We start from the raw sequence: 57,671 nt of genomic DNA, 5'->3' as shown, positions 1-57,671 counted from the left end.
TACCAGATCTTCACCCGCTTCTGGGGTGGCAGATAGAGCTTGTCCCCCGGCTGGATGTTGAATGCCTCGTAGAAGGCGGGAATGTTCGGCACCACGCCGTTGACCCGGTACTCGGGGGGCGAGTGGGGGTCGGAGCGCAGCAGCATCTGCATCAGCTCGGGGCGATACATCCCCTTCCACACCTGCGCCCAGCCGAGGAAGAAGCGCTGTTCGCCGGTGAAGCCGTCCAGCACCGGTGCCTCCTTGCCATCCAGCGACAGCTCGTAGGCCTTGTGGGCGATGGTGAGACCACCGAGATCACCGATGTTCTCCCCCAGGGTAAACTGGCCGTTGACGAACTGGCCGTTGATGGGCTCGAAGCGGTTGTACTGGGCCACCAGACGGCTGGTGCGGAAGCGGAACTCCTTGAGATCTTGCGGTGTCCACCAGTCGCGCATCATGCCGTCGCCGTCGGATTTGGCCCCCTGATCATCAAAACCGTGGCCCATCTCGTGGCCGATCACCCCGCCGATGGCGCCGTAGTTGACAGCGTCATCCGCCGTCATGTCGAAGAAGGGGGGCTGCAAAATGGCCGCAGGGAAGACGATCTCGTTGTTGCTCGGGTTGTAGTAGGCGTTCACTGTTTGCGGCGACATGTGCCACTCGTCCCGGTCGACCGGCTTGCCGAGGCGCGCCAGACTGTCTGCATATTCAAAGGCTTGCGAGCGTTGCAGGTTGCCCACCAGATCATCCGGTTTGATGGCGATGGCGCTGTAATCCTTCCACTTGTCGGGGTAGCCGATCTTGGGGCGGAACTTGGCCAGCTTCTCGAGGGCCTGCGCCTTGGTCTCGGGCGACATCCAGTCGAGCTCCTTGATGCTCTGGCCGTAGGCGGTGCGCAGGTTCTCCACCAGCTGCTCCATCCGCTCCTTGGCCGCTGGCGGGAAGTAGCGGGCCACATAGAGCTGGCCGACCGCTTCACCCAGATGATCGTTCAGCACCCCGAGCGCCCGCTCCCAGCTGGCGCGCTGCTTGGGCGTGCCGCTCAATGTGGTGCCGTAGAAGGCGAAGTTGGCGCGGTCGGTCTCGCTGTCGAGATAGGGGGCGTAGTCGGTCAGCAGTTGCCACTTGAGGTAGGCCTGCCAGTCGGCGATGGGGGTCTGGGCCATCACCTGATCCAGCGCGCTCAGATAGGTCGGCTGACCGATAATGAGCTCCGGCTGGGAAGCAATGCCCGCGGCGTTCAGATAGGCCTGCCAGTCGAGGTGGGGGGCGAGCCGTGCCAGTTCGCTGGCGGGGCGCTTGTTGTAGTTCTTCTCCCGATCTCGCAGGGCGACGTTGTCCCACTGGATGGTGGCGAGCCGGGTTTCGAGGGCCAGAATCCGTTTGGCCTTGCCGCTCGGGTCAGATTCCCCGAGGCGGCTCAGCATGGCGGCGATATGCTGCTGGTACTTCTGGCGCAGGGCCTGACTCTCGATATCCTGCTTGAGGTAGTAGTCCCGATCCGGCAGCCCCAGTCCACCTTGATAGAGGTAGACCGCATAGCGGTCGGGGGACTTGGCATCGGCGTCGATCCAGATGCCAAACGGCGCGCCGCCGCCCATGCGGCCCGACTGGGCAAAGGCACGGGCCAGTGCTGCCTGATCACCGATCCGGTCGATATCGGCCAGCGCCGGCGCCAGCGGGGTGAGCCCCTTGGCGTCACGGCCTGCCTGATCCAGATAGCTGGCGTAGAGATCGCGGATCTGCTGGGTCGGCGTGCCGGTGGCGGCCTCCTGCTTGGCCAGCCCCTCGACCAGCACCCGCACATCGGCGAGGGATTTGTCCCGCAGCATGTAGAAGGCGCCATCGGCGGGGCGATCGTCGGGGATCTTGGCGGTGGCGAGCCACTTGCCATTGACGTAGCGGAAGAAGTCATCGCCGGGTTTGACCTGGGGGTCCATATTGGCCAGCGCCAGCCCGGAGTGTTTGGGGGAGTCTTGCGGTGCCTGACTGCAGCCAGCCAGCAGTGCCAGTCCAATCAGGCCGGCCAGTAAGCTTTTCTTATTGTTCATCTTGTTTGATTCCAATTCGGATTGTTTGCTTCCCTGCCCATCTTCCTTGCTCCAATCAGTTGTGCGACCGCCTTGCGGCCAGCCTGGTGGAGAGGGCGGGCGAGCCTCACTCTAGCAGCAGGGTTGCAGCTTGATAAGCCCGACTCTGCTAAGATCGGCCGGTCCGTTTTGGGGAAGCCTATGATTTCTCATCTTTATTCTCGCTTTTGTCTGACTATGCCAGCACCAGAAGGTTCCACCGGTCTGCTGGTAGCCTTCAGTGGCGGCCTCGACTCTACCCTGCTGCTGGTGCTGGCGGCACAGTATGCCCGCGAGCACAGCCTGTCACTTCGCGCCCTGCACGTGCACCACGGCCTCAGTCCCCATGCCGATGAGTGGGTCGCTCATTGTGACGCCGTGTGTCAGCAATTGGCGGTGGAGCTGCTGGTCGAGCGAGTGACTCTGGCCCGTGGCAATGGCGAGAGTCTGGAGGCGCAGGCTCGCACCGCCCGTTATCAGCGGCTGACCGCCCGGATGCGGGAGGGGGAGTGGCTGCTCACCGCCCACCATCAGGACGATCAGCTGGAGACCCTGCTGCTGGCCCTCAAGCGCGGCGCCGGTCTGCGCGGCTTGGCGGGGATCTTGCCAAGCCAGCCCTTTGCTGGCGGCCTGTTGCTGCGGCCGCTGCTCAATATGAGTCGCGCCGAGCTGGCCGAGGCGGCAGCGAGCCTCCCCTTTGGCTGGGTGGAGGATGAGAGCAATCAGGATGTGAGCTATGACCGCAACTTTTTGCGCCAGACGCTTATCCCCCAGCTCAAGGCGCGCTGGCCCGCCATGGCCCAGACCGCTGCGCGCAGCATGGCCCTGTGCGCCGAGCAGGAGGCGCTGCTGGAGGAGCTTGCCGAGAGCGACTGGCAGCTGGCGGGCGAGGGGGAGGCACTCCATATCGGCCCGCTGCACGCCCTTTCACCCACCCGGCGCAACAACCTGCTGCGCTACTGGATCCGCCGTCAGGGGGGGGAGATGCCATCCCGTGAGCAGCTTGCCCGGCTCTGGCAGGAGGTAGCGCTGGCGCGCGGCGATGCCAATCCCCAGCTCAACTGGGGGCGCCAGAGCTGCCGCCGTTATCAGGAGCGGCTCTATCTGGTGAGCCCTGACCTGCAACCCTGTCATCAGGTATTGCCGCTGACCGTGGGCGAGCCGCTGACCCTGCCGGACGGGTTGGGCGAGCTGGTGGTGCGCATGGCGGAGCACGGCGAGGATCTGCTGCGCTCCCCCCGAGCGGATGAGCCGCTCTCGGTGCGTTTTCAGGTGACGCCCGGGATCCCCCTCAAACCGGTGGGGCGGAGCGGCAGTCGGCGGATGAAAAAGTTGCTGCAGGAGTATGGCGTGCCTTCGTGGCAGCGGGGGCGCATCCCCATCCTCTACTATGGCGAGCAGGTGGCGGCGGTGGTGGGGCTCTTTGTCTGCGACGGCTTTATGGCTGAGGGAACTGGTCTGGTCTGCCACTGGCAGGGAAGCGGTGCCGCCCCCATCATGCCCGAGCAGGATCTTGCCTGAGGTGATCTCGGCGTAACCTCAAAAAAAGAAGCTCCGGTCACATGGCGCGCATGTGCCGGAGCAAAGAAGAGTTCGGGATTATTCGTTAGGGCTGGCCTTGCCTGCTTTCTTGCGGGCGTAGAGGTGGCTGTCGGCCGCCTCGTAGAGGCTCGGCACATCGACCCCGGATTGCCAGCTGGCGGCGCCAAGGCTGCATCCGACCGAGAAGGTGCTGAGCTCCTTGTTGGTCATCAACATATGCTGCAGTCGCAGCCAGACCGGGCGCCACGCCTCGGGTTCGGCCGGTTGCAGCAGCAGGGCAAATTCATCTCCCCCGAGCCGGAAGGCTTGATCCGTGCTGCGGATACACCCCTTGAGCAGCTGGGCGAAGCGGCTCAGCACCAGATCCCCCACCGGATGACCCCAGGTGTCATTGATCTGCTTGAAGCGATCGAGATCCAGCAGCACCAGCACCAGACCGTGAGGCTCGCGGCTATGCTGCTCGATGGCGCGACCGATGGCCTCGTCAAAGTAGGAGCGGTTGCCAAGGCCGGTCAGGTGATCGAGCCGGACCAGCTGATCCAGTTTTTCCAGCCGCAGATAGAGGGGCAGCAGCAGGCAGAGCAGCTGATGGTATTGCATCAGTACCCGTTGCTGGCTGCCGCTCAGCGGATGTTCCAGCTCGTAGTGGAGCTGGCCGAGCAGCTGGCCATGCTGACCGCGCAGCTCGAACGGATAGTTGTGCAGGTTGAGGGTGGCCAGCGGCGGGTGCTGGATCAGCACATGGGGCTGGCCACAATCGAGGTAGAGACCGTGGATCCTGACAATTCTTGCCGCACGATCGGCAAAAGTTGTCAGCAGACCGCCGAGATCGCTCTGCCCCAACAACTGCTCGAGCAACTGGTTGCGTTCAACGCTGGGCAACGGCGTGAGCCGCTCCATCTGGCGAACCCACTGCTCGATGCCATGGCTAAAGCCATTGAGTGACGACGTATTTTCCATGGTCTTCCACCTGTAACACCTGACTACTGTCTCCTCCCTGCAATTGGCATGCCCAATATATCTTTCCTGCCCGCCAGATCGGCTGACTAAGCTTAAGTCGATAAAAGGAGAGGGAAATTTGTACACCGACCTGTTGATCCTGCTGTTCGCCGCCGTGCTGCTGGTGGCAACTTTCCGGCGTCTCGGCTTGCCGGTTATCCTCGCCTACCTGATTGCCGGCGTCTTGCTCGGCCCCCACGGGCTGGCGGTGATCACCGGTCAGTCGATCATGCAGACCATTGCCGAGCTGGGGATCGTCTTTCTGATGTTCTCGCTGGGGTTGGAGTTCTCCCTGCCGAAATTACTGGCGATGCGTCGGTTGGTGCTGGGGGTGGGGATGTTGCAGGTGCTGCTCACGTCACTGCTCTTCTTCGCCATCGGCTGGTGGTGGGGGCTGGGTCTGGCCCAGTCGTTGGTGGTGGCGGGAACGTTGGCACTCTCCTCCACGGCTGTGGTGATCAAGCAGCTCGGCGAGCAGAAGCAGCTCCATACCCGCCGCGCCCAGCTGGGGGTGAGCGTGCTGCTGTTTCAGGATCTGGCGGTGGTGCCCCTGCTGGTGATGATCCCTATCCTCGCCCAGCCGGAAGTGCAGGGCAGCGCCCTGGCCGCCGAGATCGCCTGGGCCACCCTCAAGGGGCTGTTTGCTCTCTTTACTCTGCTGGCGGTGGGCAAGTGGTTGCTGCCGCTGCTGTTTCACGAGGTGGCGCGAGCTCGCTCCGACGAGTTGTTCGTGCTGAGTGCCCTGCTGGTGGCGCTGCTGGCCGCCTACATGACCCATTCGCTGGGGCTGTCGATGGCGCTGGGGGCGTTTCTGGCGGGGATGATGCTGGGGGAGTCCCACTACCGTCATCAGCTGGAGGTGGACATCAAGCCCTTTCGCGATGTGCTGATGGGGCTCTTCTTTATCACCATCGGCATGGCCATGGAGTGGGAGCTGGTGGCGCGGGCTTGGTGGCAGGTACTGATCTGCGTGGTGCTGCTGGTACTGTGCAAATCCCTGCTGGTACTGCTGGCCGGGCGGCTGATGGGGGAACGAAAGCGCGACAGCATGGCCGCCGGTATCATGCTCAGTCAGGTGGGAGAGTTTGGCTTCGTGCTGCTGGCACTGGCACTGCACCACGGCTTGCTGGATCAGCAGCTGGTCTCACTGCTCATCGGTATCGGCATCATCTCCATCGCCATGACCCCCTGGCTGGTGACCCAGGCCCATTCGCTGGCCCGTAGCCTCACCGATCCGGCGCTGCTGACCCGCTCCGAGGTGGCACAGTCGGGCCTGAGCAAAAACCAGCATGTCATCATCGCCGGGTTTGGCCGGGCGGGGCAGACCTGTGCCCGCTTTCTCAAGATCGAGGAGATCCCCTTTCTGGCCCTAGACCTCGACCCGGAGCGGGTGAGCGAAGCCAAGCTGGCGGGGGAGCAGGTGGCCTTCGGCGATGCCAGTCGCCGCGATATTCTGCTGGCCGCCGGCTTGTTGCGGGCGCGGCTGGTGATCATCACCTTCGATGACCGCAAGCGGGTGGAGGCTATGCTGGCACTGATCCGCGAACTGGCGGGGGATCTCAAAGTGCTGGTGCGTACCCGGGATGACAGTTTTCTGGAGCAGTACAAGCAGGCAGGGGCTTTCGAGGTGATTCCCGAATCCCAGGAGGGAGCCCTGATGCTGGTCTCCCACCTGCTGCTCAATTGCGATATCCCAATTGGCCGGGTGATCCGTCGGATGGAGCTGGAGCGCAGCAGCCAGTATCGCTTCCTGCACGGCTTCTACTGGGGGGATCAGAGTGCCAGCAATCTGGAGGCGGATCAGCTGCTTGAACGTCTCCACCCGCTGCTGCTGCACGATCAGGCGTGGGCGGTAGGCCGTGAAGTGCGCGAGTTGCCGCTTGATGAGGTGCGGATCAAGGAGGTGCAGCGCGGGGATCAGAGTCTGGAGCCCAGACCCGAGCTGGTGCTGGCGGCTGGCGATCGGCTGATCCTGTTTGGTACCGTGGTGGCGATGGAACAGGCTGAGCAGCGTTTGCTGGAGGGGCGCTGAGTCCCCTTGCACTCATCGGCCGCCCCCTTTACTCCCGCTCTTTTGGTAGCCCTTCGATATCGAGGAAGGCGACGACCCGCTCCCGCTCCCTCAGGGTGTCCTGATAGCCCAGCTTGATCAACTGCTGGCAGTAACCCGGATAGAACATCAAAAAGCTGGCCAGACTGCTGGTCTCATCCCCCTTCACGCCCAGCACCCGCAACAGCCGGCGCAACTTTAGCGGCAGTTTGCGCAGATAGGCCAGTGCGATGGTGTCGAGATCCTGACTCGGTTTCAGCACACAGGTCTCCACCCGCTTCAGCTTGAGGCGGTTGCGCTCCCGCTCCGGGATCAGATCCAGAGTCTGGTTGATGCGCCACAGCCGCTCCAGATCGGAGTTGAGGGTGTCAGTAAAGACCGTATCGAGCAGATGGCTGGCAATATTGGAGCTGGTGAGGTGGCCGTGGTGATGGGTCGGTGCCGAGTGCGCTGGCGGATCCAGGGCGATCAGAAGGATCCGTTCACCCCCCAGATGGATGGCGGGGCTGAGCGGGCTCAGCTGGTGGATGGATCCGTCGCCGTAGAACTTCTCGCCGATCCGGGTGGCCGGAAAGACGAAGGGGAGCGCCGAGGAGGCGAGCAGATGCTCAGATGTAAGCACTGTGCGCACCCCGCGCCGTCTGGCCCGCTCCCACGGATGGTGGTCGGCACGCCCCTGAAAGAAGGTGGTGGAGAGGCCGTCATCGTAATCCGACGCCGTGATGGCGAGCGCCTCCAGACTGCCGTAGAGGATGTTATCATCGATCCGATGATAGTCGATGAGCTGATCCAGCAGGCGGTGCAGCGGCGCGTTGTCAAAGAGGTGAAAGGCGTGGTTGGTGTGGGGGTTGATCAGCCCCGCCGACCCCTCGTACAACAACCGCCACAGCAGGCGCCCCGGGTGAAAATCGAAGATGTGGTGAGTCTCGAAGCGGCGCCAGACCCACTCCAGCTTGCGCACTCCCAGATGGAAGCAGGAGGCGTAGCAGGCCAGTGCAGTGACATTGATGGCCCCCGCCGAGGTGCCACAGAGGATGGGAAAAGGGATGCCGAGATTGCGCGGGTAGAGCTCCGCAATCGCCTTGAGGGCACCGACCTGATAGGCGGCGCGAGCACCGCCACCGGTGAGCAACAACGCTGTATTGGGTCTGGCCATATGCTGGCGCCTTATTGTGTACTGACAAGAATGTTCCCACTGACAAGTTAACTATAAGGCGCTGTATCAAATATAAAAACGGGCGCTCGCCCGTTTTTTCATGGCCCCATGTCAAAGGGCGCGGTGAGGATTTTCCGGCCGCGCCAGCTGATCGAAGGCGGCGAATACCGGGGCGCTGGCGAGGATGCGACCGTGGCCCAGACCCCGGGTGCTCACCAGCCGGGTATGACCATCCTGACTGGCCCGCAAGGAGTCGCTATGGGGGGCGAATCTGTCCTCCTCGTCATGCACGATCATTGCCGCACCGCTGCGATTGGCGAGGCGACCCAGCGGATCGACCGTGCTCAAGGGGTGCTGGTACTCTTGCTCAATTTCCTTGACCACCGCATCGAACAACCGGATGGAGTAGCCGGAGCGCGCCACCATGCCGTAGAGCTGGGGCACATAGTCGAGCACCGGCGAAATCAACAGCAGCGGCAGGGTATCGATACCCGGCTGACGGCTGGAGAGGGTGACGGCGCCTCCCATGCTGTGGGCGATGACCCCGTGCAGCGGGCCTGCTTCGCTGGCCAGCTTGGTCGCCAGCTCGTCGAAGGCGCGCACGAAACGGGGCAGGTGACCAGTGTTGCCCGCGCTCTGGCCGTGGGCCGGATGATCGTAGGCAATTGCGGTGAAACCCTGCGCGGCGATATGGCTCATCAGCGGATAGAACTGGCTGGCGCTGCCGGACCAGCCGTGCATCAGCAGCCACAGCGGCCCCTGACCGAGCCGATAGCTCATCAATACCCCTTCGCTGGTATGGACGGCCTGCTTCACCAGACCGGCTGGTTCGTGGCCACCGCGCTGGTTGCGCTGGGGGGTGAGCAGCAACTTGCTGGCGGTGCGCTTGGCATGGGTGGGGGCGAGTCTGTGGTGCAACCGGGTGCCGATCCCCAGCAGCCATTTGCTCGGGCTGAAGCGGCGGGTGTTGAAGTAGATCTTGCTGCTCATGGTCATCCTGTGGTTTTTATGTGCGAACGGTCGTGCTTTTTTGTCGGTTTTTAAAAAGTCTTGTTGAACGGATGCTAAAACATCAGCGCCAGCTGGCGAGCAGAGCATCCACTTCGGGCCAGAAGTGGCGAGCCGGATCCTGACACAGTTCGAGATCGTTGAACACCTGATCCGCCAGATAGAGGCCATAGAGGCGATAAACGGCGCGCCAGGGATCCATCTCGCGTCGCCACTCGCCTGCGGCCTGACCCTGCACCACCTGACGGGCCAGATAGTCGAGCCAGAAGCGCACCAGTTGCCGGGCGGCTTGCTGCACCTGGCTCTTTTGCTCATGGCCATCCTGCACCGAGGTCCAGGCGTCGAGGAACATGCAGCGTCCGGCAAAGCAGTGGTTCCACGCCTGCCAGGCGCGCAGCAGAGCGATCAGCTTGTCGTGCTGGCTCTGGTGCTCCTGCTGACGTACCGGTTGGATCACCCGCAGCCGAAATACCTCGGCGGCGTACTCCAGCACGGCGATCTGCAGATTGTCTCGGGATTGAAAGTGGGCAAACAGGCCGCTTTTCGACATCTCGCAGGCGCTGGCCAGCGAGCCGATGGTCAGGCTCTCCAGCCCTTGCTGGCTCGCTTGCTCAAAGGCTGTCTGCAAAATGTTTTCCCGGGTCAGGCGCCCTTTGCTCATCACTCTCTCCTCGTTGGCGCTGGCAGCATAAAGTACGATCGTGCTAATTGTCGAGCAACAAATAGCCAGCATGGCTGGCTATGTCGTCTCGCGCGTGTCACTGCGCGCGGGTTTCAGCTCTCCTTGATATCGAGCTGTTGCAGGGCGATGACTGCCTGAGTGCGGTTTTTGACCCCCAGTTTTCTGAAGATGGCGGTGATATGGGCCTTGATGGTGGCCTCGGAGACGTTGAGCTCCCAGGCGATCTGTTTGTTGAGGCTGCCATCGCGCAGCATGATCAGCACCTTGTATTGCTGGGGGGTGAGGCTGGCCAGCTTGCTGGCGAAATCGGGGCCATCTTCCGATTCGGGATGAAGCGAGATGCCTTCCGGCACCCAGTTATCCCCCCCGATCACCGTATTGAGGGCGTTGACCAGCTCCTTCATCGGTACCGACTTGGGAATGAAGCCGAGCGCCCCGAGCCGCAACACCTGCTGGATGATGGCCGCATCTTCCGAGGCGGAGACCACCACGATGGGCAGGTCGGGATATTGGCCACGCAGGTGGGCCAGCCCCTCGAAGCCATTGGCCCCCGGCATCTTGAGATCGAGCAGCAACAGGTCAACTTCGGGATGCTCGCCGAGCAGGCTGGTCAAGCTGTCGATGGAGTCCGCTTCCAGCAATTGAGCGTCGTTGATGGCCATGTGCACCGCTTGGTAAAGGGCGCCCCGAAACAGGGGGTGGTCATCTGCGATGACGATGGTAAATTGGCTGTCCATATTTCGGTTAATGGCTCACATTGTTGCTAACTGATTGTTTTGAAAAATCAAACTAGCATCGCTCACCAAGAGGGTCAAACCCGCCGGTGTGCAAATGTGAAGCGACCATCGGATGTTTTGCCATCAAGGGCAGATCGGCCGGTCGCAGGCAACTCATGCAGGAGGCAGCAGATGGGATCCTTGGTATTGGCGGTGGGCACCGGCTCCACCTGGGCGATGCGGGCGGCACTGGTGCTCGCCATGAGCGGGCTGACGTGGCAGGAGCAGGTGTTCGATCTGGAGGATGCCAAGTCGCTGGCGCGGCTCAAGCGGCTGGCACCGGCCGGTCTGGTGCCCTGGCTCGAACACGATGGCGTGCGGGTTCATGACTCGCTGGCCATTGCCGAATATGTTCACGAGCTCTGTCCCGACCGCCAGCTCTATCCTGTTTCGCTTGCCGAGCGGGCACAGGCTCGCAGCCTCTGTGCCGAGTTGCACGCCGGATTTCGGCAGATCCGTTCTCTGCTCCCCTTCTTTCTTGGGGCGCCAACCCGTATCGATCCCCCGGTGGAGGCGGTCGGCGAGCTGGCTCGCTTGCAGGAGATCTGGTCGCAGGCGCGTGGCCCCTTCTACTTTGGCGAGGCGGGCATTATCGACGCCTTCTATGCGGTGATGGCCTATCGGCTGGCCAGCTACGGCATCCTGTTGCCCGGTCAGGCCGGAACCTATCATCAGGCGCTGCTGGCCTGGCCCCTGTGGCAAGAGATGTTGGTCAAAGCGCGCCTGCAGTGGCCGGTGGCGGCGCGCCTGTCACAGTGAGCCTTGGTAGATAGATAAACGAGAGAGGGGAGCCAGTGGCTCCCCTCTCTGTTGCTGGTCAATGTGGCTCAAGAGTTACTTCTGCCGACCGGCAAAGACCACCACCACCTTGTCATCCCCCTTCTCCCGCACAAAGGCGTAGGGAGCATCAGAGAGTTTCTGGTGGCTGCCTGCCGCAATGGCCGGATGGGCTGCGCGGAACTGGCCCAGTTGCTGCCAGTGCTTGACTAGCTCAGCCTTGTCGCCGCTGGCCAGCTCCTGCCAGTTCATGTCCGAGCGCAACGCCTGATCGAACACCCCCCCATCCTTGGCCAGCCCCCGGCCGGACTCGTCGCCATAGTAGAGCTGGATACCGCCTGGCAGCAGCATAAAGCTGTTGGCGACCCGGCGCTGTAGCGGCACATCCTGATAGTCGCCAAAGAACAGCTTGGTGTCGTGGGAGCTGATGTAGCTCAACACGTTGAACTCGGGATCCTGATTGATGCGGCTGGCGTAGCTGGCATAGGTGGGCTCGGCGCTGGCCATGCACTGGGCCTGGGGCAGGGCGAACTCGCGCTGATAGTCGAAGTTGATCAGGGAATCGAAACCGTTCTGATACCAGAAATCCTTGGCCACCCCGTGATCCCACACCTCGCCCACCATGTAGAAGGGCAGATCGTCGAGGGCCTTGCCCGGGTTGTTGGTCTTCCACTCCTTGAGTGCAGCGGTGCCCGCCTGCTTGAGCTTGGCCCACACCTCGGGCTCCAGATGCTTGACGGTGTCGGCGCGGAAGCCGTCGATGCCAAAGCGGCGCACCCAGTCGGTGTGCCAAGCGATCAGGTAGTCGCTCACGGTAGCGTCGGGCAGCGCCTTGGCGAGGGTGTCTTTTTTCGCGGCCAACAACGGCGGCAGCCCTACCGGTTTGGTCGATTCGGTCAGAAAGTCCGGCAGCCCCGCCACCGAGCCGGTGACATCGTCGGTGCCGGGCTGCGGGTAGCCGGGCAGACCGGCGCGCACCCAGTCACCACTCCACCACTTGTTCCATGCGGGTGATTGATAGTCGATGAACTGGTTGTAACCATGCCAGTTGAGGCCACCGCTCGGGCGCCACTGGTTCCAGACGGTCGGCAGTTTGCCGCTGTTCTGGGTCAGCTCGGTGAGCCCCAAATCCTGCAAGTCGGCGAGGGTGGCGTAACCGGCGTGGTTCATCACCACGTCGAGGATGATCCGCATGCCGCGCTTGTGGGCCTCGTCCACCAGGGTTTTCAGGCTCTCTTCATCGCCGTAGTTGGGGTCAATCTTGGTGAAGTCGAGCGCCCAGTAGCCGTGGTAGGCGTAGAAGGGGAAGTTGCCCTGCTCACCACCGCCGATAAAGCCGTGAACCTGCTCCACCATGGGGGTGATCCAGATGGCGTTCATGCCGAGGCTCTTGATGTAGTCGAGCTTCTCGGTCAGCCCCTTGAAGTCGCCGCCGTGCCAGGTGGCCACCTCGTCTTGACCATCCTTCTGGCGGCCGAAGCTGTGGTCGTTGGCGGGGTCACCATTGTGGAAGCGGTCGGTCAGCAGGAAATAGACGCTCGCCTGATCCCAGCTGAACGGTGCTGGCTTGGCTGCCTTGACCGGCTCGAGCAGCAGCAGGCCGCCGCTCTCTTTGCTCGGGCTCAGGGTCAGCTTGCCCTGTTTGACCACCGCCTCCTGTTTCGAGTAGGCATCCCTCAGTCGGGTACCCTCGGGCCAAACCCCTTTCAGGGATACCGTGACCGGGCCGCCATCCCAGCTGATGCAGGGCTCTTCTGGTGGCTGTCGTTTGAATTCGCTCTTCTTGGTCGCCCGCAGCACCTTGAGGCTGGGGGTATCCGGGTTGAAGGTGAACTGATACTCCCCGGCCAGCATCACCCGCAGGGTAAAGCTCTGATCCTTGCTGCATTTGTCCATGGGCTGGGCGGTGCCGAAGGGGAGCGGCTTGCTCTCGCTCGGGCCAAAGCTGGTACCGCAACTGTTGTCTGCGTCGCTGATGCGGATCTGGTGGCTCCCCTTGGCAAGAGGGTGAGTCAGCTCCACCGTGCCCTTGTCCAGCGCGATCGGGGCCGCCACCGGTTGACCATCTACATAGAGGCGAACCTCGGGGGCAGCCATCGCCTGTTGGGTGAACAGAGGGGCGGCCAGCAGGGCGAGCCAGAGAGGGGATAAGTGATGAGCACGACGCATAAGCCATTCCTTGAGCAGGGCAGTTCGGACAAGGGCCCATTCTAGGAGCAGCAAAGCGCGCCTTGGATCGGCAAAATGCCGATTTGTGACATCAGTTCAAATGGTTACGTTTTCAAGCCGAGGAAAGTGTGACGGAGAGGAGATGGGACGCTCTGTCGATAAAAATAGCGCCCATAAAAAATGCCGGTCAGGTGACCGGCATTTGGTGTATCAGGCTTTGTCGTCACATCAGACGGTGAAGAACTTGAAGTTGACGAAGGCCACCGCGATGAAGGAGGCCACCATGCCGCTGATGCATAGCACAGCAGGGCGGATGGCGGGCCAGCGATGGGTCAGCAGAATGATGGCCAGCAGGGTAGGGTAGAGCCCGAACATGTAGCGTGGCATGGCGTTGAGGCCGGTCATCAGCGGGATGGTGCAGCAGATGAACATCAGAGTCGCTTCAGCCCAGCGTTTCTGGCTGAACAGGTAGCCGTTCAGGCACCAGCCGAAGATCACCATGATGGAGAGGTAAGCCTTGCGGCCGCCCAGCTCGAAACCACTCAGCCACCAGTCCAGCGGGCTGTCCATGTAGCGACCCCAGGCCACCTGAATGTGCTTGAAGGCGAAGGCATCGCCGGTCAGGTGATAGAGATAGACCATATAGGCAAACAGGCCAAAGGGGATCATCCAGAGGGTGAAGACCACCTTGAAGGCGCGCTCGGTGAAGCGGAAAAATTCCCGCCAGCCGTAAGCCTGCAGCGCCAGGATCAGCACCGGGAAGACCATCATTACCCCCAGGTTGCGGGTGGCGGAGATACAGACCCCCAGCACGGCCACCATCAGCCACTGCTCCCGATAGGCGAACAGGAACATCCCCAGCATCAGCGCCATAAAGGTCGACTCGGTATAACCGGAGACGAAGTAGGCGGAGAAGGGGGAGAAGGCGAGCAGCCAGACGCCGAAGCGGGCGGTATCGTCCCCCAGCTTGAGCTGACGCAACACCAGCAGCATCAGCGGCAAGCTGGCGAAGAAGGAGAGATTTGTAACAATGATGAGGCCGATCAGGCTCTCGACATTGAACAGGTTGGAGATGGCACCGGAGACCATCGGGTAGAGCGGCATAAAGGCCCAGTTGGCCGCATTGCCCTTGCTCAGCCAGCGGGGGTAGAGGTCGTAGCCGTTTTCGATGATGCGCTGGAACCAGACGCAGTCGAACTGACAATAGGCCTGCAGCGGGCCGATGTCGGGGGAGCCATAGAGCTGGACACCGAAGTAGCCCATGCCATACAGCGCCACCCGGCTCAGCATGAAGGCGGCGATGATCATCAGCCAGTCACGACCGCTGATGCGCAGTGACGGGCGATACGGGAGTGCAGCCCCGGTTAGCGGGGCAGTATTGGTCATATCATTCATCAGGCAAAAACCCAGACGCGAGAGAGAACGTAAGTGAGGACGGTAACGGTCAGGGTGGCGATGACCACCGGCAGCAGACCGGAGAGCCCCGTAAACAGCAGGCCGCTCAGGATCAGGTTACGCACCGCCAGCGAGAAGAGGGCGACCAGCAGAAACTTGCTGGCGGCTCCCTGCTTCTGGAAGGTAATGTAGCGGTGACCAAAGAAGGAGAACCAGAATGCGATGGCAAAAGCCAGCGTGGTAACTAGGTGCTCCGAGATGGTGGGCCAGGTATGAAACAGTGCGATGGAGGTGCCAAGGTCGACGAGAGTAGCCCCCCCGCCGACAAAACCGAAACGTACCAGCCGCCAGAATTCCTCGCGGGAGATCATTGAGGCGCCTGCTCCTGCTGCTCTTGCGGGTTGCTGTCAGCGCTCTGCGGTTTGGCCGCATCCTGCTTGGCATACTGGCCATAGACCCCTTCAATGAGGTAGACCGGGCGCTGTTTCACTTCCACGAACATGCGGCCGATGTACTCGCCGATGATGCCGAGTGACAACAGCTGGATACCGCCGAGGAACAGCACCACGGACATCAGGGAGGCGTAACCGGGCACGTCGATGCCGAAGAAGATCACCTGGGTGATGATTTTCAGGATATAGAGGAAGGCCACCAGCGAGACGCTGACACCCACATAGCTCCAGACCCGCAGCGGCCAGCTGGAGAAGCTGAGCAGACCGTCGAGGGCGAAGTTCCACAGTTTCCAGTAGTTGAACTTGGTTTCACCGGCGTGACGAGCCGGGCGCTCGTAGGGGACGCCAACGGCACGGAAACCGGCCCAGGCAAACAGCCCCTTCATAAAGCGGTTGCGCTCCGGCAGCAGCTTGATCGCCTCGACCACGCGACGGTCGATCAGGCGGAAGTCACCGGCGTTCTCCGGCAGCTTGGTGCTGGTGGAGAGGGCGTTGAAGAAGCGGTAGAAGCCACCGGCAGTCAGGCGCTTCATCGGGGTATCGGCGCTGCGATCGACGCGGATGCCGTAGACGGTGTCATAGTCACCGGTCTGCCACAGTTTGACGAACTCCAGGATCAGGGCAGGAGGATCTTGTAGATCCACGTCCATCGGCACGATGGCATCCCCTTTGGCCTGATGCAGACCTGCGGTCAGGGCCGCTTCTTTACCGAAGTTGCGTGCCAGGTTGACCAGGGTCACGCGCGGATCGCGGGCGATGGCCTGCTCGACCACTTCACGGGTGCGGTCACGGCTGCCATCGTTGACGAATACAATTTCAAGCTGGTCTTTCAGCAGGGCCAGTTCGTTGTCTATCGCGTTGATGAAGGCATCGATGCTCTCTTCCTCGTTGTAAACGGGAACGACCAGAGAGAGTCGAAAATCTGGATGCGACATAAGAACGTCCTTATTTGGGATAGTTGTTTTTATAAAATGGTATTCGGGGCAAGGATCACTGGGCTACGGTCAAACGTACCGACTGCACATTGATGGGAGTAGGTGCCGAGAGCGCCAGAAAATTGGGGTGCTTGGGATCTGCCGTGAGCGAGTCACCGGGCAGACTGAGGCGGATTTCGTTGATGCCCGCTTTGGCCAGTTTCACCGTGGTGGTGAAGTCGTGACCCAGCGCCACTTTCAACAGGGCACCAGCTTCCGGGCTGTTGATGCGGGCCTGTACGGTAAGCTGATCCGGATTGGCCGCCTGCTTGGGCAGCACAAAGTAGAGACCGCCCTGACCGCTGAGCAGGGTACCTTCGTCGCTCGGCTTCTTGGCCCAGCCTTCGCTGGAGAGGAAGCGGCTCGGCTTGGTCAGATTGAGCTCGTTACCCGGCTGATAGGTCATGCTGGAGTTGTGTTCCCAGAAGCGTGTCTTGCCTTCCAGATAATAGAGTTTGTAGGCCAGGCTCACGTTGGGGTGAGCAGCCAGATAGAGGGTGTAAAGATAAAAACCGCTTAACGCCAGAATGGCAGTCAAAAAACCGAACTTTTTGTACGTCATATCACTCTCTATGCCTGACAGAATGGGTAGGCCGATGTCGCGCATATGCTAATCCAATTGCAAAAAAAGCATAGTGGATCACAAAAAAATATTTGGTCACATATTAACCCCTTTTTACCCCTGTTCCAAACGTTGCTGTTTCCCGGTTAAACAGGTTTGGCGAGGCGCCGGTTGCCAGTAGTGCTCCGGCAGGGCAATTGGCAAATAGACGTGCTTTGCTGCGTCATTTTCTAGCGGATGCGATAGTCATCTGGCCTCTATCGCCATTTTGCAGGGGGCGATTTATGATGACTCACTTATTCGTCAAGGATGACATATGAAGTGGATCTCTTGCTGTCTGCTGCTTGGATTATGGGCGCCAATGGCATTGGCCAAGGCCCTGTGTCCCGAGCCCATTCAGGTCGGTTACGATAACTGGCCCCCTTACCATTATTACGAAGCCGACTCACCGCAAGAGGTGCGCGGTTATGCCGCCGAGGTGCTGACGGCTGTGCTCACTTCCATGCACTGCAAGGTCAACTATGTGGAGCTGCCCTGGAAGCGGGTACTGCACGAAATGGAATATGGTGAGATAGACATGGCGATGGAGGCGAATATCAATGATGATCGCGCCCGTTATGCCTGGTTTTCCGACTCCTACAACCCGGGGCGCACCTTGCTGTGGATCCGCAAGGGCAGCCACTATCCCGAACAGGATCTGACGAGCTGGCTGGCCAGTGGTTACTCTCTCGGTGTTACCAAAGAGTACTTCTATGGTGAGGAAGTGATGTTGCTGCTCGCTCGCTATGCCAAACAGGTGAGTGCGGTGAGCGACCAGCAAAATTTTGAGAAACTGGCCCGCGGGCGGATCGACGGTTTCCTCGGTGACATGCTGGCTACCCCCAGCGCCCTTAACAAGGAGGGGATGAGCGGTCTGTTCACCAGTCACCCCATGGTGGTATCTGAATCGCCGAGCTTCTTTATGTTGGGCAAGCGCAGCTTTTCGCCGCAGTTCTTGCAACAATTCAATCAGGCGTTGGCGCGGTTCAAGGAGACAGATGCGTATGACATTATCTGGCAGCGTTATGCCCCCGGGCGCTAGCAAAGTATTGGCCGTTCACGCATCATGAGCGGCCTGAGCATCGGGTCAGCTTGTCAGGCCCGACAGAGTGAACAAACCGTTTTGAGGTACCCATGGGGATGAAGTATTGGCTGGCCCTTGCCAATCTGGTGTGGCTGGGATGTTTGCCCGCTGGCGCGGTACATGCGACCGAAGCACAAGTTGTGGTGGCGGCCAGTGAAACCGGACACGACTGGTATCAGGGCAGTCAGGCCGAACAGGCCCGTGTCGAGCTGGAGCAGCAGTTGCAAGAGGCTGTGCTTGCCCAGCTGCATCCCGATTTTTTCACGCTGTGGAAGCGTCTGCAGGCCACCCCTGCAGACAAGCGTGGTGCCATCTATGACGACATTTTTACCAAGTTGAGCCGTTTCCAGCACGCCTGGCGGGGGATGGATCTGGTCTCGCGCGAGCAGATGAAGACCCTCAAGCTCGATTTGAACCGCCCTGTGGTGACCCAGCCCAGCGATGATGACCTGCTCACCCAGGTGAAATCCCTGCGCCCTCAGGTGGCGGAATACGAGGCGGTGCGGGCCAAGGTGCACAAACTGCTGGCGATGCCGATGGCCAGCAAGTGGCCAACCCTCGATATGCCGACCCTGCGTGCCGGAGAGAGCTCCGCCGAGCTCGGCCAAATCCGCGCCATGCTCAACGAGCTGGGCGACAGCGCCCCGAGCCATGGTGATCAGATTTACGATGGTGATACCGAGCAGGCCATCAAGCAGTTCCAGCGTCGTCATGGTCTCACCGCGGACGGCATTATCGGTCGTCAGACCCGCTCCTGGCTCAATACCGGCCCGCAAGTGCGCGCCAGCCTGCTGCTGCGCAACCTGTGGCGTCGTGATCTGGTGGATCAGCTCGCCGGTGGCCGGTACGTGCTGGTCAATATTCCCGACTACCGTCTGAGCGTGGTGGAGTCCGGCAACGAGGTGTTTACCAGCCGGGTCATCGTCGGCAAGGAGCAGCGCGCCACTCCCATTCTGGCCAGCGAAATTCGCTCCATCGTGCTCAATCCCTCCTGGCATGTGCCGCGCTCCATCCTGAGCAAGGACATCCTGCCCAAGCTGGGTCGGGATCCCGCCTACCTGAGTCGCGAGCAGTTCGAGGTGATCGACAGCGAGGGCAATCCGGTCCAGTTCACCGAAGAGGGGTGGCATCAGGCGCTGGCCGCCGGTTTCCCCTATCGCCTGCGGCAAAAGCCGGGGGATCACAATGCCCTGGGGCGCTACAAGTTCTACCTGCCCAACAATGACGCCATCTATCTGCACTCCACTCCGCGCAAGGCGCTGTTCGAACAGGGGGCGCGCGCCTTCAGCTCGGGCTGCATCCGGGTGGAGCATGCGGACGATCTGGCCGAACTGTTGCTGGCGGACTCCCGCTATCAGCCGGACAAGGTGGCCAATATCCTCAAGGAGAGCCAGACCAAATGGTTGCCGCTCACCACGCCGATCCCGGTCTTTACTGTCTACTGGAGCAGCTGGCTCGACGAAAATGGTCGCCAGCAATTGCGTAACGATATCTACGGATTTGATCGGGTCAGCTTCCAGAGCCGCCTGCTGTGATCCCTGCCACAGAGTGAAAAGCCCGGCCTGTGCCGGGCTTTTCTATGGGCGATTGAGGTTTGACAGGGCCCCCCGCCGGAGGGTAGTTTCAAGCGCCTGTATCACATTCAATCAGTGATCTTATTCAACTATTTTCGCTTGAATCTGCGATGGACGAACCCCTTATGCTGGAACAAGAGATAAGTCGACGTCGCCTGTTGCTGGGAGCCGGTTGCCTGCTGGGCAGCTCGCTGATCTCCTTCCCTGCACTGGCCAGCCGCAGTACCACCGGGCGTGAACTCAGTTTCTTCAATCTCAATACCGGCGAGCGGGTGCGCGCCAGCTATTGGGAAAATGGCCACTATCTGAGCGACGGGTTAGCCGAGCTCAACCACATCTTCCGCGATTACCGGCGCAACGAAGTGTTCAACATCGACAAGAAGCTGTTTGATCAGCTGTTTCTGTTGCAGCACAAGCTGGGTCGGCGCAGCGAAATTCAGCTGATCTCCGGCTATCGCGCCCCGGCAACCAATCGTCAGAAGCGCCACAAGAGCCACGGCGTGGCCAAACACAGCTACCACACCCTGGGGCAGGCGGTGGATGTGCGGATCCCCGGCGTACAGCTGGCCCATCTGCGCAAGGCGGCGCTCCAGCTCAAGGTGGGTGGGGTTGGTTACTATCCCCGTGATAACTTCGTTCACCTCGATACCGGCCCGGTGCGCAGCTGGTAAAGGGGATGGCAAGCTGCCAAGCTCTTCCCACCAGAGAGGAGATAGCGATGAAAAAGATAGTGATTGGCGGCCTGATCGCCCTGTTGTTGACCGGTTGCAGCAAGCTCAACCGTGAAAATTACGACCAGTTGAAGATGGGGATGAGCTACGCTGAGGCCAGCACCATTCTGGGCAAGGCGGAGCGCTGTGATGATGCGCTGGGCACTACGAGCTGCCTCTGGGGCGGGGAAGGGAAGAACATCAAGATCCGCTTTATCGCCGACAAGGCGACCTTCTTCAGCTCGGAAGGGATTAACTGAGTCGCAGACCGTCCATGAAAAAAGCGCCACTCGGGCGCTTTTTTGTTGCTCGCAATCCAACCCGCCTCGCCAGAAGCTGGCGTACTCAGTGGGTCGCGTACTGATAGTCGAAGGTGGGCAGACCCCACTTGAAGCGAACCGCCAGCAGCCGCAGTACAAAGCCGATCCCGATGGAACCGAACGCGGCCCAGTTGGTCGGCAAGCCCTGATCCAGCGCCAGACAGTAGAGGGCTGCGGTGATCAGCGAAATGGCTGCATAGAGCTCGCGACGAAATACCAGTGGAATCCGCTGGCAGAGCAGATCCCGCAGCACGCCGCCAAAGACCCCGGTCACCACCGCCATGATGCAGGCAATACCGGCGCCGTGGCCCATATCCAGCGCCCGGGCCGCACCGAAGATGGAGAAGACCACCAGTCCCAGGGCATCAAGGGCCATGAACAGCTTGCCGAGGTAGCGCATCAGGGGGGCGGAGACCACACCCGCCATCGCGGCTGCGGCAACCAGCAGCACGTATTCCGGATGTTCAATCCAGAGCAGCGGATAGTGGCCCAGCAGCACATCGCGAATGGTGCCACCACCGATGGCCGTCGCCGAGGCGATGATCACCACACCAAACAGATCCATCCGTCGCCGACCCGCGGCCAGCGCGCCGGTCATCCCTTCGGCCACCAGGCCAACCAAGAAGAGTGCATGTAACATGAGATATCCCAGGGAACGAGAAAGGCCAGAATCCTACCAACTCGTGTCATATGGGACAAGCTATCGAATGCATGCATTAATTTAATTCATGCTAAATGTGAAAAAGGCACCGTTTCGGGTGCCTTTTTCTAATCAATGTTCAAGGGTTAGCGCCCCAACTGCTCCTGCCGGTAGTGATCGACCCACATGGCGGTGGCGCCACAGATGGCGACCGGCATCACGAAGAGGTTCACCACCGGAATGGCGGAGAAGAGGGTCACCAAAGCGCCGAAGCTGAGGCACTTGCCACGGCGTTGCTTCAAGGCGTCACGCATGGTGATGAAGTCGATCTTGTGGTTGTCGAACGGATAATCCACATACTGGATCGCCATCATCCAGGCGCTGAACAGGAACCAGAGCACAGGCGCCAGGGTCTGGCCCACCACCGGGATCAGAAACAGGATCAGGCAACCGATAGCCTTGGGCAGGTAATACTTCAGCTTGGTCCATTCGCGGCCGAAGGTACGTGGCACATCCTTGACGATATCCAGCATGCCGCTGTCATTGGCGGGCTGGCCGGTGAGGATCTGCTCCACCTTCTCCGCCAGCAGGCCGTTGAAGGGGGCTGCTACCCAGTTGGCAACCGAGCTGAAGATAAAGGAGAAGACCACCAGGATGGTGATGAGGGCGATGGGCCACAGCAGATAGTCCAGCCAGTCGAGCCAGGCGGGGATCTGCTGATGGAGCCAGGCGAACAGGCCGTCCAGTTGCAGCAGCAGGGCATAGAAGGCCCCGGCAAACAGCACGAAGTTGACCAGCAGGGGGATCAGCACAAAGGTGCGGATGCCCGGTTGGCGAATAAGGGAAAAACCGCGCAGAAAGTAGTCTGCACCGCTGATTGAATCTTTGACCATATGGGGTGATTGGCTCATGTGAGCTCCATCTATGCATGGGAGAACTGCCAGCATATTACAAACAAGCCTTTGATTTGGTAAAGTCGCCGACTATTCCTTATTTCGTGCCGTGGCGACTGAAAATCGGGCATTGAATGGGGATGATGCCTGCATATTACAAACAAAGCCGGGTCTGGATTTGGTAAAATCGCCTGCCCGCCTCCTCATTATTTAGCCACTGATACAGGTCGCCATGCGTCTGAAACTGATCAAACTCGCCGGCTTCAAGTCGTTCGTCGAGCCGACCCGCATCGAACTGTCGGCAGACATGACCGCCGTGGTGGGCCCCAATGGCTGTGGCAAATCCAACGTCATCGACGCGGTGCGCTGGGTGCTGGGGGAGAGCTCCGCCCGCCATCTGCGCGGCGAGAACATGACCGATGTCATCTTCAACGGCTCTATCAATCGCAGTGCGCATGGGCGCGCCTCGGTCGAGCTGGTGTTCGACAATCCCCACAACCGTGTGCCCGGCGAGTTCGGCCGCTTTACCGAGATCTCGGTGCGCCGCGAAGTGCTGCGCGACGGCTCCAACCACTATCAGATCAACGGCCAGAAGTGCCGCCGAAAGGATGTGACCGACCTCTTCCTCGGCACCGGTCTTGGCCCCCGCAGCTACGCCATCATCGAGCAGGGCACTGTCAGCCGACTGGTGGAGTCACGTCCGGCCGATCTCAAGCTCTTTATGGAAGAGGCCGCCGGGGTTTCCCGCTACAAGGAGCGGCGCCGCGAGACCGAGCAGCGCATTCGCCACACTCAGGAGAATCTGGAGCGCCTCGGCGATATTCGCGGCGAGCTGGGTTCGCGCCTTGACCACCTCAAAGCCCAGGCCGAAACGGCCGAGCGCTACAAACAGCTCAAGAGTCGTTCGCGCGCCGCTCGCGCCGAGCTGATTGGCTCCGAGTTGTGGGCGCTGGAGACGCGCCTTGGCGAGGCTAAAACAGAGCTGGCACAGGCCGAGCAGGCGCTGGCGGCGCTCGATGCCAAGCGCACCGCAGATGAGGGGCGCCACGTCACCCTGTCGGTCGCCAGACAAGAGGCGCAAGCCGAGCAGGCGAGCCGTCAGCAACAGATTTTTCTCGGCGGGCAGGCCATCGCCCGTCTCGAACAGCAGCAACTGCACCAGAGTGAACTGGGGCGCGACTGGCAGGCCCGTGCAGAGGCGCTGGGCGAGCGGATTGCCACCCGCAAGGCGCAGCTTGCCAGCCAGCAGGATCAACTGACCGAAGGGGTATTGCGCGCTGAGCAGGAGAGCGCTCGGCTGGAGCAGTGTGAGCAGTTGCTTACCGAGCAGCAGGAGGCTCGCCAGCACGCCAGCGAGCAACTGGAACAGGCCCGCCTGCGTCAGCAGCAGTGGCAGCAACAGTTGGCCGGGGTGCAGGGGCAGCTCAATCAGACCCGTACCCGGTTGGGTGGTTTGCAGGAGCTGCAAGCCAAGACCCGGCTGGCCCGCCTCAAACTGGAAGATGAACGCGCAGGCCCCCTCGGCGCTGAGGCCGATGACCTGCAACCGGCCCTCGATGCCCTGAGTGGTGAGCTGGAGCTGACACGGGCGGCCAATGACGAGCTGACCGAGCAGCTGGCGCAGGCTGTCCACACCCATGAACAACTCAAGCAGCAGCATGGCCAGCAGTTGGGCCTGCAACGGGAGCTGGAGGCGCGGCTGGCGACCCTGGATCAGATCCTCGGCGAACAGATGGAGGGGGCGACTCTGGCCGACCGGTTGCAGGTGGCCCCCGAGTGGGCACAGGCACTCGACAAGGTGTTGGGTCGCTGGCTCACCGCAACGCCGGCGGACGAGTGCAATCTGGCGCAAGAGGGGCTCTGGATTGGCCCGGCGCAACCTGCGGTTGCCGGTACGCTGGCGGCGCAACTGGGTGGTGAGCACATTCCTGCCTTCCTCAACGCCATCTGGCTGGTGGAGAGCCGGGAGGCCGCATTGGCCCGCCAGCCAAGCCTGGCGGCAGGTGAGTCGGTACTGACTCCTGCTGGCGACTGGCTGGGGCCAAACTGGGCTGATTTGGGACAGGGTGCGGCGCTCGGCACCATGGCGCTGCTTGGTGAGCGTGAGCGGTTGCATACCGAGCAGGAGAGGGTTGCCGAGGGGCTGGCACAGCTGAGTGAGCAACTTGTTGCAGCCGATGCCCGGTGCGCCCAGCTTGCCAGCGCGCAGGAGTTGTCGCAGCGAACCTTGCGCGAGCAAGAGCAGAAATGGCAACAACTGCGCGAAGCCTGGAGCCTGCAACAGGGTCAGCGGCAGGAGCGGTTGCAGCGGCTCGGTCAGCTCGGCGAAGAGCTGATCCGGCTCGATCAGGAGCAGGCCGAAGAGGCAGAGCGACTGGCCAGCGCCCGTGAACAACTGGAACTCGATGAGGCGCGCCTTGCCGAGTTGCAGGAGCTGGGGGAGCCGCTGACGCAAGGGTTGCTGGTTGCTCAGGAGCTGTTGACCCGCTGCGAGCGGGCGGTCGACGAGGCCCGTGCGCGCCGCGAGCAGCAACAAGCGACCTGCCAGCGTTTGCAACTGGAGTTGGGCAATCTGCGCCAACTCATTACCCTGGGCGAAGAGGAGTTGGCGAGGCTCGGGCTGGAGCTGGCCGGGCTGAAAGGGCCGGATAGCGAGGCAGTGCCGGATCTGGCGCCCCTGCTGGCCGAGCAGCGCAATCTGGAGGCGCAGCAGCTCGCCTGTCATCAGCGGCTTGCGGAGCTGGAGCGCCAGCTGAGTGAGCTGGAGCAGGCCAGAAGTGCCGATCACAAGCAGCTGGTGACTCTGCAAGAGAAGCTGGCGACCCTGCGCCTTGAGCGCGAGCGCAACCTCACCCGTCGACAGGGGTTGCACGAGCAGTTCGAAGAGCTGGGTGTTCGACTGGTGGATCTCGATCAGGCGGTGTTGATCGCCGCTGATCGCAGCAAGCTGCGGCAGGAGATCCAGACCCTGGAGGCACAAGTGGAGGCACTCGGCGCCATCAACCTGGCGGCGCTGGAGGAATACGAAGAGGCGAAAACCCGGGCAACCTATCTTGAAAATCAGTGTCAGGATCTCGAGCAAGCGTTGGAAACCTTGAGCCAAGCCATTAAAAGAATTGATAAAGAGACACAAATACGGTTCCGGGACACTTTCGATAAGGTCAACGAAGATTTAAAATCCCTGTTTCCGAAAGTGTTCGGTGGAGGCAGTGCCTGGCTTGAGCTTACCTCCGATGATCTTTTGGAGGCCGGAGTGAGCATCATGGCGAGACCTCCGGGTAAGAAGAATGCTACCATTGCCCTGCTTTCCGGGGGGGAGAAGGCGTTAACCGCGCTTGCGCTGGTTTTTGCCATCTTCAGACTCAACCCAGCACCTTTTTGTCTGCTGGATGAGGTGGATGCACCGCTCGATGAAGTGAACGTCGGTCGCTTCTGTTCTCTTGTCAAAGAGATGTCGAGCACAGTACAGTTCGTTTACATCAGTCATAATAAGGTCTCCATGGAGATGGCTGAGCAGCTGGTTGGCGTCACGATGCATGAGCCCGGGGTTTCTCGCATTGTGTCGGTCGATATCGGTGAAGCCGTCGCTTTGGCTGAGCAAAACTAGAAAGAGAAGCAGCTAATGCAGGAATTGCGTTACATCTTGGTTGCCCTGGGCGGTATTGCTATTGCGGCATTGCTCATTCACGGGTTGTGGAGCAACAAAAAGAATCGTCAGGCACCGATCAAAGAGAAACCGATTGGACGGATGGACTCCAAGTCGCGGGATCGTGATAACGACGCCTTCGACAGCGATGGCATCGGCCAGGTACGTGTGGTCAGTGGTGGCCGTCGTGCCGAGCCCAAGCTGCGCAGTGAAGAGAGCCGCCAGCCGGAACTCGGTCGTCGCCCTGCCGTCCCCGCCTTTGATGATGAAGATGACGAGGACGATCTGCCGCCGCCCGTAGTGCGCAAGCCTGCTGCCCGCCCGGTTCCGCCACCTCCTGTCTATGAAGAGGAGGAGGCGTTCGACGAACCGCTGCCCGAGGAGATCGACGAGGCGCCTGCCGCGCCGGTGCGCAAACCAGCTCAGGTCAATCGTCGTACCCCGGTCTACCGTTCCCGTCCCCAGCGCGAGCCTATGATGCAGTCGCTGGACGACGAGCCGCTGGTCGAGCCCGCCTACGCGACCGCCCCGACTTTTGGTGCCCGTGCAGAGACAGTCCGTACCGCCGACACCGTTCGTGCCGAACCGGTGCGAGCTCCCGAGCCGGAATATCAGCCGCAGCCCCGTCATGTGGCTCCCGAGCCTGTGTATGAAGAGCCGGCCTATGTGGCACCTGCACCTGTGGTTGAAGAGCCGCGCATGGCCCCCCAGCCGGTCGAGAAAATCTGGCAGGATGTCTATGTCATCAACCTGATGGGCCGTCCGGGTCACGACTTGCAAGGTGCAACCCTGCTCTCATCCCTGATGGCGCTGGGCTTCAAGTTTGGCGAGATGGATATTTTCCACCGTCACGAAGATCCCAACGGCAAGGGTGAAGTGCTCTTCTCCATGATCAACATGGTCAAGCCAGGCACCTTCAATCCGTACCGGATGGAGCAGTTCACCACGCCGGGTGTCTCCCTGTTCATGCAACTGCCGCTGCGCAGCAATGCCGCGTTTGCCTTCGAGGACATGCTGCAGGCTGCCGATCAGCTGGCCAGCGATCTCGATGCCATGCTGACAGATATGGATCGCAGCCCGCTGAGCGACGAGACCATTGCCCGTTACCGTCACGAGCTGGCTGCCTACGAGGCCAGTCGCGACTAATACGCCATGCGGGTCGAGTGAAGAAAAAGTGCGGTACCCTGGTACCGCATTTTTGTTTCTACCCCGTCCGTATGTTCAATCACACTTCGAGACTTTTTCATGAGCGACACCCTCTCCCGCCACCGTCAATTGTGTGAACTGCTTACCGAATATGGTCACCAGTACTATGTGCTGGATAACCCCACAGTGCCGGATGCCGAATACGATCGCCTGATGCGCGAACTGATTGCGCTGGAGGCCGAGCATCCCGAGCTGAAAACACCGGCGTCACCCAGCGTGCGTGTCGGCGGTCAGCCGCTGACAGCCTTCAAACAGGTGCGCCACGAGATCCCCATGCTCAGTCTGGATAACGTCTTTAGCAGCGAAGAGTTGCAGGCGTTCGAACAACGGATGAGCGATCGCCTCAAGCGTGACGTGCGTTTCACCTTCTGCTGCGAGCCCAAGCTCGATGGTCTGGCGGTGAGCCTGCTCTATGTAAATGGTCAGCTGGTGCAGGCGGCCACCCGGGGCGATGGCGCCACCGGTGAGGAGATCACCGAGAACGTGCGTACCATCAAGGCCATTCCGCTCGAATTGCGGGGCTCTGGCTGGCCCGATCGGTTGGAAGTGCGTGGCGAAGTCTTTATGCCCAAGGCCGGTTTTGAGGCGATGAACGCCAAGGCGCTGGCAGCGGGCGAGAAGGTATTCGTCAACCCGCGCAACGCAGCAGCAGGCAGCCTGCGTCAGCTTGATTCACGCATCACCGCCAGCCGTCCCCTGAGCTTTTACGCCTATGGCGTGGGGGTGGGGGGCGAGCAACTGGGCGACTCCCACTTCGGTCGTCTCAACCAGCTCAAAGCGTGGGGGCTGCCGCTCAGTCCCGAGGTGAAGCTCAAAGAGGGGGCCGCCGGTTGTCAGGCGTTCCACGACGACATTCTGGCCCGCCGTGGCGAGCTCCCTTATGAGATCGACGGCGTGGTCTACAAGGTGGATGCCATCGCTCTGCAAGAGGAGCTGGGCTTTGTGGCCCGCGCGCCGCGCTGGGCGACCGCCCACAAGTTCCCGGCGCAGGAAGAGATGACAGAGCTTGAGAACGTCGAGTTTCAGGTCGGCCGCACCGGCGCCGTGACCCCGGTGGCCAAGCTAAAACCTGTGTTTGTCGGCGGCGTGACCGTCTCCAACGCCACCTTGCACAACGCCGACGAGATCGAGCGCCTTGGCGTGATGATTGGCGATACGGTGATCGTGCGCCGGGCAGGAGACGTGATCCCGCAGATCGTGGCCGTGGTGGAGGCGCAGCGCCCAAGCGACGCCCGCGCGATCCTCTTCCCGACCGAGTGTCCGGTGTGTGGTTCGGCAGTAGAGCGGCTGGAAGGAGAGGCAGTTGCCCGCTGCTCCGGTGGCCTGTTCTGCGAGGCGCAGCGCAAGGAGGCGATCAAGCACTTCGCCGCCCGTCGCGCCATGGATGTGGATGGCCTTGGCGACAAGATTGTCGAGCAGCTGGTAGACAAGGGACTGGTGAAGACTCCCGCCGATCTGTTTAGCCTCAACGCCATCCAGCTGGCCGGTCTTGAGCGGATGGGGCAAAAATCGGCCCTCAATCTGGTAGCTGCCATCGATGCTGCGCGCAGTACCACCTTGCCGCGCTTCCTGTTTGCTCTGGGGATCCGTGAAGTGGGGGAGGCGACTGCGCTCAACCTTGCCAACCACTTCCTCACCCTGGATGCCCTGCGCGCGGCCTCGGTGGAGCAACTGCTCGAAGTGGCCGATGTGGGTGATGTGGTGGCCAAGCATGTCTACTACTTCCTGCGTCAGCCCCACAACGTGGAGGTGCTGGAAGCCTTGCTGGCTGCCGGCATCCACTGGCCGGCCATCGAGAAGAAAGAGGCCGCGGAGCAACCCTTTGCCGGCAAGACCTTCGTGCTGACCGGCACCCTGACCACCTTGTCGCGCAACGACGCCAAGGCGGCATTGCAGGCGCTGGGGGCCAAGGTGGCGGGCTCTGTATCTGCCAAGACCGATGTGCTGGTCGCGGGGGAAGCGGCCGGTTCCAAGCTGGCCAAGGCACAGGAGCTCGGTATCACCATCTGGACCGAAGAGGAGCTGCAACAGGCGTTGCAAGGCCAGAGCTGAGTTCGTCTCTCTGATAAAAAAACAACCCGGCATTCGTGCCGGGTTGTTTTTTATTCCCCCGCTATCACCATTTTTTGCGGGGGAGCAGCAAGCACCTGAGCAATATTTCCCGAGCGCTCAGTTTGCTCAATCAGTATGGCAACACTCTACAAGGCCACCTGATGCATCAAGCCATCCTCTCTCGAGGCTTATTCCTGTGGCTTGAGGAAGTTGCGATAGAGCATGTAGAGGTGGGCCGAGCTCCAGCTGAAGTTGCTGGCTCCCTGCATGGCGCCGGTCTCCGGATTGTAGTTTTCGCGGATGGGGCCGCTGCCCGCCAAGCCCTCGGCGTTGTTGAACAGCTTGTTGACCAGAGCCTCGGCATCGCTGCGATAGCCGTAGTTCTCCAGCCCCTTCACCCCGAAGTAGAACTGATCGAGCCATACCCGGCCTCGCCAGTAGATATTGGGGTCGTAGGCCGGGTTGGTCAGCGCGGCGGTGCCCAGCGGGATCCTGGTGTTGAACTCCTGGGCGTTGAGCATCACCTCGCGCACCCGCGCCGCTTTCTCCTTGTCGGCGACCTCAGCCCAGAGCGGGCTCCACCCTTCCGGGCCACGGCCGCGGGCGGTCAGCAATTTGCCGACGCAGCCGTTGCCGTCAGCAACATCCCCCTGAGCAATCTGGCGATCGTAATAGAAGCCTGATGCCTCATCGAACATGCAGCTGTTGATGTAACCAGCCAGCTGGGTCGCGCCATCGCGGTAGCGGCTCGCGTCGTCCGGCTTGTCAAGCAGGTCGGCCATGTCTGCCAGAATGCGTTTCTCCTTGGCCAGGAAGGCGTTGAGCTCCACCGACTCCTGATCGATGGAGAAGCCGATCAAATCGCCATTGTCCTGATGGTTTTCAAAGAAGGCGACGTTCCAGTCCTGACGTGCCTTGGCCAAATCTCCGCCATAAGTCTTGTCGGCATAGCGTTGCAGCTGGCCCGGTTCGATAAAGCCGAAGCGGGCGGCGTTGTCCATGCCGGACTCCCAACCGGCGCCGTGCTGGGCACCGATATCCATGTCGCTGTAACCGCCCACGTTCAACACCTGTTGATAGAGCGGCATACCGGCGCAGGCATACCAGCCATCCCCCTCACTGGTACAGCTGGAGAGATCCAGCCCGGCGGGAATACCGTTGGAGTACTGCACCTTGAAGGTGATATTGCCGTACTCGTCGTTGTGCTCCACATGCTTGGTGGCGCCATATTCGATGATGCCGTTGTGGTTGTTGTCCCGCGCACGGTACCACCAGTCGTGGTAGGCCTGCAGCTTGGGATACATCTCGGCGATAAAGGCCTTGTCCTTGGTGGCGCTGTAGATTTCCCAGATGGCCCAGGCGGAGAGGGGCGGCTTGGTATCGCGCTCGTTCCAGTTGCCGCCATCGCCACCGCGATCCGCCAGCTTGTTGTAGAAGACGGCATCGATCACCATGCCCGCATCCTGCGGTCGCACCGGATCATCCGGCTGCACCTGATAGTCATACATGGCGCGCACGTTGTTCTTGGCCACCTCAGGGTTGAAGTGCGCCATGGCATAGGCGTGCTTCCAGCTATCCCAGGCCCAGACGCCGTCGAACCAGCGGGCGGTATTGGAGGGGGTTACCCCGTCGTGGAGGATGGCGCCAGCCGGGGAGCGCCAGTTGCCATTGAGGGTCTCCATCGCCTTGACGGCGATGCGACGCTCCGACTCGGGGATCCCCTGATTGGAGAGACCCTTGGCAAGGTAGCCCTCCCAGCGGCGGATGGAGTCGGCAAAATAGCTGGCCGGGTTGGCCAGCAGGGCCTGACGGCTCTGCTGATGGCGGCTGGCGTCATCTGCGGAGTGGAGATAGCTCTGCAGGGTGTAGATATCCTCGCTCCCCTTGGCTGCCAGGGTAATGCTGGCGTCGCTTTGGTAGCCCAGTGTCTTCTGGTCGAGGGTGGTGCGACTTGGCAGGGTGCGGTCGATGCGATAGCGGGCGCTGCCGCTCTGCATGATGTTCCAGGTGCTGCGCAGTTTGCCGAACTGGAATTCGATTCCTTTGTCGCTCTCGCTGATGGTGCGAGTCCAGCCTGGATATTTGCTGGCAATCGTATCCTTGGCATCCCATTGATTGAGCAACTCGCCCTGCCAGTTGAGGTTGAGGGTGAGCGGTGCATCGGTCTGATTGATGAGTCGGGTGCGGATAAGAGCTGTGCGGGCATCGCCATAACGCAGCTCCAGCTCCAGCGTGAAGGGCTCGAACTCGAAGTGTTGCACCAGCGCACCGGGAATGGCGTACACCTCCTGCTTGCGGGCGCTGGTGAGCGGGAACGGGCGGCCGCTCGCATCGCTTAGGGTGAGCTTGTCCAGCTCGCTGGCAAAGAAGAGGCTGTACTCCTCGGAGATGACCATGGGGCCGGTAAAGCCCCCCCACTCCTTGTCGCTGGCAGGCAGCAGGAAACCGTGCCATGCCCCCAGATCGAGCAGCGGGTTGTATTTGAGGTTGGAGTAGCTGTCAAAGTCGCGGAATTGGGTCGGTGTTCCCCGACGGTCGATAACGTCCTTGTACTGGATGGCCTGCTCCGGTTTGGCGACTGTGCTGCTCTCTGTCTGGTTATCGTTGCAGGCAGTCAGTCCGAACAGGGCGGTGCCGAGGGCTACCGAGAGTAAAGTTTTACGAAACATTTCTCGCTCCAATTCCGTTTATGTAGGTTAAAAGGAAGATTTTTTACGCTTATTTTTAGTGAAAAGGTGTTCGGTAGCCATTGTATGGCAAGGGGAAAGGGGGCGCTGGCGCGAGATCACACTCTGAAGAGACGGCAATGTGAGCGGGATCACCGGGTTACATCAGGTTACATAGAATTGGCTTTAAGTAATATTTTACTTGTCGTTGCTCGCCAATCTGGCAGGGCAGGTGTGCAGGTATTGGTGAGGCGTCAGGCCGAACTCCTGTTTGAAGCGGGCGGCAAAGCGGCTGGGGGAGTCATAACCGCAGGCGAGGGCAACCTCCAGCGGGGTCAGGCCCTGTTGCAGCAGGTTGAGGGCGTGGCTCATGCGTACCTGAGCCAGCAACTGGCGAAAGCTGCGACCTTCGGCGGCCAGCTTGCGCACCATGGAGGCGCGGCTCATGGAGAAGTGGGGGGCCACCGCCTCCAGGGTGTGGTCGATGCCGGGTTCCACCGCCAGGTAGCGTGCCAGCCGCTCTGCGAGGGTCATGGTGCTGGCGGGAAAGAGTAACCCGAGGGCGTTGGCGGCCCGCAGCTCGGCATAGAAGCCGCGCAGCAGTTCGGCCTGGGTCGCCTCGCTCATTCCCCGTTCGGCCATGGTGCTGATGAGCTCAAAGCAGAAGGCGAGCCCGGGGGTGACCTTGACGGCAGGTTCCTCCAGATCGGCGTGGGAAGGGGCTGACTCGGCCAGCCATTCTGGCGGTGGTGGGGTCAGCAGAGTGATGGCGTGGGAGCGAAACTTGCCCTGCTCCGGCTGATTGACGAAGGTGAGCTGGTGGCCTGCCGGGATCAGCAGCCACCGCTCCCTGTCAAACGACAGACGTCGCTCGCGCCACCATAGTTGCTTGCTCCCCTGGGTGACCCAGATAAGGGTCGGGGCATAGATGAGCACCCGGTGCAGGGGCTGCTGGCGGATCCCGAGATAGTGGCTCTGTTGCAGCAGGGGAGTGCTCATCCGGTTGGCTCCTAGGGGGTGACGAAGGTGGCGGTCAGGGTGGCTTTGCCGAGCGCCATGCTGTTGAGCATGTAGCCTACCATAGCCGGCGGGGTATCAGCCTTCACCTCGAGATCATGGGGCAGGGCCCAGGCGGTGAACTCATAGCGGTGCATGCCGTGACCAGCGGGCGGGCAGGGGCCGCCGTAACCCTGGCTGCCAAAGTCGGTGCGGATCTCCAATCCCTGCTTGAGCTTGCCGGAGGCATTGCTGGCCAGTTCGCTCTGGGTGGCAGGCAGGTTAACCACCAGCCAGTGCCACCAACCGCTGCCGGTAGGGGCATCTGGGTCATAGGCGGTGATGGCAACACTCTTGGTGCCTGCCGGCAGATCCTGCCAACTCAGCTGGGGCGAGTGGTTGTCGCCGCTGCAGCCAAAGCCGTTGAAGCTGAACTGTTTGTCCATCAGCTGGCCTTCGTGAATGTCCGTGCTCTTCAGGGTCATGGCAAAGGCTGGCATGGCCGTCAGGCAGAGCAGTGGCAACAGGGCACTCTGTTTGAGCAATTTCATCGGGTGACTCCTCGTGTGGTAACGGGTTCACTTTAGCGAGGGCAGGGCAGAATGATATTGCAGAACGGCTCAATGTGAGCTCGATTGGTGAGTTAATTGAGCATTTGGGTTGTTTTATGGCAAGAAGGTAAACGGCAGCCATAAAAAAACCGGCATCAGGGATGCCGGTTTTTTGTTTGACGATGAGAAATACGGCTTAGCGCAGGATCATCTCGTCACGGCCCGGGCCGACGGAAACCATCGGAACCGGTACGCCGAGCAGCTCTTCGATACGCAGCACGTACTGCTGGGCAGCGCGCGGCAGCTCTTCGAAGGTGCGGCAACCGGTGATGTCTTCGCTCCAGCTTTCCATCTGCTCGTAAACCGGCTTCAGGGCTGCAGTTTGCGGCCAAATCGGGTTCTCGGTGTGGGCACCTTCGTAGGCCACGCAGATCTTCAGATCCGGCAGACCGGTCAGGCAGTCCAGCTTGGTCAGGGCCACTTCGGTGGCGGCTTGCAGCTCGACACCGTTCTTGGTGGCGACAGCGTCGAAGTAGCCGACATCACGAGGACGGCCAGTGGTAGCGCCGAACTCGTTGGTGATCTTGCGGAACTCGTCCTGGTTCTCCATGGCGGTCAGCAGGGTGCCGGTACCGACAGAGGAGCTGAATGCCTTGGCCACAGCGATGACGCGCTCCGGACGCAGACCCGGCAGACCGCCACCGATACCGGCGTAGGCGCCGGATACGTGGGAGGAGGTCACCCAGGGGTATTCGCCGTAGATCAGGTCACGGCCAGCGCCCAGCTGCGCTTCGAACAGCAGGGTCTTGCCTTCGGCCTGCAGCGCTTTGAGCGGCATGCTGACGTTGCACACGGCGTCGATCCACGGTGCAGAGACTTCCAGCAGCCAGTCAGCCATCTCCTGGGCAGTCTGGGTGAATTCGAAGGAGGGGTAGATAGCCTTCATCTGCGGCAGTTTCCAGTCCAGCATGAACTGGATGCGCTCGACCAGCACGTCCGGCTGTTTCAGCCAGCCGACCAGGATCGCTTTCTTCATCACGCGATCGCCGTAGGCAGGAGCGATGCCCTGACGGGTGGAGCCATAGGCGCCGTCACCCAGACGTTGCTCTTCCAGGGTATCTTCCAGTGCGTGCAGCGGCAGGCAGAGGGTAGCGCGGTCAGAGATGGCCAGCTTCGGAGTCACGCCGGAGGCTTTGACTTCGTCGAGCTCGACGGTCAGTTTCTCGGGGCTGATCACCATGCCCGGGCCGAGGACAACCAGGCAATCCGGGTTGAATACGCCACTCGGAACCTGGTGCAGCTTGAAGGTGCCAAGGTCGTTGACCACGGTGTGGCCAGCGTTGTTGCCGCCCTGGAAGCGAATGCTGGCGCCAGCTTGACCTGCCAGATAATCCACGATGCGGCCTTTGCCTTCATCACCCCAGTTAGCACCTACGACTACGATAGACGACATGACTCTTTCTCCTAAGACGTTAGGCGTTCATCCTAGGAGCCTGATGCGGATTAGAAAAATTAATTATCTTTATAATTCCGATAAGAGAACCATATAATTATGGCCAATTAAGCGGCAAACCGTCCGATTTTGCCTGGCAAGCCCCGCACATCGCGGGTTGAGGGACTCTTATGCTGGATATTCACTGGCTGCAAACCTTTGTCACCCTGGCCCGATTGCAACATTTTGGCCAGACCGCCACCGAGCTGCACATGACCCAGCCCAATGTCAGCCTGCATATCAAGCGGCTGGAGCAGGCGACCCGGGTGCGGCTGATCGAGCGCAGTCCGTTTCGCCTGACGCAGGCGGGGGAGCGGCTGCTGCAAAGCGCCGAGCGCACCATTGCCGAGTTGCAGCTCTGCCAGTCCGATCTCAATGCCCTCAACCAGCTGAGTCAGGGGACGCTGGCCATCGCCGCCAGCGACATCATCTCCCGCCTGCTGCTTATCCAGCCGTTCCAGCGCTTCAAGCGGGAGTTCCCCGGCATCGACCTTACCCTGTTCAACACCACTTCGGATCAGGCCGCCGAGCTGGTCAAGGCGGGCAAGGCGGATCTGGGCTTCGTGATGGCGCAAAAGCGCAGCGAGCCGCTCTTCTATACCGAGCTGCAACAGGTAACCTGGTGCGCGCTGGGCCACGGCCTTGCCCGCTGGCAGGCGCGGGCGGTGGCGGGAGAGAGCGATCCCCTCGATGAGCCGACCCTGATCTTGCTCGGTCACGACACCCGCACCCGGGCGCTGATCGACCCATCCCTGCCGCTGTTGGCGTTACCCCCTTGCCGCATCATGGAGGTGGGCAGCGTGGACGCCCAGCTGGATTGGGCCGAGGCGGGCTTTGGTGTCGCCATCGTGCCGGACTTTTCCCTGCATCCGCGCCTCAACCTCACCGCGCCGGTCACCAGCCTCGGCGACTTTCCCGGTACCAGTCTGGGCTACGTGGTGCGCCAGAATCAGGTGTTGTCGCGGGCCATCAAGCAGTTGCTGCACTGGGTAGAGGAGGAGATCCAGAAGCCCAACCCCTATCTGACCCGGGTGATGGAGCCGTAGCGGGGCGGCAAGGTGAGTAGGTCTATCGGGGTGACTGTGCCGCCATCAATTGCGTCACTATCGAACGTGCGTAAACAATCAGGGCAGCCGAGGCTGCCCTGATGCATTTGTGGGTGCTGACCACTCAGTGCTGCGGCGGTGTGGCTGCACTGGTGGCAGGGGAGGGAAGTATATCGGTTTTATCCTGCGGTGGGGTTTCGTCAGCAACCGCGCTGCTGGCAGGCTGGGTTGCCTGCTCTTGCGGCGCAGTGGCCGCAGAGGCGCTCTGTGGCAACTGAGTTGAAACGGCAGCCGATGGTGCTGGCGCCGTTGACGCTGCGGCAGAGGGGGCCACGCTCCCACCCTCGGTGGTTGGCGCAGTGAGCTCGGGGGTGACCTCGAGCGCCTCTTCGGGTAAGGGATTAACCTCTGTGGCTTCTGTCGCCACTGCGGCACTGCTGGTGGCGGTCGCGTCGGAGGGCGCAGTCGTCCCGTTGGCGGCGCTCACCGGCCCTGTCGTGGGCACCGCCTCCGAGGCCGATGGCGCTGGTGTTAACGGCTCCGGCGTCAGCTGTTCTGCAGTTAACTGCTCGGGGGTCAGTGGCAAGGGGGCTGGCGGTTGATCCGACATCCCCGCATGGAGGGGCAGCTCGGTTTGCGCCTGCAACTGCTCGGGGGTCACCTTGCTCAGGGCAGGATGCAGCCGACTGAACTGTTTGACCCGGGCCAGCAGGGTATCGCGCACGGTACGGACGATGGGGTCCGGCAGGCTGGCCAGCGCCACCAGTTCGGCACTCATCCCGATGTTGTTGATGGCGGTGGTCTGCCCCGGATAGAGGTTGGCGGCGATGCGGCTGCGCTGGTAGTAGGGGTGTTGTTTGAGCAGCGTGTCGATCTGCTCCCCTTCGATGGGGATGAGGCGCACCTTGCAGCGGCTGATCAGGTCGCCGACCGCCAGACTGGGGTGACCGGCTACCACAAAAGCGGCATCCAGCGAGCCATCGCACAGCCCTTCCAGCGGTTCGCTGTCCGATTTGAGCTCATAGGCAGCAAACTGCCCGGGTTGCCATCCCATGGCTGCCATCAGGGCCTGACTGGTGATCTGCTCACCGGCGCCCTTGTTGCCCGGATAGACCCGCTTCCCTTCGATATCTGCCAGGGTGGTGATGCCGCTATTGGGGGCGGCCAGCAGGGTTAACGATTCCTGATAGAGGCGAAACAGGCTGCGCAGCTCATTGTTGGTCCCCTGCCCGCTGAAGGGGCCGGTGCCGTGCAGGGCGTGGTGCAACACATCGGATTGCACTAGCGCCAGCTGTACGTCCCCCTTGTCGAGTGCCTTGAGGTTGGCCATCGAGCCACGGGTGCTCTGCACGGTGCAGCTGTCCCCATGCAGGGCATGGCCGGCATTGAGCACCCGGCAGATGGCGCCACCGGTCGGGTAGTAGACCCCATTGAGCGGGCCTGTTCCGATAGTCAGCGCCTGGCTGCCAAAGGGGAGCAGCGCAGAGAGTGCACAGAGGGGAAGCAGAAGGTGATGCAAGATCCGTAGAGACATAATTGACCGTTGACTGAGTTGACCGCTGGCTGATGACACAGGGAAAAAGGGATGGGGCTTGCCCATCCCGTTGCTGGCTGATCAGGGTTTGTTGTTGAGGATTGCCCGCTCCATCCGCGCCAGCGCGTCGGCCAGTCGTGCCCTGGTGCAGCCGAAGTTGAGCCGCACGAACTGGCCGTCGCCAAACTGGGCGCCGGGGGAGAGACCAACCCCTGCCTGCTCGAAGAAGGCGATGGGATCGGCAAGGCCAAGTGCGCTCACATCGATCCAGGCCAGATACGTCGCCTGATGACTGGCCAGCTTGACGCCGGGCCAGCGGGCAACCGCTTGCTGGATCAGGGCCAGATTGGCTGCCAGATAGTCGAGTTGCTCGGTCAGCCACTGTTCGCCACCCTCATAGGCCGCTTCGGCGGCGACAAAGCCCAGCAGATTGACGTCGGCGCTGATGCCGCGCATCGCCTGCTGTAGCCTGAAGCGCAGACGGGCGTTGGGGATAATAGCGAAGGAGCAGCAGAGACCGGCGATATTGAAGGTCTTGCTCGGGGCCATCATCACCGCACAGCGCTCGGCCGCTTGCGCACTGATGGCGCCGTAGGGAATGTGGCGGGCGTTTTTATCCAGCAGCAGATCGCAGTGGATTTCATCGGAACAGATCACCAGATTGTGGCGCGCAGCAATGGCATCGATGGCCAGCAGCTCGTCACGGGTGAAGATGGTGCCGCCCGGGTTGTGAGGGTTGCAGAGCAGCAGCAGATCTGCGGCGGGAGCCTGACGCTCCAGCTCTTCAAGATCCAGCACCCAACGACCCGCCTCTTCAATCATCGGCACTGTGAGCAGGGGGCGATCATTGAATCCCGGCGCCTGCAGGAAGGGGTAATAGACCGGCTTGGGAGTGATGATACCGCGGCCATGCTGGCTCCACGCCTTGCAGGCAAGGTTGAGCCCCGGCACCACGCCCGGCAGGAATACCAGCCATTCGGGCTCGATAAACCAGCCATAGCGGGTCGCCATCCGTTCGATAATGAGTTCGATCAGGCGCGGCGAGGGGCGTGAATAGCCGAAAATGCCGTGGGCGACCCGTTTGGTCAACGCCTCGATCACGGACGGGGGGGAGACAAAGTCGGTATCGGCAACCCACATGGGCAGCACGTCCTGACCCTTGTACTTGTCCCATTTCAGGCTCATGGTGCCACTGCGGTCTACTTCCTGATCAAAATCAAACATGCGAACTCCTTGTGCTGGCAGGATGGGCTTTCACTCTACGGGGTCGCGGCCTCCCTCGCAAGGCGCACACCTGCTTATGCATCCTTGAGCCCGCTCTTGATAGTGACATAAGATAGGCGCCGAATTTTCATACGGCTGCCGCCCGTTAGCCCGTATCGTCCCTCCAACCAGTGGTAACCCTATGAGCTTGTCGATAGCGGCGGTCAAACGCCCGGACCCCGTCTCTCTTTCGTTTCTTGCCGTGACCTTTATGACCGGCGTCGCGGTGGCACTGCAGGTGCCTACCTTAAGTCTGTTTCTGGCCGAAGAGGTGCAGGTGCGCCCCTTTCTGGTCGGGCTCTTCTATACCATCAATGCGGTGGTGGGCATTCTGGTCAGTCAGTGGCTGGGCCACCGTTCCGATAACAAGGGGGATCGCAAGCGACTGATCCTGCGCTGCTGTTTTGCCGGGGTGGCGCTCTCCTTGCTGTTTGCCTGGAACCGCAACTACTGGTTGCTGGCGAGTCTGGGGGTGATGCTGGCGGCGCTGGCGGCCACTGCCAGTCCCCAGCTGTTTGCGCTGGCGCGGGAGTATTCTGACAGCCGCAACCGACGGGCGGACATGTTCAGCTCGGTGATGCGAGCCCAATTTTCGCTGGCTTGGGTCATAGGCCCGCCCATCGCCTTTGCGCTGGCCATCGGCTACGGTTTTGAGCTGATGTATCTGGCCTCGGCACTGGCCTATCTGCTCTGCGCCCTGGTGGTGTGGCGCTGGCTGCCCTCTCTCCCTTTGCCCAAGATGGCCGAAGAGACAGAGCGGGTCAGCAGCTGGCGGGATCCGGCGGTGCGGGCGCTCTTTATCGCCTCCACCCTGATGTGGACCTGCAACAGCATGTACCTCATCAATATGCCGCTTTACATCACCCGAGAGCTCGGGATGGATGAGAAGCTTGCCGGTATCCTGATGGGCACGGCGGCGGCGCTGGAGATCCCCTTCATGCTGCTGGCGGGTTACTACACAGCCCGTTTTGGCAAGCGCCCCATGATGCTGCTGGCGGTGCTGGCTGGTGCGGCCTTTTACACAGGTCTGGTGACCCTCACCGACCAATACGCCCTGATCGCCTTGCAGCTGTTCAACGCCATCTTCATCGGTATCGTGGCGGGGATCGGCATGTCTTACTTTCAGGATCTGATGCCGGGGCGGGCCGGGGTGGCGACCACCCTGTTTGCCAACAGTATCCGCACCGGCTCCATCATGGCAGGGGCCATCGCCGGTGTGGTGGCGGAGGTGTGGAGTTTCCACGGGGTCTTTATGGTGGCGCTGGGATTGGCACTGGTGGCACTGGCCGCCAGCTGGCGGGTGCCCAACGTCTGACGGGGGATCTGGCTGTTATTTGTCGTGTTGGGGCTGGGCGTGCGGAAGCTGCGCTGATTCGCCCTGATATTCGTTGCGCAGGCAGCGCAGCAGCAGCTCGGTCGCGGGGCCGAGGGATTCGGGGGAGAGGGTCAGCAGGTAGGTGTAGAGGTGGCGCTCGTTGCCGCTCTCCAGATCCAGCTGTATGAGTGAACCTTCCGCCAGCTCCCGCTCCACCAGATGACGCGGCAGCCAGGCATAGCCGAGGCCAAGGCGCAGCATGGCGAGCACTTCGTGATAGTGGGTCGCCTTCCAGCCGGTATCATCCGCATCGTTCCAGTCCACCGAGCGGTGAATAGGGGGATGAAGGCTGATCTGGTTGTGGCTGGTCAATACGTCGCTGCGGATGGGCCCCTCCTCTTGCGCCAGCGGATGGCTGGCGGCGCAGAGGGGCAGCAGGCACACCTCGTCCAGCAGCAGGCCGGTGCGATCGCCGGGCAGGTGCTCGGAGAGCATCAGATCCCCCGGTTGCAGGGCGTTGAAGTGGCAGTGAATGCGTTCGTGCAGGTTGACCCGGCAACCCCGGCTGCGGGGATAGAAGCTGGCCAGCGCCCGATAGAGGCGATCCCTTGGCTGCAGCGCCGAGACATAGAGGTTGATCTGCGGCTCCCACTGCCGCTCCAGGTTGTTGGCCAGATTCTCCAGCTCCTCCACCTGCTGGCTCAGCTGACGGGCCCGCTTGAGGAAGATCTCGCCCGCCGGCGTCAGCACTGCCTTGCGGCCGCGCACCTCCAGCAAGGGTACCCCCAGACTTTGCTGCAACTTTGCAACCGCATGATTGAGGGAGGACTGGCTCTTGTTCAGCGCCTCGGCCGCCTGGGCGTAGCCGCCGCAGTCGACCACCGCCTGAAAGATCCGCCATTGCTCAAACGTGCTCTTGGGACGAAACATAGTTCAACCTGATTGGAGATAGGATGGTCAGTGGTTCGAACAGGGAGCCTGTGCCCCCTATTCAATTTAACCCCTGCCGCACAACACTCTGGGTATTTTATTGATTTATTTGGGCTGGGCCACGCAACTTGTTTATTTTGGCTGAGCCACAAAGGTTTGGCCGGTTTTGCCGCGGCTGTCCGACCCCATCAGGTAGAGGTAGAGCGGCATCAGGTCGGCCGGAGTCTTGAGGTTCATGGGATCTTCCGCCGGGAAGGCGCTGGCGCGCATCTTGGTGCGGGTGCCGCCCGGATTGAGGGTATTGACCCGCACACCGGTGTTCTCAAGCTCGTCGGCCAACACTTCCATCATCCCCTCGATGGCGAACTTGGAGATGGCATAGGTGCCCCAGTAGGCGCGCCCCTTGCGTCCCACGCTGGAGGAGGTGTAGACGATGGAGGCATCGCCCTGCGCCTTGGCTGTCTGGCGCAGCAGCGGCAGCAGCGCCTGGGTCAGCAGGAATTCCGATTTGACGTTGACCTGCATCACCTCGTCCCACTCCTTCTCCTGAATGTGTTCAAACGGAGAGAGGGTGCCGAGCAGACCGGCGTTGAACAGCACGCCGTCGAGGCGGCCAAACTGCTGGGCGAAGGTTTCGGCCATGCCGCGGTAGTGGGCGGCGGTGGCCCCTTTCAGATCCACCGGCACGATGGCGGGCAGCGGATAACCGGCGGCTTCAATCTGGTCATACACGGCTTCGAGTTTGGCGCTGGTGCGGCCGAGCAGGATCACGGTGGCACCGTGAGCGGCGTAGGTGAGGGCGGCTTCGCGGCCGATCCCGTCGCCGGCACCTGTGACCAGAATGACTTTATCCTTGAGCAGATCGCGGGGTGCCTGATAATCGAGCATGACAACTCCTGTTAACAAATTCCGGCCATAAGTGCATGGCAATCGGCGCCAAGTGTACTGATCCGCGCGCCTGTTTGACCAGAAAGCGGCAAGAAAAATGTGAAGAAAATAGAGAGGTTGTGATGCTCGGGTTGGTTTTTCCGGTCACTGGCTGCGATTTTTTGCGCGCCTCCACCAAACTCCCTAGAATGTGACGAAAACCGATCCATTCTGGAGTCCATCGTGACATTTCTGACCGAATATGGCCTGTTTCTGGCCAAGACAGTGACCTTCCTGCTGGCCATCGGCGCCATCATCCTGATGATCGTCAGCACTCGCCAGCCGAAAGCGCGCAAGGGTGAGCTGGTGGTGACCGATCTCTCGAGCGAGCTGGAGCAGGGGCAGTTTGCGCTCAAGAGCGCGCTCGTAAGCAAGACCGAGCGAAAGGTGATGGAAAAGCAGCAGAAAGAGGAGCAGAAAAAACGCGCCAAGGCGGGTGATGAGCGCAGTCGCCTGTTCGTGCTCGATTTCAACGGCAGCATGGATGCCAAAGAGGTGGCCTCTCTGCGCGAAGAGGTGAGCGCGGTGATTGGCGTGGCCCAGCCCGGCGACGAGGTACTGCTGCGGCTCGAATCCGGTGGCGGCGTGGTGCATGGCTATGGCTTGGCTGCCTCCCAGCTGCAGCGTCTGCGCGATCGTGACATCAAGCTCACCGTGGCTATCGACAAGGTGGCGGCGAGCGGTGGCTACATGATGGCCTGCGTGGCGGACAAGATCCTGGCTGCCCCCTTTGCCATCGTCGGCTCCATCGGGGTGATCGCCCAGCTGCCGAACTTCAACAAGTTGCTGAAAAAGCATGATATCGAATTCGAGATGCACACCGCAGGGCAGTACAAGCGCACCATCACCATGTTCGGCGAGAACGACGATCTGGGGCGCGAGAAGTTTCGTGAGGAGCTGGCGGCGATCCACGAGCGCTTCAAGGCCTTTGTGGCCGAACATCGCCCGCAACTCGATATCGATCAGGTCACGACCGGTGAACACTGGCTGGCAAGTCAGGCCAAGGGGCTGGGGTTGGTGGATACCCTCTGCACCAGTGATGATTACCTGCTGGCGCAGGCCAGCCACCACAAGGTGATCGGCATCAGCTATCGCAAGCCAAAAAGCCTGACCCAGAAGCTGGGGCAGCAGGGTGCGCAGGCGCTCGAAGCGGGATTAGGGCAGCTGTGGCAGCAGAGCCCCTGGCGCTAAGCCTGGCCCTCTGGCGTTAGCCAGAGGGAAATCCCGCGATAAAAAGGCCAGCCGATGCCCACCGGCTGGCCTTTTTGCATCCGGTTGCACCTTGCCGGTGAGCGAGGGTTGTTTCTATTGAGGCCCTCTGTTACAACTGAATGCTTTCCCCGTTTATGACAGGATCTTGTGGTAAGAGCTGCGGGGCATGGAGCATAGCGATGTCATGGAGCACCTTCAGGCAATTTACCCCGTTGGTCTGGATCGTCATTCTGGGCACCTTTATGGTGCGTACCAGCTACTACATGGTGTGGCCCTTCCTCTCCATTCTGCTCTATCGGGAGTATGACCTTTCGGCCACCTTCATCGGCCTGTTGCTGGGGGGCTCAATGGCCCTCTCTACCCTGGTCAGCTTTTACGGCGGCTGGCTCTCTGATCGCTTCGGGCGGCGCAGCATACTGCTGGCCGGTTGTCTGGTGGCGATGATCTGTTTCGGCCTGCTAGGTTTTTCGCACGAGGTGTTCTGGCTCGGGGTCGGGGTGATGGGCAGCGGCCTCTCGTCGGGGCTCATCGATGCCCCCGGCAAGGCGTTGATGGCCGACAGTCTGGCCTCGGCCAAGGCGCGGGAGCTGGCACTGCACCTGCGCTATTTTCTGCTCAACCTGGGGGCCGCGCTGGGGCCGCTACTCGGGGTGACCCTCGGGATCAACGCCCAGCAGGAGACCTTCCTGTTTCTGGTGGTGAACTATTTGCTGCTGGCGCTGGCCTTTGGCTGGGGATTTCGCCGGGCTGGCAGCACAGGCAAGCCGGGTGCTGCTGGCCCCGGACTGCGGGATGCCATCAAGGTGTTGCTGGCGGATCGCGCCTTCCTGCTGCTGGTGATGGCCAATCTCCTGATGGTGCTGGTCTACTCCCAGTTTCACTCGCCGCTGGTGCAATACCTGACTCGGGCCGGTATGCCGCAGGTGGCCGAGCTGGTTGCCCTGCTGGTGGCGACCAATGCCCTGACCGTGGTGCTGCTACAGTTTCCGCTGCTGAGGTTGTTGTCACGCTGGCCGGTGCGGGTGCGGCTTCATATCGGCATGGCGCTCTTTCTGGCGGCCCAGCTGCTCTTCGCGCTGGGGGACCCGATGGTGCGCAGCCACTGGTTTGGCGCCGTGCTGCTGCTCAGCATCGGCGAGACCATCCTCTTCCCCCTGCTCAACGTGCTGATCGACCAGATGGCCCCCACCCACCTCAAGGGAAGCTATTTTGGCGCCAGCGCACTGGCCGGGTTGGGAGGGGCCGCCGGCGCCCTGCTGGGAGGCTGGATCCTCGAGCAGTGGAGCGGTCAGTGGCTCTATGTGCTGATGGCGCTGCTTTGTGTGGCGATTTTTGCGCTTTATGAAGCTGGCGCCCGACATCATGGTCGGCGAAGTGCCCGGCAGGAGTCGGTGATAGGCTAACGGGGCTGACTTCGCCGCTGGCCAGCCCCTTATGGTTCAGAAGGTCAGCACCTTGTCGGCAGCCAGGGTCCATTGGGCCAGCATCGGCAGGGTGCCGACCTCAATGCCCTCGATCAGCGGCAGGGCGGTGATGCCACGGGCATCGGTGCAGGTCTTGCACAGGCGAATGGTGACGCCTTGCGCCAGCAGGATCTCCAGCATCTGGCGCAGGTTGTATCCCTCGGCCGGTGCCTGACCGGCCAGCGCTGCACTCACCGCATCGGACATCAGGAACAGCTTGAGGCTGGCACCCCCCTGTTCGTTGAGGGCGATAGCGAGACGCAGGGCGTTGAACAGGGATTCGCTGCCATAGGGGGCCCCGTTGGCAATGACCACAATTTGTTGACTCATAACAGACTCCAGATTGAAAAGAGCGCCATTGTAGAACCAACAGGTTGCCAATTGCGTGATGTTGCACAACTTCTGTCGCACCTTTTTCCCGCTTGCTTGACCCTGCTGCCGATCGAGGTTTTTATGGTCAGCTCGCAAACAAGACCGGATGAATCGAGATGTGGAAAGTATTGGGAGCCGGCTTGCTGCTGTTGGCGGGTCAGGCCTTTGGCAGTGAGGCGGTCGGTTGCAAGGCTCGTCTGCAGGCCGTCAATGACCAGCTGGTGTTTGCCAAAGCACACAACAATGCCGGGCAGATTGCCGGGCTCGAACAGGCAGCACGCAATATCAAGGCCAACTGTACTGATGAAGGTCTGCTCAAGGAGCAGAAAGAGCGGGTTAACAAACTGCGCGGCGAGGTGGACGAGCGCCTGCTCGAGCTGCAGGAGGCGAGAGTCAGTGGCAAGCCGGACAAGATTGCCGACAAGCAGAGCAAATTGGAGCAGGCACAGACCGACTTGCTGACGGCGCAGCGGGAACTGGATGAATTGCACCGGTTGGTAAACAAAAAATAGCCATCATGGAGATGAGGGCGGGATCAAAAAAGGCCGGGATTTCCCGGCCTTGTTGCATTTACTGTCGGTGCATCTGTACAAACTTCTTCATCAGCAGCGCTGCGGTTTCATCATATGGACGGGCTCCCGGAGGATGCAGCCTGTGAGTTGTTGATGCTGATACCGAGGTTACTGCCGATGCATCCGCACAAACTTTTCCATCAGCTGATCTTCGGTTTCCACATGAGCGGGATCCCAGATGATGCAGTCGATAGGGCAGACACTGATACAGGTCGGCTTCTCATAGTGACCGACGCACTCGGTGCAGCGACTGGGGTCGATCTCGTAAATCTCCTCACCCAGGCTGATGGCCTGGTTCGGACACTCGGGATCACACATGTCACAGTTGATGCACTTGTCGGTGATGAGCAGTGCCATCTCAGGCGGCCGAGTGGGGCTGACGGGTATCCTGACGCTCACCGAGGTTGCGCAGCAGGATGCCGTAGTTCACGTCCACTTCCTTCGGCACCGGCACATAGACTACGTGGCCGTTGCCCGGTGCGGTGTCGATCAGCTCGCCCTTGCGGTTCTGCATCAGCTCCAGATTGAAGCTGAGGTTGCCCTGCGGGGTCATCAGCTCCAGGCTGTTGCCCACCAGGAACTTGTTCTTTACCTCGACCTCGACCATGTCACCGTTGCGACCGGTGATCTCGCCGACGAACTGCTGGGTGTCGGAGACGGAGTAGCCGTAGTCGTAGTTCTGGTATTCGCTGTGGTTGTGACGGCGCAGGAAGCCCTCGGTATAGCCGCGGTGGGCCAGATTTTCGAGGGTGCCCATCAGGCTGCGGTCGAACGGACGGCCTGCAACCGCATCGTCGATGGCCTTGCGATAGACCTGGGCGGTACGGGCGCAGTAATAGAAAGACTTGGTGCGCCCTTCGATTTTCAGCGAATGGACGCCCATCTTGGTCAGGCGCTCGACATGTTCGACGGCGCGCAGATCCTTGGAGTTCATGATGTAGGTGCCGTGCTCGTCCTCGAACGCGCTCATGTACTCGCCCGGGCGGTTGGACTCCTCCAGCAGCACCAGTGCATCGCTCGGCTTGCCGAGGCCCAGCGTCGGGTCAACTTTCTGCACGGCGATGGGCTCCTGACGGTGGACGATCTGGCCCACGTCATCTTCTTTACCTTCGTGAACCTTGTACTCCCAGCGGCAGGAGTTGGTGCAGGTGCCCTGGTTGGGGTCGCGCTTGTTGATATAGCCGGAGAGCAGACAGCGGCCGGAGTAGGCCATGCACAGAGCGCCGTGAACGAAGACTTCCAACTCCATCTCCGGCACCTGCATGCGGACCTCCTCGATTTCGTCCAGCGACAGTTCGCGGGAGAGGATGACCCGAGTCAAGCCCATCTGATGCCAGAACTTCACCGTGGCCCAGTTGACCGCGTTGGCCTGCACCGAGAGGTGAATGGGCATATCAGGGAAAGCTTCGCGCATCATCATGATGAGACCGGGGTCTGACATGATCAGCGCATCCGGCTTCATCTCCACCACCGGACGCATGTCGCGGATAAAGGTCTTGAGCTTGGAGTTGTGGGGCTGGATGTTGGCCACCACATAGAACTGCTTGCCGAGGGCATGAGCCTCGTTGATGCCGAGCTGAAGGTTCTCGTGATCGAATTCGTTGTTACGCACCCGCAGACTGTAACGGGGCTGGCCGGCATAGACTGCATCGGCGCCATAGGCGTAGGCGTAACGCATGTTCTTGAGGGAACCTGCGGGGGAGAGCAATTCTGGTTTAAACATGTCGGACTCTTTATGTCTGATTGCAAATCAGGACAACGCCACCTGATGGCGTCGTAGTGGTTGAGTTGCGGTGCAAGATGCCCTCCGAGAGGATGCTCAATGCAGCGCGACCCGATGACGGCATATCCGGGGTTATCGAAAGAAGATGCGCCGGATATTCGGGGTGCGAGATTGTACTCGCCCCCACGTCATCATGCAATTTGGCAGGAAATTGTTGGCTGCGCGAGCCGACAGGATGCCGAAATGAAACAGCCGCTCAGGCCCAGCGGGAGAGGGGAGATGGCATGGCATGGGCATAACCCTGCTGATAGTCACAGCCGAGCAGGTTGGCTACCTCGATGTGTTGCTGGGTCTCAACTCCCTCGCACACCACCTTGGTGCCGAGCCGCTGCAGGTACTCTACCAGACCGGTGAGCATCCGCAGTGCATGGCTACTCTTGGTCGCTTGCAGCAACAGGGAGCGATCCAGTTTGATGATCTCGTAGGGCAGCGCCAGCACCCGTTGGAAGTTGCACTCCTGGGTGCCAAAGTCATCGCAGACGATATGGGCGCCGTGGCTGCGCAACACTTCAATCAGGGCCAGCTCCTTGTGCTGTAGCGGGGCGTGCTCGAGTACCTCGAACCAGATGTCGAGCCCTACCTTGCGCGCCTGGATCAGTACCAGCAACAACAGGTTCTGGTAGGTGGGGCTGTTCAGAGTCGGGTTGAGGTTGATTGAGAGCAGACTGGTGCTGCTCTGCGCGAGCGTCGGCAGGTCGCGCAGAATCGCTCTGAGCATGACGATGTCCAGATGAAGGGACTCCTCATCGCTGAGGGAGAGAAAGTCGATCCCCTGATAGCGCTGCTGGCGGGGTTCCCAGCGTCTGGCCAGCGCTTCAAAGCCGATGATCTGGCTGTTCCGGTCAACGATCGGCTGATAGAAGGGGATGGCAATATCCGCTGTTGCCAGGGATGCCACGTCACCGACCGAAAACTCTTCTTTGAACGCAAACATGGCGCTTACCTGTTGATAGACATAGGGGCGCATAATACAACAGGGATAGCAGAATGACCTGTAGGAATCATCTGATAATAAGAGTGCGCCTGTAATCAAAATAGGAATTCTCTTATTAACGTAATTTGTGAACTTCAATAGACTAGATACAGTTATATGCTTTTTCTTTTCGAAATCGAAGAGTTAAGAATCATGCTGCATTAAAAATTAGTGGAAGGCTCATGAAAAAAATATGTTCTGCATTCATTATTTTGATGTTCTTTAATAAAGATGTTTTTGCTTCTGCTGAAATAAATATAGGAACTTTGTATGACTATATGAATGGCCAGCAAAGTACCTATTTAAAACGGGTTCGTAATCAGGGCGATAGCACTGCCTTTATTAAGGTGGCAATCCACGAGATCATCTACGATGAGATGGGAAAACCATCAGAGTTGGCTGAGTTGACCGAAGGGCCTCGGCCGCTGATTGCTAGCCCCTCTCGCATGATTATTCCGGCCAATGGCATGCAGGCTACCCGACTATTATATATGGGGGGGCGGGACAAGGAACGTTACTTCAGAATTCGCTTCATTCCTGTTTTGCCAAAACAGGAGGATGGATTTGACTTGGGGGCCAATATAGATTCAGAGAGTCAGCAGGCAGTTTCAGCGGGTGTAAATATATTGACTGGCTTTGGCACAATTGTCTTTGTCATGCCTAAAGAAAGTCTATTTGATACCCAATTTATAAAAGAGGATTCCACGACAACAGTCATTAATAAAGGAAATACCACTATAGTGTTGGATTTTTTTGAAGAATGTGATTCACGGGGAAAAAACTGTTCAACGCCAAGCAAGATTCATTTGTTGCCAAACATGTCTAAACAATTAGTCAAAAAAAGTAATCACCTCTATCAGTTTTCATTGATAGAGGGTGATAAGAGCAGAAGCATCGTGATTGGTCACTGATGTTTCATATTCCCAAAAAGGAGAGAGTAATGAAAGTATGGATAGCAGTCCCTTTGGCCATGCTGGTGTCAGCCAATTTGATTGCTGCTGAACGTCTTGAGCATCAGGTTACAGTGACGGCTCAGATCCCGAGTGAGGCTTTCTATGTACAGCCGACAGGCGGTGACAACTGGATGAACGTACCGCAGAAGCTGGCTTACAACCCATATACCAAAAAGTTGGACAAGCTTACCAAGCAGTTGGATGTAAAAAGCACAATCGGAGCAATTACCGGTTATTTGACCAATCCGGCCATGATGGCCAGCGGTAATGACAACATCGCATTGACCGTAAAAATTGGTGGGGTCACGTTGGGGACAACATCCGTGGAAGTTATGAAGGCGGATGATGCCAAGACCGGCAAGTTGCTCGGGTTGGAAGTGATCCCGGCGGATGCTCCTGTCGCGGGTTATAAGCCAGGTAACTACCAAGGTGTGGTCAACATGATTTTTGAGTCGGAAGCTCCCAAAGGAGAAGCACCCAAAGGCGGCGTATAAACCGATTGATGGAGGCTCCCTGCATCAAGGGAGCCTTTTTGTCTGTGCTTAGAAGAAGTGGGATAGATACATGCAGTATTTCTTTTTCCTGTTGATCCTGGTTGTGTTTTGCGCACCTGCCTGGGCCACGGGTAGGCATGTTGCACAACCCCTTGATCTGTTGCAACAAGTAGAGGGTTTGCCTGATGGCTTTGCCGATCACTTCTTCGGCGTCCCGCTGGCGGTGCGCATTCTGGTGGATGGGCAGTTGTTGGGGGAAGGCGAGATAGTGCTGGGCAAAGACACCAGCGTACAACTGTTGGCTCTGACCAGCAGCCATGAAAGTGAGCTGGACGAGCGTAGCCGTCAGCGTTGGACCAAGGCGCTGGAGGCATCCCATCGACTGGGCCCATGTCAGAATCCATGCGCTGACGAAGTGCTGGCGCTGGAGTACAGCCTAGAGAACTCCCAGTTGTCGGTGCTGACGGCCGGTGCCGAGAAGGGACAGCCGCAGAACCGTTATTACAATCTGCCCAGTGGGGGCAGCTATGGCGCCCTATTGCGCCATCAGTTGAACCTGACCCAGGAGGAAGGTGAGCTGCGTAGTGGCCGTTACAACCTAATTGCACAGGGAAGCATAGGCCAATGGACTCCGCTGTTTGAGGGAGAAGTGAGCCGGTCAGGAAATGGGCAGGTGGCGCAGCACCATGTACAGCAACTTTATGCCGAGCATGAAGGAAAGGGGCACTTCTATAGGTTGGGCTACTTCTCGCCTTATGCACAAGGTTTGGTGCGTCAACCTACCCTGTTTGGCGGGGGAACCCCGACCGTGTTGGGTGTCATGCTGGGGGACTCCGACACCCTGTTGATAGAGCAAGGCCAGGCCAGTACCACTCCTGTCTATGTCACCCCGAGCCGGCCCGGCATGGTGGAGATCTATCGGGATGGGCAGCTCATTAACTCGCAGCAGGTGAGTTCGGGGCTGCAGGCACTGGACACCAAGGTGTTTCCTGCTGGGATCTACGAGGTGGAACTGCGTGTGCTGGAAGATGGCCAGATTACCGAACGGCGGCGCGAGATGATCTACAAGCCGATGAACTGGCAAAACCCTGATGAGGCATGGCGTTTCAACCTGTTTGCTGGCCAGCAGACCCGCCTGTTCAGCAACTTGGAAGAGGACACTCCCAGTCCTCTAAGTAGCGGTATCATGCTCAATTATTTGCTCACTCCCTCCGTGATCGTCGGGGCATCCAGCCAGTATATCGACCAGCGCTGGCAGCACGGCCTTTCTGCCGACTGGAGCCTGAATGATCAGTGGCGGCTGTTTGGTAACCTGATGTCGACACAGGAACTTGGAAGCGGCTTCGATCTGCAGGCCTTGTATCACTATGGCGAGGGTAGCTTGGTGCTCAGCCACCAGCAGCAGCACCAGAAAGGGCCAGTTTGGGAGGGGAGTCACGACCTCAAGCAGAGCAATATATCGTTGCAGCAGCGGCTCGACGAGCGACACTTTGCCAACCTATATTTGGCACATCAGGCGGAGCGTGGGTTGGGGGTTGATCTGGGCTGGCGTTACAACGGCGAGCTACTCGGTCAGACGGTGAGCTGGAACCTGACGGTATTTGACCGGCCAGGTAGCATCAGTACCGATAACGCGAGGGACAGGGGGAGTATGCTCTCTCTAAGCATGAACTTGGGTGGAGAACGTAGTCAATTGGCTGTCGGTATAGGTAGTCGAACCTCCCGTTCCGGCGGGCAAGAGCGTAACGGATCTCTCAGTTACCAGCAGTTACTGGAGTGGGGGGCCCTGCAGAGCGTCGGGGTAAATCTGACAACTGACAGTTATGGCGTCGGCACAGCAGGCTATGCCAGGTTTCAGGGGGATCTGGTCAGTGGTGATGCCTACCTGCTGTCTTCCTCCTATAACCGTACTCTGAGCGGTGGGCTCAATCTTGACAGCACCCTGGCGTTTGGTGATGAGGGCAGTCTGACCATGACCGGCCAATCTCAGGGGTATGAGGCGGGCATGATAGTGGATCTGGAGTCCGATATGCCTGATCTGATCTTGCGTGCCGATGACGATCAGGGTGGTAATTTAAAGTTGCGGCCAGGGCGCAACCTAATACCCGTAGCAGCCTATCGCAGCGGTGCTGTTGAGCTGGATCTGGCTGGCCATGATGCCCCCTCGGTGAGCATTCGCCCCAACGTGTTGCCTTATCACCTCAACAAGGGGGGGGTGGCCTATCATCAGGTTCACGTCATGAAGACGGTAACAGTCATTGGTCGTCTGTTGGATGAGAAGGGGGCTCCTTTGAAGGGGGCAATGGTTGTCAATCATGCAGGTAGAACCATGAGTGAAGTGGATGGTTTTTTTGCCGTTGAGATGAGCGCCCGCAATCCAATCTTGAAAATGGAGATAAACGGCATTAGCCAGTGTGAGACTGTTGTCGATGTCCCCACTTTACCAATAAATAGCAGAATACTATTTTTAGGTGATCTAGCCTGTCATAGTTTAGAAACAAAATTGAGTTCAGTTAAATATGATTAAAACATTAATTTTTATATTTATATTTATGATGCCATTTACGATGGCGCATTCCGTCGTTTTGAAGGTCAATGCAGAATACTCACAATCACGGGATAACCCTGGAAAAAATGAATTTAGAATTACAGACCCTTGTATAAAACTACCACTATCTTATTTCTGTGATGATAATGTGTCTAGAGTGGTTGCTGTGGATGCAGATATTGACAAACCAATATTTAGAGGTAGTAATGCATGGGACCGATTTTTTTTCCATAGCTTCCCTAGAGAAAAATCTGTCACACTGACTAGTCCCACAGGCAGTAAAGTGAACATGAAATTCTCCTTTACTCATACCGGCTATACTCTAAAAAATGTAGGGGTGGATATTGGTGATGCATATCAGGCGCATCCTAACTCGAACTGTTCCCTAGTTGATCGAGATACCGCGAGTAGCACCAAAACAGTATTTTATTCAATCGCGGCCAACGCTCAAAAAAATGGGGGTTCATGTTACACGAAAATATATCCAAACCCAATTAAAAGGATCAATGCGATAATAAGTAAATATTATTTTGGTTATAAACTTTCTGCTGATAACATAGATACTATTCCGAATGGTCGATACCAAGGAAGAGTGACACTTACTATTGGTTCATCAAACAAAGATCTTGATCTTGGTAATTCGGCATATAGAGCACCATCAATTATCGAAATGGATATATCTTTAGTTGTAAGAAATCAAATGAAAGTAGAGTTTCCTCATGGTAGTAATACAGTTGTCTTGACGCCACCTAAAGGCTGGTGGAATTCCACATTGCCTACAGTATTAAACTCAAGGTTACCTGTGAGAATATCAAGTGATACGCCTTTCTGGATCGGTTTGATGTGCCAGTATACACATGTGGGGGGCGGGCAATGTGAAATAAGAGATCGCTCTGGTAGCCATAGAGTACCAATTGTTATTTCACGTAATAATGCATATGGGAAGTTTATTTTAAGTCCATCCGTGAAAGTGCCATTTAAGAATAGTAAAGAAAGTGCCAATGATTTTTTCTTATTTGAAATAGAACAGTCTAAAGTTGATGAAATGAGGAAGCGACCAGGAGCTACATATAAAGGCATTGTGACATTAATTGTCGATGCAACAATACCTGTTGGTGGTATGTAATATTAAACTAAACCGTTATTTTGTGCATAAAAAAACAGTTCACTATCGCTTTGCAAGCCTAGGCGCATCATGGCGCTCTTTTTCTGTGTACTGATGGTCTTCACACTGCGATTCAAGTGTTCTGCTACCTGGGTGACCGACATGCCACTGGCCAGCAAACGCACTACCTCGCTCTCTTTTGGTGTAAGCGGGGTGAGATCGGTGTGACGAGATATGCCGGCCTCAGTCAGCAGGGTTTTAACAGACTTACCTATATAAGTGTGGCCAAGCAGCACTTGGCGAATGGCTTCTGATAACTCAGTGATAACAGATTTTTTTAATATCAGGCCACTAATCCCACATTGAAGCAGAGCCTGTAATATTGCATTGTTGTGGAGTTGTGTCAGTACAATGATCGCCAAATTGGGATACTCTCTGCGTAATTGCTGTACCATTACGAGGCCATCACTGCGACTATCACCCGGCATGCTGAAATCCGTTATCAGCAAGTCACATGGCTGTTGCCTTAATAAAATATACAAATCAGAAACCCTATATGCCTCTGCTACGACATCACAGCGTGGGGTTATTTTTTCAATCAGGCTACGGATACCAGCTAAAATCAATGGATGATCATCGGAAAGTATAATCCTAAAGGTCATAAGTGAGTCTCTCTTGATGCGATTAGTAAAATTAAGGCTATCAAAGCTGACATTGATATACTACCGTACGATCCCTGTTTTTTATATGCATACACTGATTTGTAAAAATATGTAAACCACTATGTCGATATGTTGCTCAATAAAGTCATTGCTCAGTCAAATTACCATTATTTTTGGATTTTCTTTATTCTTTACCCCTGTGTTACAGGCTTCTGAGCCGCCTGAGGTTGCCACTATTGAAGTCGGTATATTAGCAGGAGGATGGGCTCCATTTCAGCGATGGGATGGTAAGGTTGCCGCTGGATTCAGCGTGGAATTAATGGAGCAATTAGCTAAAAAACTGGATTACCGGATTGCCTGGCATGCCTACCCTGACTGGGATGCCATGTATGCGGATATTTGCCGTGGCAAGATTGATCTCTTGCTCGATGCTTTTAATGCTGGGGGACGCCCATGTGTCACCTACAGTTTGCCCTATTACACCTCACCGACCGTGGTAGTTGTGCGTCAGGACAGCGCCCTCTTTCGCGACGTGAGCCGGTTACAGTCTGCGAGCATTGCCATCGAAAAGGGCTTTATGACCGAGACGCTGGTCAAGCTGCACTATCCGAAGGTCATACCGCGGCTCTTCGTAGATACTCGCAGCGCACTGCAGGCGGTGGAGCAAGGGCGAGCGGATGTCTATATCGGCAATCTGTATGTAGCCAACCTGTTTATCAAGCGTCACCCTGCGCTGGCGGTTGTTGCACAGTCTCCCCTGTTGATGGAGACCCTTCATCTTGCTGTTGCCAGCCAGAATCAAACGCTTTCTACCCAGCTTAATACTGCCATTCAGGCGTTGACGGTCGAGACCCGCAGCGAGCTTGAGAAGCGCTGGTTGGGGGAGAACCTGGTCCCCAACTTTATGGGGCACAGTAATTTTTTGCTGCGCCCTGATGAGCGAGCATGGTTGTCGGCTCTGCCACCATTGAAGTTAGGATTGAGTCCCAATTGGATGCCTTTCTACTATCGTGACAGGGATGGCAATCTGGTTGGAATGGTAGTTGACTATCTGGCGCTGCTGCAAGAGAAGCTTGGCTTGGCTTACAGCAGGGTTCCGGTTCAGAGCTGGCCTGATCTTCAACAACAGTTGCTGCATCATGATGTCGATCTTGTTGTGCTGCCAACCCGCATCATCGACAGGTTGATGGGTTGGCATGCCAGCCAGCCTTTCGCATCATTTCCCATGGTATTGGTGACGGCAAGCGGTACGCCCACCATAGGAGATATCACGGACCTGACAGGCAAGCGACTGCTATTGACCGACGGTATGTTAATTCCACAGATCAAGGCGCTGTTGCCGGATGTGACGATTAAGGTGACAAGCAACGCCAGTGAAGGGTTGGCGGCAGTTGCGGCTGGTGAGGGGGATGCCTATATCGGCAACCTGGTGGTAGTCTCGCGACTCATTGCGGATCAGTTTGAAGACCAGCTTAATATTGCGGCTCCTTCGCCCTTCAAGGATGAGCTGGTGGTAGCGGTACGTGAGCCCTATACCCCTCTCTTGCCTTTGGTCAATCGGGTGCTGGCCAGCATGAGCGACAAGGAGCGACGGCAGATCCGCAATACTTGGTTGGCTTTGAACTACAGCGAGGGGGTGTCATGGCAGCAACTGATGCGCACACTTATCCCGCTGGGGTCGGGTATAACCCTCTTTATACTGGTTATCTGCATTGCGTATTGGCGCCTTCGTCAGGAAATTACCAGACGTCGGCAGGTGGAGCTGGCACTGGCCAGAGCGAAAGAGCGGGCGGAATCGGCGGCGACCATGAAAGGGGAGTTTCTGGCCACCATGAGCCACGAAATTCGCACCCCCATGAATGGTATCGTCGGCATGGCGGAGCAGCTCACCTTCACCGAGCTGACTCAGGAGCAGCGCCAGATGGTCGAGATCATCAACCGCGGTGCCCTAGGACTGCATGCACTGATCGACAATGTGCTCGACTATGCCAAGCTGGAGGCAGGCAAGATGCAGCTCGAGCAAACCCCGTTTCTCCTCCGTGAGCTGATCGACAGTGTGTTGACCATGACGGTGAGCGAGATACACCGCAAGGGGTTGCGTGTCTACTTGTGGGCTGATGCCGGTGTTGCGGCCCGGGTAAGCGGCGATGAGCTGCGTTTGCGTCAGATCCTCTTCAACTTTGTCAGCAATGCCATCAAATTTACCGAGCGGGGCTTTATCGAGATTTCGGTGCAACTGCTGGCACAGGGGGAGGGACAACAGCAATTGCGCTTCGGTGTGCGCGACAGTGGCATCGGCATGACACCCGAAGCGCGTGACCGGATCTTTAATGCCTTTGAGCAGGCGGAGAGCTCTACCACCCGCAGTTATGGTGGTACTGGCTTGGGGCTGAGTATCTGCCAGACCCTGGCCACCTTGATGGGGGGCGAGATCCGGCTGGAGAGTGCCCCGGGGCTCGGCACTTTTATCACCTTGACAGTCACGTTGCCTGTTCTGGTAAAGCGAGAGCCGGATCTCCGTCTCAATGGCCTGCAAGCCAGCATTGAACTGCATGACGATAAGCTGTGTCACACCCTGTTACTGCATCTTGACGCGCTGGGAGTCACGCGAACGTCGCCCCCTGATAATGCTCAGTTGCGTTTCAGTGACCATGACCTGGCGGCTGAGGGCGTTATCCGGGTGCTGCCGCTGGCAACCCCTCTTGGCTATCGCAGTGATGAGAAGGGTTACATTCTCAACAGCAATCCCATGACCTGGCATGCAGTGCGGGAAGTCTGCTATCGCCAGCTGGTCTTGAGCGATGAGACCGCCTCACAATTGATGCCCAATAGCGCTGCGCGTGGGTCCATGCTGCCCTGTCGGATACTGCTGGTGGAAGATAATCCCCTTAACCAGCAGCTGGTGATACGCCAGCTCGGGCAGCTCAAGCTGAACTGCGAACTGGCTGAGCACGGCCAGCAAGCCCTCGAGATGGTCGCGCAGTATCCCTATGATCTGGTGCTCTGTGACTGTCAGATGCCGGTGATGGATGGCTATGAGTTCACGCGCAGGGTACGGGCTGGGGAGGATAAGAAGCGCTTGCTGATCATTGCCATGACGGCCAATGTCATGCCTGAGCAGGCTGAACGCTGCTTTGCCGCCGGCATGGATGATTTGCTGGGCAAGCCGGTGCTGCTGGATGGTTTGCGTCAGATGCTGCAAAAGTGGCGTATCCTGCCATCGCCATCCTTGATTGATGTCGCGGCCATGGAGGCATTTTTTGGCCAAGGTGACAAGTTACGGCAGATGTTTCCGCTATTTCGCCAGGAGCTTGAGCAAGCGATGGTGCAGCAGCCACAGGATGACAAGGCACTGGCGAATTGGGTGCATCGTCAGGCGGGAACCATCAGCATGATGATGGCGCCGCAGCTGGCTGAAGAGGCATGGCGACTGGAAGAGAAGATCCGCCAGCTCGGGTCCTCATCTTGTGCTGATGAGCTGACCGGATTTCGTGCCCAATTACAGCAAATCATCGGGGAGCTGAGGGGGTTAAGCGAACGGTATGAAGAGTCAGTTGTTGTCGAGGGAGAACTGAAATAAGGGGAACTGCTCACTCATAAAATCGCGGGGTGTATGGCCATTACCAGCCCCAGCCAGCCACTCCCAGTCCAGTCTTGGCGAGCCCGCTTTAAAGCGCTGGTAGGCCACTCCCTTGTGAACCGTCAGAAAAAGAGTCGTGGGGAGTCCCAGCTTGTTGCTGTAGCGCACCATCAGATCGCCCTGATAGTCGTTGCTGATTCTGATTTTGAGTGCCTGCAGTGTCAGACCTGTTGCGTGGCCATGCTCATCCCAGACTTCAAACATGATGTGAACACTCTGATGTTGATGATGCCACGATGAGCAAGGTGGGATGCAATTGCAACTGTCAAATCTGACAAGGGCGGAAAGTGTTAGTGGGCAAGAAAGCGAAAACCCGGCGCAAGGCCGGGCTTTCTGAATGATGGTGGAGGGAGAAGGATTCGAACCTTCGAAGGCAGAGCCGTCAGATTTACAGTCTGATCCCTTTGGCCGCTCGGG

Annotated in this window: 47 protein-coding genes (1 of these 47 running past the window's edge); 20 read left to right on the top strand and 27 right to left on the bottom strand. The window is 59.2% G+C overall.

Translation table 11 applies throughout. The annotated features are described in order from the left end of the window. On the bottom strand, positions 1-2,033 hold the 5' portion of the coding sequence (locus G5380_RS09260; protein WP_421208776.1) for a M13 family metallopeptidase. The gene continues 1 nt to the left of window position 1, outside the view; the window shows 2,033 of its 2,034 coding nt (coding positions 1-2,033); the start codon lies at positions 2,031-2,033; its stop codon straddles the left edge of the window (only 2 of its three bases are visible, at positions 1-2). Between the two features lie 180 nt (positions 2,034-2,213). Here G5380_RS09260 and tilS point away from each other — a divergent pair, with 180 nt between their 5' ends. Then, a complete protein-coding gene (gene tilS / locus G5380_RS09255) occupies positions 2,214-3,572 on the top strand; it encodes a tRNA lysidine(34) synthetase TilS (protein WP_421208775.1) in 1,359 nt (452 codons plus the stop codon). A 78-nt stretch (positions 3,573-3,650) separates the two neighbouring features. Here the strand turns inward: tilS and G5380_RS09250 are convergent, their stop codons facing one another. Then, a complete protein-coding gene (locus G5380_RS09250; protein ID WP_005347848.1) occupies positions 3,651-4,553 on the bottom strand; it encodes a GGDEF domain-containing protein in 903 nt (300 codons plus the stop codon). Between the two features lie 118 nt (positions 4,554-4,671). Here G5380_RS09250 and G5380_RS09245 point away from each other — a divergent pair, with 118 nt between their 5' ends. After that, complete coding sequence (locus tag G5380_RS09245) at positions 4,672-6,624, top strand: monovalent cation:proton antiporter family protein (protein ID WP_005338473.1); 1,953 nt, start codon at positions 4,672-4,674, stop codon at positions 6,622-6,624. A 28-nt stretch (positions 6,625-6,652) separates the two neighbouring features. Here G5380_RS09245 and G5380_RS09240 read toward each other — a convergent pair whose 3' ends face one another. The 4 genes from G5380_RS09240 to G5380_RS09225 all read right to left on the bottom strand — a co-directional run bounded on the left by G5380_RS09240 (position 6,653) and on the right by G5380_RS09225 (position 10,225). Next, on the bottom strand, positions 6,653-7,798 hold the full coding sequence (locus G5380_RS09240) for a patatin-like phospholipase family protein (RefSeq protein WP_421208772.1): 1,146 nt from the start codon (positions 7,796-7,798) through the stop codon (positions 6,653-6,655). A 111-nt stretch (positions 7,799-7,909) separates the two neighbouring features. After that, positions 7,910-8,788 (bottom strand): alpha/beta hydrolase, encoded by an 879-nt coding sequence (locus G5380_RS09235; protein ID WP_421352678.1) that lies wholly within the window; start codon positions 8,786-8,788, stop codon positions 7,910-7,912. A gap of 82 nt (positions 8,789-8,870) precedes the next feature. Then, complete coding sequence (locus G5380_RS09230) at positions 8,871-9,467, bottom strand: TetR/AcrR family transcriptional regulator (RefSeq protein WP_113738954.1); 597 nt, start codon at positions 9,465-9,467, stop codon at positions 8,871-8,873. Positions 9,468-9,580: 113 nt separating this feature from the next. Beyond that, entirely contained in the window at positions 9,581-10,225 is a 645-nt protein-coding gene (locus G5380_RS09225) for a response regulator (protein WP_005338467.1), read from the bottom strand. Positions 10,226-10,396: 171 nt separating this feature from the next. On the opposite strand from G5380_RS09225, the gene G5380_RS09220 reads away from it, so the two are divergent. Then, a complete protein-coding gene (locus tag G5380_RS09220) occupies positions 10,397-11,023 on the top strand; it encodes a glutathione S-transferase N-terminal domain-containing protein (RefSeq protein ID WP_252655947.1) in 627 nt (208 codons plus the stop codon). A gap of 75 nt (positions 11,024-11,098) precedes the next feature. Here the strand turns inward: G5380_RS09220 and G5380_RS09215 are convergent, their stop codons facing one another. The 5 genes from G5380_RS09215 to G5380_RS09195 all read right to left on the bottom strand — a co-directional run bounded on the left by G5380_RS09215 (position 11,099) and on the right by G5380_RS09195 (position 16,593). After that, positions 11,099-13,210, bottom strand: coding sequence for an alpha-amylase (locus tag G5380_RS09215; protein ID WP_421208771.1), 2,112 nt, complete (start codon positions 13,208-13,210; stop codon positions 11,099-11,101). 228 nt (positions 13,211-13,438) lie between these two features. Further along, positions 13,439-14,605 (bottom strand): hypothetical protein, encoded by a 1,167-nt coding sequence (locus G5380_RS09210; RefSeq protein WP_040066657.1) that lies wholly within the window; start codon positions 14,603-14,605, stop codon positions 13,439-13,441. After that, positions 14,605-14,976, bottom strand: coding sequence for a GtrA family protein (locus G5380_RS09205; protein ID WP_058056732.1), 372 nt, complete (start codon positions 14,974-14,976; stop codon positions 14,605-14,607). The genes G5380_RS09210 and G5380_RS09205 overlap by 1 nt, the downstream gene beginning before the upstream one ends. After that, on the bottom strand, positions 14,973-15,992 hold the full coding sequence (locus tag G5380_RS09200; RefSeq protein WP_421208770.1) for a glycosyltransferase family 2 protein: 1,020 nt from the start codon (positions 15,990-15,992) through the stop codon (positions 14,973-14,975). Before G5380_RS09200 ends, G5380_RS09205 begins: the two co-directional genes overlap by 4 nt. 55 nt (positions 15,993-16,047) lie before the next feature. Beyond that, positions 16,048-16,593, bottom strand: coding sequence for a hypothetical protein (locus G5380_RS09195; protein ID WP_216953084.1), 546 nt, complete (start codon positions 16,591-16,593; stop codon positions 16,048-16,050). 316 nt (positions 16,594-16,909) lie between these two features. On the opposite strand from G5380_RS09195, the gene G5380_RS09190 reads away from it, so the two are divergent. From G5380_RS09190 to G5380_RS09175, 4 genes are all read left to right on the top strand, one after another. Beyond that, positions 16,910-17,674, top strand: a complete 765-nt coding sequence (locus G5380_RS09190; RefSeq protein WP_421352677.1) for a substrate-binding periplasmic protein — start codon at positions 16,910-16,912, stop codon at positions 17,672-17,674. A 92-nt stretch (positions 17,675-17,766) separates the two neighbouring features. Then, positions 17,767-19,251, top strand: coding sequence for a L,D-transpeptidase family protein (locus G5380_RS09185; RefSeq protein ID WP_139432734.1), 1,485 nt, complete (start codon positions 17,767-17,769; stop codon positions 19,249-19,251). 164 nt (positions 19,252-19,415) lie between these two features. Continuing rightward, positions 19,416-19,961: a DUF882 domain-containing protein gene (locus G5380_RS09180; protein WP_421202826.1), complete on the top strand. Its 546-nt coding sequence runs from the start codon at positions 19,416-19,418 to the stop codon at positions 19,959-19,961. Positions 19,962-20,008: 47 nt separating this feature from the next. Next, entirely contained in the window at positions 20,009-20,260 is a 252-nt protein-coding gene (locus G5380_RS09175; protein WP_005338457.1) for a lipoprotein, read from the top strand. Between the two features lie 85 nt (positions 20,261-20,345). Here G5380_RS09175 and G5380_RS09170 read toward each other — a convergent pair whose 3' ends face one another. Beyond that, complete coding sequence (locus G5380_RS09170) at positions 20,346-20,960, bottom strand: trimeric intracellular cation channel family protein (RefSeq protein WP_335841859.1); 615 nt, start codon at positions 20,958-20,960, stop codon at positions 20,346-20,348. A gap of 146 nt (positions 20,961-21,106) precedes the next feature. Next, complete coding sequence (gene cysZ / locus G5380_RS09165; RefSeq protein ID WP_005338455.1) at positions 21,107-21,871, bottom strand: sulfate transporter CysZ; 765 nt, start codon at positions 21,869-21,871, stop codon at positions 21,107-21,109. A 214-nt stretch (positions 21,872-22,085) separates the two neighbouring features. Between cysZ and G5380_RS09160 the strand changes: the two genes are divergently transcribed. From G5380_RS09160 to ligA, 3 genes are all read left to right on the top strand, one after another. After that, entirely contained in the window at positions 22,086-25,460 is a 3,375-nt protein-coding gene (locus tag G5380_RS09160; protein WP_421352676.1) for an AAA family ATPase, read from the top strand. 15 nt (positions 25,461-25,475) lie between these two features. Further along, positions 25,476-26,645 (top strand): cell division protein ZipA, encoded by a 1,170-nt coding sequence (gene zipA / locus G5380_RS09155; RefSeq protein WP_040066671.1) that lies wholly within the window; start codon positions 25,476-25,478, stop codon positions 26,643-26,645. A gap of 99 nt (positions 26,646-26,744) precedes the next feature. Next, complete coding sequence (ligA, locus tag G5380_RS09150; protein ID WP_421352675.1) at positions 26,745-28,757, top strand: NAD-dependent DNA ligase LigA; 2,013 nt, start codon at positions 26,745-26,747, stop codon at positions 28,755-28,757. 188 nt (positions 28,758-28,945) lie between these two features. Here ligA and ygjK read toward each other — a convergent pair whose 3' ends face one another. The 4 genes from ygjK to G5380_RS09130 all read right to left on the bottom strand — a co-directional run bounded on the left by ygjK (position 28,946) and on the right by G5380_RS09130 (position 34,423). After that, positions 28,946-31,426 carry an alpha-glucosidase gene (gene ygjK, locus G5380_RS09145; protein WP_421352674.1) on the bottom strand — a complete coding sequence of 827 codons (2,481 nt, stop codon included), beginning with the start codon at positions 31,424-31,426 and terminating at the stop codon, positions 28,946-28,948. A gap of 195 nt (positions 31,427-31,621) precedes the next feature. Then, positions 31,622-32,422, bottom strand: a complete 801-nt coding sequence (locus G5380_RS09140) for a helix-turn-helix transcriptional regulator (protein WP_421352673.1) — start codon at positions 32,420-32,422, stop codon at positions 31,622-31,624. Positions 32,423-32,433: 11 nt separating this feature from the next. Beyond that, positions 32,434-32,970, bottom strand: coding sequence for a YbhB/YbcL family Raf kinase inhibitor-like protein (locus G5380_RS09135; protein WP_421352672.1), 537 nt, complete (start codon positions 32,968-32,970; stop codon positions 32,434-32,436). A gap of 196 nt (positions 32,971-33,166) precedes the next feature. Then, positions 33,167-34,423, bottom strand: a complete 1,257-nt coding sequence (locus tag G5380_RS09130) for an adenylosuccinate synthetase (protein ID WP_005353870.1) — start codon at positions 34,421-34,423, stop codon at positions 33,167-33,169. Positions 34,424-34,593: 170 nt separating this feature from the next. Between G5380_RS09130 and G5380_RS09125 the strand changes: the two genes are divergently transcribed. Continuing rightward, entirely contained in the window at positions 34,594-35,508 is a 915-nt protein-coding gene (locus tag G5380_RS09125; protein WP_005353868.1) for a LysR family transcriptional regulator, read from the top strand. A 124-nt stretch (positions 35,509-35,632) separates the two neighbouring features. On the opposite strand, the gene G5380_RS09120 is transcribed toward G5380_RS09125, so the two are convergent. Together G5380_RS09120 and G5380_RS09115 are read right to left on the bottom strand one after the other, a co-directional pair. After that, on the bottom strand, positions 35,633-37,042 hold the full coding sequence (locus G5380_RS09120) for a TAXI family TRAP transporter solute-binding subunit (RefSeq protein WP_421352671.1): 1,410 nt from the start codon (positions 37,040-37,042) through the stop codon (positions 35,633-35,635). 81 nt (positions 37,043-37,123) lie between these two features. Next, complete coding sequence (locus G5380_RS09115; protein ID WP_421352670.1) at positions 37,124-38,266, bottom strand: MalY/PatB family protein; 1,143 nt, start codon at positions 38,264-38,266, stop codon at positions 37,124-37,126. 181 nt (positions 38,267-38,447) lie between these two features. Between G5380_RS09115 and G5380_RS09110 the strand changes: the two genes are divergently transcribed. Next, the gene (locus tag G5380_RS09110) at positions 38,448-39,620 is read left to right on the top strand and encodes an MFS transporter (protein WP_005334914.1); all 1,173 of its coding nucleotides are present in this window, start codon (positions 38,448-38,450) and stop codon (positions 39,618-39,620) included. A 15-nt stretch (positions 39,621-39,635) separates the two neighbouring features. Here the strand turns inward: G5380_RS09110 and G5380_RS09105 are convergent, their stop codons facing one another. Continuing rightward, entirely contained in the window at positions 39,636-40,550 is a 915-nt protein-coding gene (locus G5380_RS09105; RefSeq protein ID WP_113739735.1) for a LysR family transcriptional regulator, read from the bottom strand. Positions 40,551-40,682: 132 nt separating this feature from the next. Continuing rightward, complete coding sequence (locus G5380_RS09100; protein ID WP_005334909.1) at positions 40,683-41,438, bottom strand: YciK family oxidoreductase; 756 nt, start codon at positions 41,436-41,438, stop codon at positions 40,683-40,685. Positions 41,439-41,660: 222 nt separating this feature from the next. Between G5380_RS09100 and sohB the strand changes: the two genes are divergently transcribed. Together sohB and G5380_RS09090 are read left to right on the top strand one after the other, a co-directional pair. Beyond that, positions 41,661-42,668, top strand: coding sequence for a protease SohB (gene sohB / locus G5380_RS09095; protein ID WP_421352669.1), 1,008 nt, complete (start codon positions 41,661-41,663; stop codon positions 42,666-42,668). Between the two features lie 200 nt (positions 42,669-42,868). Then, positions 42,869-44,092 (top strand): MFS transporter, encoded by a 1,224-nt coding sequence (locus tag G5380_RS09090; protein ID WP_421352668.1) that lies wholly within the window; start codon positions 42,869-42,871, stop codon positions 44,090-44,092. 36 nt (positions 44,093-44,128) lie between these two features. Here G5380_RS09090 and G5380_RS09085 read toward each other — a convergent pair whose 3' ends face one another. Next, positions 44,129-44,482 carry a DsrE/DsrF/TusD sulfur relay family protein gene (locus G5380_RS09085; RefSeq protein ID WP_043822380.1) on the bottom strand — a complete coding sequence of 118 codons (354 nt, stop codon included), beginning with the start codon at positions 44,480-44,482 and terminating at the stop codon, positions 44,129-44,131. A 158-nt stretch (positions 44,483-44,640) separates the two neighbouring features. Here G5380_RS09085 and G5380_RS09080 point away from each other — a divergent pair, with 158 nt between their 5' ends. Next, positions 44,641-45,036 (top strand): DUF1090 domain-containing protein, encoded by a 396-nt coding sequence (locus G5380_RS09080; RefSeq protein ID WP_227342149.1) that lies wholly within the window; start codon positions 44,641-44,643, stop codon positions 45,034-45,036. Positions 45,037-45,204: 168 nt separating this feature from the next. On the opposite strand, the gene G5380_RS09075 is transcribed toward G5380_RS09080, so the two are convergent. From G5380_RS09075 to G5380_RS09065, 3 genes are all read right to left on the bottom strand, one after another. Beyond that, the gene (locus G5380_RS09075; RefSeq protein ID WP_005334896.1) at positions 45,205-45,453 is read right to left on the bottom strand and encodes a YfhL family 4Fe-4S dicluster ferredoxin; all 249 of its coding nucleotides are present in this window, start codon (positions 45,451-45,453) and stop codon (positions 45,205-45,207) included. 1 nt (position 45,454) lies between these two features. Continuing rightward, positions 45,455-46,819, bottom strand: coding sequence for a tRNA 5-hydroxyuridine modification protein YegQ (yegQ, locus tag G5380_RS09070; RefSeq protein ID WP_421352667.1), 1,365 nt, complete (start codon positions 46,817-46,819; stop codon positions 45,455-45,457). A gap of 256 nt (positions 46,820-47,075) precedes the next feature. Further along, entirely contained in the window at positions 47,076-47,813 is a 738-nt protein-coding gene (locus G5380_RS09065; protein ID WP_421205238.1) for an EAL domain-containing protein, read from the bottom strand. Positions 47,814-48,034: 221 nt separating this feature from the next. On the opposite strand from G5380_RS09065, the gene G5380_RS09060 reads away from it, so the two are divergent. The 4 genes from G5380_RS09060 to G5380_RS09045 all read left to right on the top strand — a co-directional run bounded on the left by G5380_RS09060 (position 48,035) and on the right by G5380_RS09045 (position 52,973). Next, positions 48,035-48,763, top strand: coding sequence for a hypothetical protein (locus tag G5380_RS09060; RefSeq protein WP_421205240.1), 729 nt, complete (start codon positions 48,035-48,037; stop codon positions 48,761-48,763). Between the two features lie 29 nt (positions 48,764-48,792). Beyond that, positions 48,793-49,299: a CS1 type fimbrial major subunit gene (locus G5380_RS09055; RefSeq protein ID WP_421205242.1), complete on the top strand. Its 507-nt coding sequence runs from the start codon at positions 48,793-48,795 to the stop codon at positions 49,297-49,299. A gap of 70 nt (positions 49,300-49,369) precedes the next feature. Then, entirely contained in the window at positions 49,370-51,826 is a 2,457-nt protein-coding gene (locus G5380_RS09050; RefSeq protein ID WP_421352666.1) for a TcfC E-set like domain-containing protein, read from the top strand. After that, positions 51,819-52,973, top strand: a complete 1,155-nt coding sequence (locus tag G5380_RS09045) for a hypothetical protein (protein ID WP_421208759.1) — start codon at positions 51,819-51,821, stop codon at positions 52,971-52,973. The genes G5380_RS09050 and G5380_RS09045 overlap by 8 nt, the downstream gene beginning before the upstream one ends. A gap of 2 nt (positions 52,974-52,975) precedes the next feature. Here the strand turns inward: G5380_RS09045 and G5380_RS09040 are convergent, their stop codons facing one another. Further along, positions 52,976-53,614, bottom strand: coding sequence for a response regulator (locus G5380_RS09040; protein ID WP_421208758.1), 639 nt, complete (start codon positions 53,612-53,614; stop codon positions 52,976-52,978). Between the two features lie 121 nt (positions 53,615-53,735). Here G5380_RS09040 and G5380_RS09035 point away from each other — a divergent pair, with 121 nt between their 5' ends. Continuing rightward, positions 53,736-57,194: an ATP-binding protein gene (locus G5380_RS09035; RefSeq protein WP_421208757.1), complete on the top strand. Its 3,459-nt coding sequence runs from the start codon at positions 53,736-53,738 to the stop codon at positions 57,192-57,194. Here the strand turns inward: G5380_RS09035 and G5380_RS09030 are convergent. After that, positions 57,165-57,458, bottom strand: a complete 294-nt coding sequence (locus G5380_RS09030) for a hypothetical protein (RefSeq protein WP_216953101.1) — start codon at positions 57,456-57,458, stop codon at positions 57,165-57,167. The genes G5380_RS09035 and G5380_RS09030 overlap by 30 nt on opposite strands. Positions 57,459-57,671: the final 213 nt, after the last annotated feature.

The sequence above is a fragment of the Aeromonas sp. 604443 genome, assembly GCF_049170315.1.
Lineage (GTDB): Bacteria > Pseudomonadota > Gammaproteobacteria > Enterobacterales > Aeromonadaceae > Aeromonas > Aeromonas veronii_A.
The sequence above is the reverse complement of the archived record's forward strand: the minus strand, read 5'-3'. Positions and strand labels throughout refer to the sequence as shown.

What these genes read in the sequence shown, in the direction of transcription:
- G5380_RS09060 (WP_421205240.1), top strand. Translation starts at nt 48,035, where the DNA reads ATGAAAAAAATATGTTCTGCATTCATTATTTTGATGTTCTTTAATAAA.
- G5380_RS09210 (WP_040066657.1), bottom strand. Translation starts at nt 14,605, where the DNA reads ATGAATGATATGACCAATACTGCCCCGCTAACCGGGGCTGCACTCCCG.
- G5380_RS09240 (WP_421208772.1), bottom strand. Translation starts at nt 7,798, where the DNA reads ATGGCCAGACCCAATACAGCGTTGTTGCTCACCGGTGGCGGTGCTCGC.
- G5380_RS09225 (WP_005338467.1), bottom strand. Translation starts at nt 10,225, where the DNA reads ATGGACAGCCAATTTACCATCGTCATCGCAGATGACCACCCCCTGTTT.
- G5380_RS09125 (WP_005353868.1), top strand. Translation starts at nt 34,594, where the DNA reads ATGCTGGATATTCACTGGCTGCAAACCTTTGTCACCCTGGCCCGATTG.
- ygjK (WP_421352674.1), bottom strand. Translation starts at nt 31,426, where the DNA reads ATGTTTCGTAAAACTTTACTCTCGGTAGCCCTCGGCACCGCCCTGTTC.
- G5380_RS09130 (WP_005353870.1), bottom strand. Translation starts at nt 34,423, where the DNA reads ATGTCGTCTATCGTAGTCGTAGGTGCTAACTGGGGTGATGAAGGCAAA.
- zipA (WP_040066671.1), top strand. Translation starts at nt 25,476, where the DNA reads ATGCAGGAATTGCGTTACATCTTGGTTGCCCTGGGCGGTATTGCTATT.
- ligA (WP_421352675.1), top strand. Translation starts at nt 26,745, where the DNA reads ATGAGCGACACCCTCTCCCGCCACCGTCAATTGTGTGAACTGCTTACC.
- G5380_RS09140 (WP_421352673.1), bottom strand. Translation starts at nt 32,422, where the DNA reads ATGAGCACTCCCCTGCTGCAACAGAGCCACTATCTCGGGATCCGCCAG.
- G5380_RS09230 (WP_113738954.1), bottom strand. Translation starts at nt 9,467, where the DNA reads ATGAGCAAAGGGCGCCTGACCCGGGAAAACATTTTGCAGACAGCCTTT.
- G5380_RS09100 (WP_005334909.1), bottom strand. Translation starts at nt 41,438, where the DNA reads ATGCTCGATTATCAGGCACCCCGCGATCTGCTCAAGGATAAAGTCATT.
- G5380_RS09215 (WP_421208771.1), bottom strand. Translation starts at nt 13,210, where the DNA reads ATGCGTCGTGCTCATCACTTATCCCCTCTCTGGCTCGCCCTGCTGGCC.
- G5380_RS09160 (WP_421352676.1), top strand. Translation starts at nt 22,086, where the DNA reads ATGCGTCTGAAACTGATCAAACTCGCCGGCTTCAAGTCGTTCGTCGAG.
- G5380_RS09055 (WP_421205242.1), top strand. Translation starts at nt 48,793, where the DNA reads ATGAAAGTATGGATAGCAGTCCCTTTGGCCATGCTGGTGTCAGCCAAT.
- G5380_RS09115 (WP_421352670.1), bottom strand. Translation starts at nt 38,266, where the DNA reads ATGTTTGATTTTGATCAGGAAGTAGACCGCAGTGGCACCATGAGCCTG.
- G5380_RS09085 (WP_043822380.1), bottom strand. Translation starts at nt 44,482, where the DNA reads ATGAGTCAACAAATTGTGGTCATTGCCAACGGGGCCCCCTATGGCAGC.
- G5380_RS09075 (WP_005334896.1), bottom strand. Translation starts at nt 45,453, where the DNA reads ATGGCACTGCTCATCACCGACAAGTGCATCAACTGTGACATGTGTGAT.
- G5380_RS09105 (WP_113739735.1), bottom strand. Translation starts at nt 40,550, where the DNA reads ATGTTTCGTCCCAAGAGCACGTTTGAGCAATGGCGGATCTTTCAGGCG.
- G5380_RS09090 (WP_421352668.1), top strand. Translation starts at nt 42,869, where the DNA reads ATGTCATGGAGCACCTTCAGGCAATTTACCCCGTTGGTCTGGATCGTC.
- G5380_RS09185 (WP_139432734.1), top strand. Translation starts at nt 17,767, where the DNA reads ATGGGGATGAAGTATTGGCTGGCCCTTGCCAATCTGGTGTGGCTGGGA.
- G5380_RS09175 (WP_005338457.1), top strand. Translation starts at nt 20,009, where the DNA reads ATGAAAAAGATAGTGATTGGCGGCCTGATCGCCCTGTTGTTGACCGGT.
- cysZ (WP_005338455.1), bottom strand. Translation starts at nt 21,871, where the DNA reads ATGAGCCAATCACCCCATATGGTCAAAGATTCAATCAGCGGTGCAGAC.
- G5380_RS09195 (WP_216953084.1), bottom strand. Translation starts at nt 16,593, where the DNA reads ATGACGTACAAAAAGTTCGGTTTTTTGACTGCCATTCTGGCGTTAAGC.
- G5380_RS09080 (WP_227342149.1), top strand. Translation starts at nt 44,641, where the DNA reads ATGTGGAAAGTATTGGGAGCCGGCTTGCTGCTGTTGGCGGGTCAGGCC.
- G5380_RS09040 (WP_421208758.1), bottom strand. Translation starts at nt 53,614, where the DNA reads ATGACCTTTAGGATTATACTTTCCGATGATCATCCATTGATTTTAGCT.
- G5380_RS09220 (WP_252655947.1), top strand. Translation starts at nt 10,397, where the DNA reads ATGGGATCCTTGGTATTGGCGGTGGGCACCGGCTCCACCTGGGCGATG.
- G5380_RS09135 (WP_421352672.1), bottom strand. Translation starts at nt 32,970, where the DNA reads ATGAAATTGCTCAAACAGAGTGCCCTGTTGCCACTGCTCTGCCTGACG.
- G5380_RS09035 (WP_421208757.1), top strand. Translation starts at nt 53,736, where the DNA reads ATGTCGATATGTTGCTCAATAAAGTCATTGCTCAGTCAAATTACCATT.
- G5380_RS09235 (WP_421352678.1), bottom strand. Translation starts at nt 8,788, where the DNA reads ATGAGCAGCAAGATCTACTTCAACACCCGCCGCTTCAGCCCGAGCAAA.
- yegQ (WP_421352667.1), bottom strand. Translation starts at nt 46,819, where the DNA reads ATGTTTAAACCAGAATTGCTCTCCCCCGCAGGTTCCCTCAAGAACATG.
- G5380_RS09205 (WP_058056732.1), bottom strand. Translation starts at nt 14,976, where the DNA reads ATGATCTCCCGCGAGGAATTCTGGCGGCTGGTACGTTTCGGTTTTGTC.
- G5380_RS09250 (WP_005347848.1), bottom strand. Translation starts at nt 4,553, where the DNA reads ATGGAAAATACGTCGTCACTCAATGGCTTTAGCCATGGCATCGAGCAG.
- G5380_RS09120 (WP_421352671.1), bottom strand. Translation starts at nt 37,042, where the DNA reads ATGTCTCTACGGATCTTGCATCACCTTCTGCTTCCCCTCTGTGCACTC.
- tilS (WP_421208775.1), top strand. Translation starts at nt 2,214, where the DNA reads ATGATTTCTCATCTTTATTCTCGCTTTTGTCTGACTATGCCAGCACCA.
- G5380_RS09190 (WP_421352677.1), top strand. Translation starts at nt 16,910, where the DNA reads ATGAAGTGGATCTCTTGCTGTCTGCTGCTTGGATTATGGGCGCCAATG.
- G5380_RS09045 (WP_421208759.1), top strand. Translation starts at nt 51,819, where the DNA reads ATGATTAAAACATTAATTTTTATATTTATATTTATGATGCCATTTACG.
- G5380_RS09170 (WP_335841859.1), bottom strand. Translation starts at nt 20,960, where the DNA reads ATGTTACATGCACTCTTCTTGGTTGGCCTGGTGGCCGAAGGGATGACC.
- G5380_RS09110 (WP_005334914.1), top strand. Translation starts at nt 38,448, where the DNA reads ATGAGCTTGTCGATAGCGGCGGTCAAACGCCCGGACCCCGTCTCTCTT.
- G5380_RS09030 (WP_216953101.1), bottom strand. Translation starts at nt 57,458, where the DNA reads ATGTTTGAAGTCTGGGATGAGCATGGCCACGCAACAGGTCTGACACTG.
- G5380_RS09050 (WP_421352666.1), top strand. Translation starts at nt 49,370, where the DNA reads ATGCAGTATTTCTTTTTCCTGTTGATCCTGGTTGTGTTTTGCGCACCT.
- G5380_RS09200 (WP_421208770.1), bottom strand. Translation starts at nt 15,992, where the DNA reads ATGTCGCATCCAGATTTTCGACTCTCTCTGGTCGTTCCCGTTTACAAC.
- G5380_RS09065 (WP_421205238.1), bottom strand. Translation starts at nt 47,813, where the DNA reads ATGTTTGCGTTCAAAGAAGAGTTTTCGGTCGGTGACGTGGCATCCCTG.
- G5380_RS09180 (WP_421202826.1), top strand. Translation starts at nt 19,416, where the DNA reads ATGCTGGAACAAGAGATAAGTCGACGTCGCCTGTTGCTGGGAGCCGGT.